This is a genomic window from Gemmatimonadaceae bacterium (assembly GCA_035606695.1).
Lineage (GTDB): Bacteria > Gemmatimonadota > Gemmatimonadetes > Gemmatimonadales > Gemmatimonadaceae > JAQBQB01.
Genome location: DATNEW010000043.1, coordinates 173,015 through 217,620, shown reverse-complemented (window position 1 = coordinate 217,620; position 44,606 = coordinate 173,015). Strand labels below are relative to the sequence as shown.

General features: G+C 65.3%; 36 protein-coding genes and 1 pseudogene (1 of these 37 cut by a window edge). 10 read left to right on the top strand and 27 right to left on the bottom strand.

The genetic code is table 11. The features are described 5' to 3' along the window. A partial coding sequence (locus tag VN706_23690) for a TonB-dependent receptor plug domain-containing protein (protein HXT18650.1) occupies positions 1–1,551 on the bottom strand: 1,551 nt, incomplete at its 3' end. 419 nt (positions 1,552–1,970) lie between these two features. Here VN706_23690 and VN706_23685 point away from each other — a divergent pair. Then, on the top strand, positions 1,971–4,199 hold the full coding sequence (locus tag VN706_23685; protein HXT18649.1) for a tetratricopeptide repeat protein: 2,229 nt from the start codon (positions 1,971–1,973) through the stop codon (positions 4,197–4,199). 75 nt (positions 4,200–4,274) lie between these two features. On the opposite strand, the gene VN706_23680 is transcribed toward VN706_23685, so the two are convergent. The 8 genes and pseudogenes from VN706_23680 to ffh form a co-directional block, all read right to left on the bottom strand. Continuing rightward, positions 4,275–5,648 (bottom strand): hypothetical protein, encoded by a 1,374-nt coding sequence (locus VN706_23680; GenBank protein ID HXT18648.1) that lies wholly within the window; start codon positions 5,646–5,648, stop codon positions 4,275–4,277. Between the two features lie 50 nt (positions 5,649–5,698). Continuing rightward, positions 5,699–8,899 carry a SusC/RagA family TonB-linked outer membrane protein gene (locus VN706_23675; protein HXT18647.1) on the bottom strand — a complete coding sequence of 1,067 codons (3,201 nt, stop codon included), beginning with the start codon at positions 8,897–8,899 and terminating at the stop codon, positions 5,699–5,701. Between the two features lie 435 nt (positions 8,900–9,334). Then, complete coding sequence (locus VN706_23670) at positions 9,335–10,093, bottom strand: ribonuclease HII (protein HXT18646.1); 759 nt, start codon at positions 10,091–10,093, stop codon at positions 9,335–9,337. Positions 10,094–10,137: 44 nt separating this feature from the next. Beyond that, positions 10,138–10,518 (bottom strand): 50S ribosomal protein L19, encoded by a 381-nt coding sequence (gene rplS / locus VN706_23665; protein HXT18645.1) that lies wholly within the window; start codon positions 10,516–10,518, stop codon positions 10,138–10,140. 131 nt (positions 10,519–10,649) lie between these two features. Then, positions 10,650–11,333, bottom strand: a complete 684-nt coding sequence (gene trmD, locus VN706_23660; GenBank protein HXT18644.1) for a tRNA (guanosine(37)-N1)-methyltransferase TrmD — start codon at positions 11,331–11,333, stop codon at positions 10,650–10,652. A 62-nt stretch (positions 11,334–11,395) separates the two neighbouring features. Next, positions 11,396–11,917, bottom strand: a complete 522-nt coding sequence (rimM, locus tag VN706_23655; GenBank protein HXT18643.1) for a ribosome maturation factor RimM — start codon at positions 11,915–11,917, stop codon at positions 11,396–11,398. A gap of 163 nt (positions 11,918–12,080) precedes the next feature. Next, a pseudogene (gene rpsP / locus VN706_23650) lies at positions 12,081–12,311 on the bottom strand (30S ribosomal protein S16). A 153-nt stretch (positions 12,312–12,464) separates the two neighbouring features. Next, a complete protein-coding gene (gene ffh, locus VN706_23645; GenBank protein HXT18642.1) occupies positions 12,465–13,805 on the bottom strand; it encodes a signal recognition particle protein in 1,341 nt (446 codons plus the stop codon). 136 nt (positions 13,806–13,941) lie between these two features. Between ffh and lon the strand changes: the two genes are divergently transcribed. Continuing rightward, on the top strand, positions 13,942–16,404 hold the full coding sequence (gene lon, locus VN706_23640) for an endopeptidase La (protein HXT18641.1): 2,463 nt from the start codon (positions 13,942–13,944) through the stop codon (positions 16,402–16,404). A gap of 115 nt (positions 16,405–16,519) precedes the next feature. On the opposite strand, the gene VN706_23635 is transcribed toward lon, so the two are convergent. The 5 genes from VN706_23635 to VN706_23615 form a co-directional block, all read right to left on the bottom strand. Further along, positions 16,520–17,824, bottom strand: a complete 1,305-nt coding sequence (locus tag VN706_23635) for a DUF445 family protein (protein HXT18640.1) — start codon at positions 17,822–17,824, stop codon at positions 16,520–16,522. Then, complete coding sequence (locus VN706_23630; GenBank protein HXT18639.1) at positions 17,821–19,074, bottom strand: hypothetical protein; 1,254 nt, start codon at positions 19,072–19,074, stop codon at positions 17,821–17,823. Before VN706_23630 ends, VN706_23635 begins: the two co-directional genes overlap by 4 nt. 7 nt (positions 19,075–19,081) lie before the next feature. Further along, positions 19,082–20,266 carry an AAA family ATPase gene (locus VN706_23625; GenBank protein ID HXT18638.1) on the bottom strand — a complete coding sequence of 395 codons (1,185 nt, stop codon included), beginning with the start codon at positions 20,264–20,266 and terminating at the stop codon, positions 19,082–19,084. A 114-nt stretch (positions 20,267–20,380) separates the two neighbouring features. Continuing rightward, positions 20,381–21,262: a prepilin peptidase gene (locus tag VN706_23620; protein HXT18637.1), complete on the bottom strand. Its 882-nt coding sequence runs from the start codon at positions 21,260–21,262 to the stop codon at positions 20,381–20,383. Continuing rightward, a complete protein-coding gene (locus VN706_23615; GenBank protein ID HXT18636.1) occupies positions 21,259–22,017 on the bottom strand; it encodes an RNA methyltransferase in 759 nt (252 codons plus the stop codon). Before VN706_23615 ends, VN706_23620 begins: the two co-directional genes overlap by 4 nt. A gap of 120 nt (positions 22,018–22,137) precedes the next feature. On the opposite strand from VN706_23615, the gene VN706_23610 reads away from it, so the two are divergent. Beyond that, the gene (locus VN706_23610; protein ID HXT18635.1) at positions 22,138–22,920 is read left to right on the top strand and encodes a M48 family metallopeptidase; all 783 of its coding nucleotides are present in this window, start codon (positions 22,138–22,140) and stop codon (positions 22,918–22,920) included. 66 nt (positions 22,921–22,986) lie between these two features. Here VN706_23610 and VN706_23605 read toward each other — a convergent pair whose 3' ends face one another. Genes VN706_23605 through VN706_23590 form a run of 4 tightly spaced genes read right to left on the bottom strand, consistent with a single transcriptional unit; the run spans position 22,987 to position 26,741 of the window. Continuing rightward, positions 22,987–23,811, bottom strand: a complete 825-nt coding sequence (locus tag VN706_23605; GenBank protein HXT18634.1) for a purine-nucleoside phosphorylase — start codon at positions 23,809–23,811, stop codon at positions 22,987–22,989. After that, entirely contained in the window at positions 23,808–24,848 is a 1,041-nt protein-coding gene (add, locus tag VN706_23600; GenBank protein ID HXT18633.1) for an adenosine deaminase, read from the bottom strand. The genes VN706_23605 and add overlap by 4 nt, the downstream gene beginning before the upstream one ends. A gap of 5 nt (positions 24,849–24,853) precedes the next feature. Continuing rightward, positions 24,854–25,096 (bottom strand): hypothetical protein, encoded by a 243-nt coding sequence (locus tag VN706_23595; protein ID HXT18632.1) that lies wholly within the window; start codon positions 25,094–25,096, stop codon positions 24,854–24,856. A gap of 43 nt (positions 25,097–25,139) precedes the next feature. Further along, positions 25,140–26,741 carry a 5'-nucleotidase C-terminal domain-containing protein gene (locus VN706_23590; protein ID HXT18631.1) on the bottom strand — a complete coding sequence of 534 codons (1,602 nt, stop codon included), beginning with the start codon at positions 26,739–26,741 and terminating at the stop codon, positions 25,140–25,142. Between the two features lie 176 nt (positions 26,742–26,917). On the opposite strand from VN706_23590, the gene udk reads away from it, so the two are divergent. From udk to VN706_23575, 3 genes are read left to right on the top strand one after another with little or no spacing between them, the layout of a single operon-like run. Then, on the top strand, positions 26,918–27,595 hold the full coding sequence (gene udk / locus VN706_23585; GenBank protein HXT18630.1) for a uridine kinase: 678 nt from the start codon (positions 26,918–26,920) through the stop codon (positions 27,593–27,595). Continuing rightward, positions 27,592–28,305: a response regulator transcription factor gene (locus VN706_23580; protein ID HXT18629.1), complete on the top strand. Its 714-nt coding sequence runs from the start codon at positions 27,592–27,594 to the stop codon at positions 28,303–28,305. Before udk ends, VN706_23580 begins: the two co-directional genes overlap by 4 nt. Continuing rightward, the gene (locus VN706_23575) at positions 28,302–30,020 is read left to right on the top strand and encodes an ATP-binding protein (protein HXT18628.1); all 1,719 of its coding nucleotides are present in this window, start codon (positions 28,302–28,304) and stop codon (positions 30,018–30,020) included. Before VN706_23580 ends, VN706_23575 begins: the two co-directional genes overlap by 4 nt. On the opposite strand, the gene VN706_23570 is transcribed toward VN706_23575, so the two are convergent. Further along, on the bottom strand, positions 29,980–31,284 hold the full coding sequence (locus tag VN706_23570) for an ATP-grasp domain-containing protein (protein HXT18627.1): 1,305 nt from the start codon (positions 31,282–31,284) through the stop codon (positions 29,980–29,982). The two genes, VN706_23575 and VN706_23570, sit on opposite strands and share 41 nt — an antisense overlap. A gap of 136 nt (positions 31,285–31,420) precedes the next feature. Between VN706_23570 and VN706_23565 the strand changes: the two genes are divergently transcribed. Next, positions 31,421–33,052: a Ppx/GppA phosphatase family protein gene (locus VN706_23565; GenBank protein ID HXT18626.1), complete on the top strand. Its 1,632-nt coding sequence runs from the start codon at positions 31,421–31,423 to the stop codon at positions 33,050–33,052. A 34-nt stretch (positions 33,053–33,086) separates the two neighbouring features. Here VN706_23565 and ppk1 read toward each other — a convergent pair whose 3' ends face one another. From ppk1 to pstS (VN706_23530), 7 genes are all read right to left on the bottom strand, one after another. Further along, positions 33,087–35,213, bottom strand: a complete 2,127-nt coding sequence (gene ppk1, locus VN706_23560; protein HXT18625.1) for a polyphosphate kinase 1 — start codon at positions 35,211–35,213, stop codon at positions 33,087–33,089. Between the two features lie 156 nt (positions 35,214–35,369). Then, on the bottom strand, positions 35,370–36,089 hold the full coding sequence (gene phoU, locus VN706_23555) for a phosphate signaling complex protein PhoU (protein HXT18624.1): 720 nt from the start codon (positions 36,087–36,089) through the stop codon (positions 35,370–35,372). Next, positions 36,086–36,904 (bottom strand): phosphate ABC transporter ATP-binding protein PstB, encoded by an 819-nt coding sequence (gene pstB, locus VN706_23550; protein HXT18623.1) that lies wholly within the window; start codon positions 36,902–36,904, stop codon positions 36,086–36,088. Before pstB (VN706_23550) ends, phoU begins: the two co-directional genes overlap by 4 nt. Next, entirely contained in the window at positions 36,901–37,665 is a 765-nt protein-coding gene (gene pstB / locus VN706_23545; GenBank protein HXT18622.1) for a phosphate ABC transporter ATP-binding protein PstB, read from the bottom strand. Before pstB (VN706_23545) ends, pstB (VN706_23550) begins: the two co-directional genes overlap by 4 nt. Before the next feature lie 10 nt (positions 37,666–37,675). Beyond that, on the bottom strand, positions 37,676–38,596 hold the full coding sequence (pstA, locus tag VN706_23540; protein ID HXT18621.1) for a phosphate ABC transporter permease PstA: 921 nt from the start codon (positions 38,594–38,596) through the stop codon (positions 37,676–37,678). Then, a complete protein-coding gene (gene pstC, locus VN706_23535; GenBank protein ID HXT18620.1) occupies positions 38,593–39,579 on the bottom strand; it encodes a phosphate ABC transporter permease subunit PstC in 987 nt (328 codons plus the stop codon). The genes pstA and pstC overlap by 4 nt, the downstream gene beginning before the upstream one ends. Continuing rightward, on the bottom strand, positions 39,576–40,670 hold the full coding sequence (gene pstS, locus VN706_23530; protein HXT18619.1) for a phosphate ABC transporter substrate-binding protein PstS: 1,095 nt from the start codon (positions 40,668–40,670) through the stop codon (positions 39,576–39,578). The genes pstC and pstS (VN706_23530) overlap by 4 nt, the downstream gene beginning before the upstream one ends. Before the next feature lie 263 nt (positions 40,671–40,933). On the opposite strand from pstS (VN706_23530), the gene pstS (VN706_23525) reads away from it, so the two are divergent. The 3 genes from pstS (VN706_23525) to VN706_23515 all read left to right on the top strand — a co-directional run bounded on the left by pstS (VN706_23525) (position 40,934) and on the right by VN706_23515 (position 44,277). Further along, entirely contained in the window at positions 40,934–41,983 is a 1,050-nt protein-coding gene (gene pstS / locus VN706_23525) for a phosphate ABC transporter substrate-binding protein PstS (protein HXT18618.1), read from the top strand. 53 nt (positions 41,984–42,036) lie between these two features. Continuing rightward, on the top strand, positions 42,037–43,281 hold the full coding sequence (locus VN706_23520) for a hypothetical protein (GenBank protein ID HXT18617.1): 1,245 nt from the start codon (positions 42,037–42,039) through the stop codon (positions 43,279–43,281). A gap of 63 nt (positions 43,282–43,344) precedes the next feature. Beyond that, the gene (locus VN706_23515) at positions 43,345–44,277 is read left to right on the top strand and encodes a CHAD domain-containing protein (GenBank protein ID HXT18616.1); all 933 of its coding nucleotides are present in this window, start codon (positions 43,345–43,347) and stop codon (positions 44,275–44,277) included. 68 nt (positions 44,278–44,345) lie between these two features. Here VN706_23515 and VN706_23510 read toward each other — a convergent pair whose 3' ends face one another. Continuing rightward, positions 44,346–44,606, bottom strand: partial view of a GNAT family N-acetyltransferase gene (locus VN706_23510; protein ID HXT18615.1) — the 3' portion only. 126 nt of this gene lie beyond the right edge of the window; only the last 261 of its 387 coding nucleotides appear in the window; the start codon falls outside the window, past its right edge — the gene reads right to left on this strand; the stop codon is at positions 44,346–44,348.

The window sequence follows — 44,606 nt, the reverse complement described above, 5'->3', positions numbered from 1 at the left end:
ATGGCGATCGGCCACCTGTCCGAGGCGCCAGGACGAGAAGTCGGGGCACTCACCGAACCGGCACAGGCCGTAGCTGTAGCGGCTCGCGAGATCGAGACCGACGGTTCCGTCATTCTGCAGCCACGCGAATGGACGCCAGCTCGCCTGCGTCGTCCCGACGAGGCGTTGCACGTCTTCTCGCGCCAGACGCTGGAAGACGTCGCCGTAGGTGAACGAGTTGTTGCCGTAGAGGTTCTGGCCGCGTGAGTCCTTACCGGTGTTGCCGAGCCCCGCGCCGACGAATCCCGGGCTCATCATCGCCTGGTAGAAGACGCTGTTGAAGTTGTTGTCGGTCTCGGCGAAGCGCTGGTTCAACTTGGTGAAGCCGGTGTTGACGCTGATATCGAATTTGGAACTCGGCGACACGTTGATGTTGGCGCGCGCCGATTGCCCCTGGAGGAACTCCGGGTACTTCCACTCGTCGCGCATTGGCGTCTTGAGCGAGTCGAAGCGCGGGAACTCGATGTTGGGCATCTGGATCGGTCCCGTCTCGTTCTGGAGATCGCCGCTGACGAAGTACCGAATGGTCTCCGAGCCGCCGCTGATCTGTCCACCGTACTGATTCCTGTTGCCGGTGTGCACCGGCGTCAGGTCGGAGCGATTGATGATGTTCAGCTCCGTGACGCTGTCCTTGATGCAGCCGCCCGACGGCAGCTCACGCGTCAAGCAGCGGACGGTGGCCGTCGCGTTGGGGCGGTGACCCCAGATGGCCCAGGTGTCCGGATAGTGCGCCTTGTCCTGGATCGTCCCGCCTTCGCCGAACCAGGTCCAGCGCGCATTGCCGACCCGACCCTTCTTGGTCGTGACGACGATGACGCCGTTGGTCGCGTCGGTTCCGTACAGCGTCGCCGCCGACGGACCCTTCACGATCTCGATGTCTTCGATCTCTTCCGGCGAGAGCGTGTTGAGGAAGCTCCAGTTCGTGCCGCCGAGGTTCGCGCCGATCGTGCTGGAGTTGATGCGAATGCCGTCGACGATGTAGATCGGATCGTTGTTGAGCGACAGCGAGTTCGCGCCGCGAATGCGTACCACCGGCGCCGCGCCCGTCATGTTGGGCGGCTGCACGATGACGCCCGGCGCTTTCGCCGTCAGCAGATCGGCAAGGCCGTTGATCGGCTTCGTCTCGACCTGCTGCGCGGCGTTGATCGTCGAGAGCGAGTTGCCCAGCTCGACCTTGCGCTGATCGCCCGTGGCCGTGGTCACGATTTCCTGCAACTGGACGATCGCCTGCGCCATCGAGAAGTCGAGCGTCGCCGCCACGCCGGCGGTCACCTGCACCGGCTTTTTCTGCTCGGTGTAACCGACGCGCAGCACGCGCACGTCGAGATTGCCCGTCGGTACGCCGCGGAGCGTGTACCGGCCGTCCGAGCCTGTCTGTGTCGCGAGACTGGAGTTGACCACCATCACGCGAGCATCGGCGAGCGGTTCGCCTGTTCCGACCGCGGTCACGCGACCGGTGATGGTGCCTTGAGCATGCGCCGCGAGCGGCACCGCCACTGCGGTGACGGCCACGCCTAGCGCGCGCCGTACACCGGAAATACTCCAAGACCCTAGCAATCTCATGTGCTGTTCCTCAATGAGTGAACCGGGTGTCCGCGCGTGCCTTGGGGGGTGGGGGACGCGCGCACAGAAATGAACCCGACTACGGGCCAGCCTGAACCAGTAAAGACCGCCGCCGGACATTTCGTTCAGCGACGAGCGGGCAGGTAACCGGGATGACCACGCATCGTTAGATGGTCGCCCGAACGAAAAAACTCGCCGATCGCGCGCATGGTCACAAGGACTTCTTGCGGACTTCGTAAGGCCAATTCTGGGGGCTCGCCGGGTTTTTGGACAGCCGCAAATCGCCTCTTGTACGTTCTCTGCACAGAGTTTACAGAGTACTTACCGCTTTGCGCCGGACGGACGGCCGCGCGAAGTTCCGATCCGCCATGGCTCACCGACCCGCCGTCCTCGGCCCTGCCGTCCTTGGCGTCATCCTCGCGATCGTCGCCGTCCTGGCCTTCGCCCCCGCGGTCGCCGCCCCCTTCGACTTCGACGACTTCCCGGCGATCGTGAACAACCCGACCATCCGGTCGGCCTGGCCTCCGTCGGCGCTCATTCACACCCCGCCGCTCGGTACGCCCGCATCCGGCCGGCCCGTCGCCAACTACTCGTTCGCGCTCAACTACGCCGCGAACCGCGCGCTCGGCATTTCACAAACGCTCATCGCCCCGTCGCCACGCGCGCCCGTCGGCTACCACGTCGTCAATGTCGCGCTCCACCTGGGCACCGCTCTGCTGCTCTATCTCTTTTTGAGCGCCGCCCTGCGCCTGGACGGCGTGACGCCGCTGATCCGCCAGCGCGCGACACTCGTGGCGATGGCGACGACGGCGATCTGGCTCGTTCATCCGCTGCAAACGGAAGCGGTCGATTACATCAGCCAGCGCACGGAGCTTCTGGTCTCCGCGTGCTATCTGACGACGCTCTGGGCGGCGCTCCGGTCGCGGCTGGCTGAACACGACTCGCGCGGCCGAGCGGGTCGCTGGGCGGTTCTCGCGGTCGCATCGAGCGCGATCGGCATGGCGTCGAAGGAAGTCATGATCACGGCGCCCGTCGCGGTGTTGTTGTTCGACGTCGCATTCTTCAAGCTTTGGTGGCGATCCTTTGGCGAACAGACGAGCTCGCTACGTCGCGCGCTTTATGCTGGGTTGTTCGTGTCAGCAGGCATCTGCATCGCGCTCGTCGTCACCGGAGGGCGATCGACGTCTGCCGGATTCGGCGGGCCGATTCCGTGGTACCGCTATCTGTACTCGCAGGCATGGGCGGTGGCGCACTATCTCCGGCTCGCCATCTGGCCTACTGGACTTACACTTGACTATGGGACGACGCCGGTCGCCGGAACCGCGGGCATTCCCGGCCCCGTGCTTCTCGTCGCGTTCGCGGCAGGCGTCATCGTCGCGTGGATCAAATCCACGACGCGCTGGCTCGCATTCTTCGGCACGTGGTTCTTTCTCGTGCTCGCGCCGTCGTCGAGCATCGTTCCGATCTACACGGAGATCGCCGCGGAACGTCGCATCTATCTGGCCCTCGCGCCGGTGATTCTCGTGATCGTCGTGGCGGTCGTCGCGCTCGCGCGGCGAATGCAGCGACTGCCGTGGATGAATCGCCTTCCGCGCGCGGCGCCGGCCGCTCTTCTCGCGCTGCTCGTCGCGGCCTTCGCGACGATCACCTTCCAGCGAAGCGCGCTCTACGCCGAACCGGTCGCGCTCTGGCGCGACACCATCCACAAGCGGCCGCGGAACGTACGCGCATACGACAATCTCGCCGCCGCGTACATGCGCACCGATCCGCCGGACCTGCGTGCCGCGGACAGTGTGCTCCGAATCGCGCTTGCGGTCGATTCGGCGTACACGCCGTCGCTGGTGCGCGCCGCGTCGATCGCGATCGAGCACAACGATCTCGCCGCGGCACGAGGGCTCCTCGAGCGCGCGCTGCGCACGTCGCCCGACGACGAAGCGGCGACTGCCCGCTATTCAAAAGTTCTCATCGCGCAGGGCGACCCGGAGAAGGCCATTCCGTTGCTCCAGCGAGTCGTGCGCGCCGACCCCGGCGCGGACGCGTACGTCGACCTCGGCTCGGCGTATCTCACGTCGGGGCGAGTCGACTCCGCGGTCGCGCCGCTCGTTCGCGCGATCGCGCTCGATTCGTCGCGCGTCGACGCCATGCGCTACCTCGGCGGCGCGCTCGTGGAGCAGAACCGCGGCGCCGAGGCGCTTCCCTACCTCGAGCGCGTCGCGGCCGACTCCAGTGCGGCGGCGTTCGACGTCGCGGTCGAGAGCCTGGCGCTCGCGCAGGCGGGACGGTTCGCCGATGCCTCGCAGCTGGCGGCGCGCGCCGTGTCGATGCGCGGCGCGGACGTCGGTACCGCGGTCTTCGCCGGGCGGGCGATGCTCGTGTCGCGCCATCTGCCGGAAGCTGACATGTATCTCACCGCCGCGCTCCGGGCCGCGCCGAACGATCCACGACCGATGACGTGGCTTGGCATCACCAAAGCGCAGCGCGGCGATCGCGAGGAGGCGCTGCGCCTGTTGCGGCGCGTCGTCAGCGTGGCTCCGAATGATGAAGCTGCGCGCAGCGCGCTGGCGCAGCTCGAAGGGGCGCCGAAGCCGGCGCGCTAGAGTGTTCATTAGAGTGTGCAAAAGAAAAGGGCCGCGCGAATGCGCGGCCCTTTTCGTCACTGCCCTTCGACGTGCTTACGCCTTCGTGTCCAGGCAACCGTGGAAGTTCGGGTTGCTGATTTCGCTGCCCAGACCTGCGTCCGGAATCGGGAACGCGACTTCGGTTCCGTAATTGCCCGACGGCGAGGTGTTCCGAGCAAACTGACCGGTCGGATACACCTGATCCTGCGTGAAGCCGTACTGGCGGACCAAGCGGCGAAGATCGCCCATGCGCCAGCCGCGCTCGAACTGCCACAGCGCTTTTTCACGGAAGAACAGCTTCGTCGCGCTGGCCTGGTCGGGCGGCGTCGGCAACGCGGCCATCGCCGCAACCTTGAACGTCCCGAGCGTCTGGGCCGAGGTGCGCAGTGCATTCACGATCGTCATCATTCCCGCGATGTCCTTCGCCTGCAGCTTGGCTTCGGCTTCGATCAAGCGCGCGTCGATGCCGCTGAGCGCCGGAACGGGATCATCGCGGCCATAGTTCTGAATGTCCAGATAGGGCGAGATGACGTCTTCCGCCTTGGTCTTCAGATCAACGACGACGACCCGCGGATCGTTCAAACGCGCGAACGGAATGGCGTTGTTGATCGGCGTGTTGGCGAACGAGATGCTGTCGCCGGGATCGTAGCGCTTCACGCTGAAGCCCATGATCCACCACTCGTTGTCCGACGTCGTCTGCGAGTAGTCGAAATTGTAATTGAAGCCTGTCGGGACTGACGCGACCGTGGCGGCGGCACCAGCGAAGTCGCCGGCGTTCACCTGGGCACGGCCCTTGGCGATCAACACCGCATTCTTCACGGCGATCGTCGCGGCATCCGTGCCGGTGAGGAACGTGAGCGCCGAATCGAAGCGGGTGATCGCCGTCTTCGACACGTCCACTCCGGAGAGCTGCGCCGTGTACTGCGGCACGCCGCCCACCGTTTCACCGAGCGAAATGCCGTTGCAGAAGGCTTCGGCGAGCTGCTCTTCCTCGTAGCCCATCGCCATGTACATCTCGCCGACGTGGGTCTTGCCCGCCGCGGTGTTATTGAACGCGAGCTCCGCGTTGATGGCATCGCGCGCACGGCCGCGAGCCTGCTGGACCGCGTTGTAGATCGGCAGCAGCACCGTGTCGTTCGACTGCGTGTTGCGCTGATCGGCGTCGTTCCGCTGGGAGAAGGTGTCCGAGGACCGCAGCTCGTCGGTGAACAGGGCCTCCCAGTTCCACAATGCCTCGGTGTTGTTGCCACCGCCGTTCATCGACTGCTTGAGGCGGTTGAGCGCGCCCACGTACACCGCGTCCGCGGCGGTGGGACTATTCACCGCCGTCGGGCTGACGACGCCCGGCTGCTGCGGCGACAGCAGCTCCTGCTTGGGGTTGCACGCGCCGAGGACAAGTCCTCCGACGATGGCCGCTGTCGCGGCCATCGTCCCTCGAGCACGATGAGAATGCTTGATCATCTTGGAATCGGCCTCGATTAGTAGTGGAGGTTGGCGCGCACGATGAAGTACGTCCGCGGCGCCGTGGTCGAGAAGTCGGTCTGCACGTCACCCGTGGAGTAATTCGCCTCGGGATCCTGACCGGTGTACTTGGTCCACGTGTGAAGATTGCGCGCCGAGAACACGAGCTGGGCATCGCGAGCGCGAAGGCGATTCGCGAGCGACTGCGGCATCGTGAGCGCGGCCGACACTTCGCGCAGCTTCCAGAACTGGCCGTTCTCGACGTAGCCGGCCGACGTGTTCGGGTTCTTGGCGCTCGACGCGGCGACGTTGCGCGCCTGATCCCACAGCGGCGTGTTCGCCAGGTTTTCTGAAGACCACGTCGTGAAGTTCGTCGCGTAGAACTGCGCCGTCGAGTTGAAGATGCCGAAGCCGCCCTTGTAGTCCGTGAGGACCTGAATGCGGAGCTTGCGGTTCAACAGGTCGAAACCGTTCGTGATCGAGACGATGTCGCGCGGCTGCGAATAGCCGAAGTACGAGAAGCCCGATCCGACCGTGACTTCGTTCGGCGTGATGATGCCGTCTGCCTTGCCGCCCGCCGTGTCGGCGAACGTGTACGGATGGAGGAACCACGCGTTGATCGGCATGCCCACGGTGTCGCGCGTCGAACCGCTGACGATGGCCGCCACCGGCTTGCCGGCGAGGTCGGTGCCCAACGAGAGCAGCTTGTTGCTGTTGTGCGAGCCGGCGACCGTCACGTCCCATCCGAGATACCGGCGATCGAGCAGCGTCGTGTTGATCGTGAGCTCCCAGCCCGTGTTCTGCGTCGAGGCGAGGTTCGCCAGCACCGACGTGTTCGACGCGCCCGACGACGTGGCGATCGGAAGGCTGATCAGCGCGTCATTCGTGTGCTTGCGATAGTACGTCGCGTCGATGTGCATGCGGTTGTTCCACACGTTCGACTCGAACCCGCCCTCGAACTCCGTCGACCGCTCGGGCTTGAGCTTCGGGTTGCCCAACGCGTTGGCGACGAGGCCCGGCGTGTCCGTGCCGCCGGTGGCACCCGGCGTGGTCGTCACGACGTTCGAGGTCTGCGCGTTGAACGTCTGCAGCGCCACCGTGCCGCCCGGCTGCACACCGGAGGCGCCGTACGCCGTACGGAGACGGAACTGATTCAGCCACTCGTACTTGGGGAAGAACGGCTCGTCGGACAGAATCCACGAGAGACTCGCCTTCGGATAGAACACCCGCTGGAACTGCGTACCGAACGAGCTGTTCTGGTCCGTGCGCACCGCGCCGGTGACGAACATGCGATCGCGGAACGACGCCTGCTCCTGCGCGTACAGGCCCAGCGTCTTGTTCACGGTCTGCAGCGTCTGACCGGCCGTCTGCACCGCGGCCGCGTTGATGGTCTGCGCACCCGGCGGAAGCTGCGTGCCGCGCGCGTTGATGCCATCGTTTTCCTGATTGGTGTAGTCGCTTCCGACCGTCGTCTTCAGGTTCAGGTTCTGGCGCGCCTGCCAGGTCATGTTGCTGACGATCTTCGCCGAGAAGTTGCGGAAGTTGTTGTTCGTCTCACTGACGACGCCTTGGCGCTGCGTACCCGAGTTCGGACACTCGCCGAAGCGGCAGATGCTCGTGAAGACGTTGTTCGCCAGGTCGACACCGGCCGTTCCCTGGTTCTGCATCCACGAGAAAGGACGCCAGTTGGCGTCGGCCGAGCCGATGAAGCGCTGCGTGCCGTTCTCGTTGTTCACCTGCATGATCTGCGCGGGGCTGAAGCCGCCGTACCCGTTCTTGAACTCACCGAGGTTGCCGATTTCGTTGAAGCCAAGACCCGAGCACGGCGCCACGCACGTGTTGCTGTGGTTGAAGCCCGGGTTGTTCAGCGCGCTGAAGATGTAGCTGAACGTGTTGTTGTCGACCTGCGGCAGCCGCTGGTTCGTGTTCGAGAAACCCGCATTGCCGTTGAAGTCGAACTTCGGCGAGAAGGCCGCGCTGAGGTTGGTGCGGAAGCCGTAGGACTGGAACGCTTCCGGGTGAATCCACTCGTCGCGAGCCGGCGTGCCCATCGTATCGAGCGTCGCCTGCGCGAATTTCGGCATCTGCACTGGGCCGATCTCGTTCTGGATGTCGCCGCTGACGAAGAAGCGCACCGCATCCGAGCCGCCGGCGGCGTTCATGCCGTACTGATCGCGGTGACCGAGATGGTTCGGCGTCGTCGCGGGATTCATCAGCACGTTGAACGACGTGAGGCTGTCCTGCGCGCACAAGCCCTGGCCGATCGTCACGAGCGTGCAGCGGGAGGGGCTGCCGGCCGGACGCGTAGCCGTTGCCGCCGCCGGGGTGACGTGTCCCCAAATCGCGTAGTCCGTCGGATACGTGTTCCGATCGTCCACCGCGCCCTCTTCACCGTACCAGGTCCAGCGGGTGGAGCCCGCGTGGCCCTTTCTCGTGGTGATGACGACCACGCCGTTCGCCGCGTCGGTGCCGTACAGCGTCGCGGCCGACGGGCCTTTCACGATCTCGACGTCCTCGATCTCGTTCGGATCGATGTCGTTGATCAGGCTCACGTTCGTGCCGGTGAATCCGAAGCCCAGGTTGTTCGTGTTCATACGCACGCCGTCCACGACGTAGATCGGGTTGTTCGAGATACCCGATCCCGGCGTGGCGAGCGAGCTGATGCCACGAATGCGAATCGTCGGGGCGGCGCCGGTCATGGCGCCCGGAAGCACGGTGACGCCGGCGGACTTCGCGACCATGAGCTGCGCGAGGTCGGCAACCGGCGTCGTCTCGACGCGCTTGCTGACGTCGCCGAGCGTGGTCACGGCATTGCCGATTTCGACGCGCCGCTGTTCGCCCGTCGCGGTCGTGACGATTTCCTGCAGCTGCACGATCGCCTGCGTCAGCGAAAAATCGAGCGTGACGCTGGCGCCGCCGCTCACCGCGACCGGCTTTTTCTGCTCCTGATACCCCACACGCAGCACGCGCACTTCCACCGTTCCGGTGGGGACGCCGCGCAACGTGTAACGCCCGTCGCTGTTCGTGGGCGCCGCAATACTCGTATTCACCACCATCACGCGCGCATCCGCCAGCGGCTCGTTCGTTCCAACCGCGGTGACGCGTCCCGTGATAGTCGCCTGTTGCGCGTGCGCAGCCAGCGGCAGCGCCGACAGAGCGACCGTGGCCAGCGCGGAACGCAGGAAACTGCCGGCGTTCCTTGACCCGATCAATCGCATGTGGTTCTCCCCCTAAAGGTGGGCAAAACGTTCACGACGTCACGCAGCGTCCGGGTGGGCGCCGCGTTTCGAGCACCAGCTTGTTCTGCATTCGGGTAGGTCCCGACGCTTGAACTCCAGCATGCGGCCGCCTCGTCACACGATGGTGCGACGCGGAACAGTAGACCGCTGAATGGCTAAGTCGCTGGGAATTCGGAAGGTGGGACCGATTGTATCCGGGGCGGGACGGACGCGCAAGTCACCGTGGTGGGCCGCTTCATCTGTTCCCGGATTAAGCTTTCTCAACCCCGCCGCGAGCCGCCTTAAACCGCCGCCCGACGAAGCAAACCCGTTTGCTCCCAATCGGTTCGTTGGTGCTCGCGGGTTCTCGTTGGTTCCGGTTGTTCTGGTTGGGTCTCGTTGGTGCCCGTTGGCTCGGACGATGAGCGTCGGTCCTTACGCCCGCAGGTCGCCCTGGACCGATTCGTCCGAGATCGCCTCGGGGCTCCCATGTGCATCGATCAATGCCGCCAGGGACGCCAACGCGGCGGCATCGAGCGGCGCGCCGCCGGCGCGCGCACCGCCGGACAAATCGAGCGACAGCTGCGACACCGGAATGAACGAGCGCCGATGATGCGCCGTGACGCCGTGCGCGGCCAGGCCCTGCAAATGCGCCGCGGTCGAATAGCCCACGTTCCGATCCCACAGATAGTTCGGATATCGGCCGGCCAACGCGTGCATCAGGCGGTCGCGCGTCACCTTCGCCAGAATCGACGCGCACGCGATCGTATAGCAGCAATCGTCGCCATCCACGATCGCGCTATGAGGAATCTCTAACGTCCGGAACGGCCGGCCGTCGACCAGCACGTGATGCGGCGCCACGCCGGAGCGGGTCATGCGCACGAGCGCGCGCCGCATGGCGATGACCGTCGCCTGATAGATGTTGTGACGGTCGATCTCGCGCACCGACGCGGCGCCAATGCCGTACGCCACCGCGCGCTCCCGGATCTTCTCAGCGAGCCGCATTCGCGCGTTGGCGGTCAACCGCTTGGAGTCGTCCACGCCCGCAATGGCGCGCTGCTCGGGCGGCATGATCACGGCGCATGCGACAACGGGGCCCGCCAGGGGGCCCCGTCCTACCTCGTCAACTCCGGCGATCAACGGGCCCGCGGTTTTCCGAAGCTCGCGCTCGATGGGCTTCCACCGAACCGTCACGGAACCCGTGCCCGGCGACTAAACCGTTGCTCTCGCTACGCTCGCTACTCGGCCGCCGCTCCGCCGGTCTCCGGCACCGCCACGCGCGTCTTCTTCTCGCGGATGCGCGTCGCCTTGCCGGTGAGGTTGCGAAGGTAGTAGAGCTTCGCGCGGCGAACGCGGCCGCGGCGAACCACCGCCACTTCGGCCAGCATGGGGCTGTGCACCGGGAAGATGCGCTCCACCCCAACGCCGTTCGAGATCTTCCGCACCGTGAACGTCTCGCTCACGCCGGAGCCGCGACGCGAGATGCACACGCCCTCGAACGCCTGAATGCGCTCCTTTTCGCCTTCCTTCACGCGCACGTTCACGCGAAGGGTGTCACCCGGACGGAACGGGGGAACATTGCGGAGCCACTCTTTCTGGGTTTCGATGAATGCATGCATATGACGCTCTCGAGCGACGGCTCAGGGGTAGTTCAAGTTGTCGGATAGAGACCTAGGATATTAGGCGCCGGAGTGGCCGAAGTCTAGTGGGGGCTTGGCGTTGGGCGATGGGCGTTGGGCGATGGGCGGCGTTACTCCTCGGCCGGCTTACGTGCGCCCCGCTTGCTGCGTTCGCGCGTCAGGCGGTCGCCCTCGGCCCGGCGCCACTCGTCGATCTTCTTGTGGTCGCCTGACAAGAGCACGCCGGGCACCGTCAGGCCCCGATACTCGGGCGGCCTCGTATAGCTCGGCGCGCTCAGCTCGCGTTCGAAGAACGAGTCCGTGCGCGCGCTGTCGTGGTCGGACATCGCGCCCGGCAGCAGGCGCACCGCCGCGTCGATGATGGCGAGCGCGGCTGGTTCGCCGCCGCTCAGCACGAAGTCGCCGAGTGAGATCTCTTCGGTGGCGAGGTGGTCGGCAACGCGCTGGTCGACATCCTTGTAATGGCCACACAACAGGGTCAGCTCGCTGCCCGCCGCGAACCGCACCGCATCGGCATGCGTGAACGTTCTGCCCCGCGCCGACATCAGCACGATCGGCGACGTGGCGCCGAGTGCCTCGACGGCCTCGAAGAACGGGCCGGGCTTCATGACCATGCCGGCCCCGCCGCCGTACGGGTAATCGTCGACGGTGCGATGCCGGTCGTGCGTGTAGTCGCGCAGATCGACCACGTTGTATTCGACGCTGCCCGCTTCCTTCGCCTTCGACGGAATGCTCAAGCCGAGCGGTGTCGTGAAGAACTCGGGGAAGATCGTGACGACGTTGATTCGGAGCACAGAAAGAGATCCTTCGCTTCGCTCAGGATGACAGTGCGTAAATCGCTCAGGATGACAGCGCGTTAATCGAGCAGGCCGACCGGTGGGTCGATCACGATGCGCCGCGCCTCGCGATCGAGGCTCGTCACGATGCGGTCGTACGGAATGAGCACGGTGCGGCCGGGCTCGCGCTCGACGTCGAGCGTGAGTCCCTGCGGCAGCTCGTACGTCGCGACGACGGTGCCGATGACATCGCCGTTTTCCATCTCCACGCGCATGCCGGGCAGTTCGTGGACGTACACTTCGTCGTCGCCGAGCGGTTGAAGCTCGTCAGCGGGCAGGAGGAGGAATCGTTCGCGCCAGGTGTCGGCGACCGAGCGATCGTCGATCTCCTCGAAGTGCACGATGTAACCACCCTTGAACGGCGTGGCGCTGGCGACGTGCAATTCCTTGCCGTCCTTGGCACGATCGCCGCTTGGGGTACCCGCAAAAACGCGACGGCCGGGCGCGAAGACCGCGTCCGGCTCGTCGGTGATTGCCTCGACGACGAGATCGCCGCGAATGCCGTGGGCTTTGCGAACGCGTCCAACGATGACGAGATCCATGTCGCGATGGGCGGTGGGCGATGGGCGATGGGCGTGCGATCGTGTCGCCCACGCCCAACGCCTATCGCCCATCACGTTACTCCGCGGGCGTCTCTCCGACCGGCACGGCGGCCGCGGTGAGCTTGCGGCCGAGGCGCGCTTCGTGACGCGACTTGAGAATGCCGGCTTTGCGGAGCAGCGAGCGGACGGTGTCCGTGGGCTGCGCGCCGTTGTCGAGCCAGTAATTGACGCGGTCGCTCTTGAGATTGAGCGCCTGCTCGCCCGAACGAGGAGCGTACTGGCCGACGATCTCGATGAACTTGCCGTCGCGCGGGCTCCTCGAGTCGGCGACGACGATGCGGTAGCTCGGCTGCTTCTTGCGGCCGGTCCGACGGAGGCGAAGCTTGACTGCCATTAGTAAATCCTCATTCAGGTTTCGTGGTGCTTCCGGGCTCCTCGCGCGTCGACCAACCGATCGACCGCACCCGGGTCTGCGCTGGGCGGTGGACGATGGGCGTTGGGCGTGAAACGGCGCAGTTTGCACTGCCCATCGCCCAGCGCCCAGCGCTCATCGCATCCCAAACATATTCGGCCGGAACTTCCCGCCGCTCTGGGCGGCGCCCGACGCCTTCTTCATCATCTTCTGCATCTCGCGGAACTGCTCGAGCAAACGATTCACCTCGCTGATCGGCCGCCCCGCGCCCTTCGCGACCCGCGCCCGGCGCGAGCCGTTCATCATTTCCGGACGCTTCCGCTCCTCGAGCGTCATCGACAGCACGATCGCTTCCACGTGCTTCATGCGCTTGGGATCGGCCGCCTTGACCTGCTTGAGCATTTTCGCATTGACGCCCGGGAGCATCTTGAGCAAGCCCTCGAGCGGTCCGAGGCGCTCGATCTGCTTCATCGCCGCCAGGAAGTCGGTCAAGTCCATGCCTTCCTTGCGGACCTTCTTTTCCAGGCGCTTCGCTTCGTCGGCATCGAATGCCGTCTGTGCTTTCTCGACGAGCGTGACGATGTCGCCCTGCTGGAGAATGCGCCCCGCCATGCGCTCCGGATAAAACTCCTCGAGCGCATCGGGCTTTTCACCGACGCCGATGTATTTGATCGGCTTCTTCGTGACACCGTAAATCGACAGCGCCGCGCCGCCGCGGGCATCGCCGTCCATCTTCGTCAGGATGACACCGGTGACGTGCAGGCGCTGATCGAAGCCTTGCGCGATCTTCACCGCGTCCTGGCCGGTCATGCCGTCGGCGACGAGCAGGATCTCATCCGGATGGATGGCGGCCTTGAGCCGCTCCAGCTCCTGCATCATGTCGTCGTCGATCTGCAGGCGGCCCGCGGTGTCGACGATCACGACACGGTCGCGCGCACGCTTGGCGTCTTCGATGCCGGCCTTCGCGATCTTCACGACGTCCTGCGTTCCGCGATCGGCATACACGGGTACGTCGAGCTGCTGCCCCAGCGTCTCGAGCTGATCGATAGCCGCCGGCCTATAGACGTCGGCCGCCACCAACCGCGTCGGACGATTCTCGAGCTTGAGCTTGCGCGCGAGCTTGGCGGCCGTCGTCGTCTTTCCAGAACCTTGAAGTCCGACCATCATCACGACGGTTGGCGGCACCGAGCTGAGCTTGAGCGCCTCGCGCTGCTCGCCGAGCATGGTGGTGAGCTCGTCGTAGACGATCTTGACGAGCTGCTGGCCGGGCGAAACCGTGCGCAGCTGCGCGACGCCGACGGCCTTCTTCTCCACGCGCTCGAGGAACTCGCGCGTCAACTGGAAGTTGACGTCCGCCTCGAGCAACACGCGGCGGACTTCGCGAAGGCCTTCCTTGATGTCGGCTTCGTTGAGGACGCCGCGGCCGCGAAGGCGCGCGAAGGTGGCTTCGAGTTTCTCTGACAGCTCGTCGAACATAGACCAGGAAAGGTAGCGGATGCGCCGAGGCAATTCAAGACGGCGCTACTAGCTAAAGGCTAATCGGTGTTATACTTACGTGATTGAGGCCGGGGACCGTGCCCCCCGGAACGACTGTTGCGCGACCTCGAGGTCTATGGCGAAAGCTCAACGCAAGGACGACATCCTCAAGTCGGAGCTTCCTCCGACCCTGCCGCTCATGGCGCTGCGCTCCACGATCGTCTACCCCTTGGGGACGATCGCGGTGCAGATGGGCGCTCCGGAAAACCTCTCGCTGCTGCGCGCGCACGAAGAGCCTGGGCTCATCGTCGCGCTGGTCGTGGCGAGCGGCGATCACGACGAACCGATCGACTCGTCGCGGTTTCACGGACGCGTCGGCGTCGCGGCGCGCGTCCACGAGCGCATCAATCTGCCGGGCGATACCGTGCAGATCACGCTACAGGGACTCAGGCGCATCGTCATCGACGAGATGGTGCAGACCGAGCCCTATCCGATCGCGAACGTGCGCGCCGCGCGCGAGACGCCGCCGGCGCCCGACGAGCTCGACGACCTCATAAGCCGCGTCGTCTCGTCCGCCGAGACGCTGGCCGAGCTCGTGGATCGCATTCCGGATGAAGTGCCGGCGATTCTCAAGATGAACGTCAGCGATCCGGGCCGCTTCGCCGATCTCGCCGCGACGAATATGAATTTCCGCATCGCCGACAAGGACGAGGTGCTGCAGCGCCTCGACGTCGGGCAGCGGCTGCGCTTCATCCTCACGCGGCTCGAGCGCGAAGTCGCCCGCGCGCGCGTGATGGAAGACGTGAAGCGTCAGACCGAGATCAAGATCGAGCAGCACCAGCGCGAGTTCTATCTGCGCCAGCAGCTGCGCGCGATCCAGGCCGAGCTGGGCGAAGCCGATCCGGGCGAGAAGGAAGCGATCGACATCCTGCGCAAGATCGACGACGCGAAACTGCCGGAGAAAGTCGGCCAGGAAGCGCGGCGCGAGACGGAGCGCATGCGGATGCTCTCGCCGGCGTCGAGCGAGTATCAGGTCGTGCGCACGTATCTCGATTGGGTGCTGTCGCTGCCGTGGAACAAGAAATCGGGGCAGGAAGAAATCGACCTGAAGAGCGTCGAAGCGGCGCTCGACGAGCGGCACTACGGGCTCGATGAAGCGAAGGAGCGCATCATCGAGTACCTCGCGGTGAGAAAACTGCGAGGCGGCGATCCGCACGGGCCCATCCTCTGCTTCGTCGGGCCGCCGGGCACCGGCAAGACGTCGCTCGGCGAAGCGATCGGCAAATCCATTGGACGAGAGTTCTACCGAATTTCCGTGGGCGGCGTGCGCGACGAGGCCGAGATTCGCGGCCACCGGCGGACGTACGTGGGCGCGATGCCGGGGCTCATCATCCAGGCGCTGCGGCGCGTGGCTGTTAAAGATCCGGTATTAATGATCGATGAAATCGACAAGATGTCGGGAGGCGGCCCGTCGGGGGATCCCACCGCGGCGATGCTCGAAGTGCTCGATCCCAGCCAGAACAACTCGTTCGTCGATCACTACCTGAACCTGCCGTTCGATCTGTCGCAGTGCCTGTTCATCTGCACGGCGAACAACATCTTCGACGTCCCCGCTCCGCTCCGCGACCGCATGGAGATCATCAAGATCGCCGGCTACACGGTCGAGGAGAAAGTCGAGATCGCCTGGCGGTACCTGCTGCCGCGGCTGCTCGAGGAGCACGGCATCGGCGACAAGGACCTCCAGTTCACCGACGAGTCGCTGTCGTTCATCTCGAACCGCTATTCGCGCGAGGCGGGATTACGAAACTTTGAACGCAACCTCGCGGCGATCATGCGCAAGCGCGCGCGCAAGAAGGCCGAAGGCGAAGAGGGCGCGTGGATCGTCGACGTCGACAAGGTCGAGGAAGTGCTCGGCATTCCGCGCTACGCGGTCGAAGAAGCCGAGAAGGTGCCGGAGGTCGGCGTGGTGACCGGTCTCGCGTGGACGTCGACGGGCGGCGACATCATGCTGATCGAAGCGCTCAAGATGCCGGGTCAGGGTCGCATGACGGTCACGGGGCAGCTCGGCGACGTGATGCGCGAGTCGGTCGACGCGGCATACTCGTACGTGCGCTCGCGCGCGACGCAGCTCGGCATCGACGAGTCGACGTTCCGCGAGGCGGATCTGCACATTCACTTGCCGGCCGGCGCCATTCCGAAAGACGGGCCGAGCGCGGGCATCACGCTCACGCTTGCCATCGCGAGCGCGCTCAGCGGACGGCCCGTGCGGCGCGACGTGGCGATGACCGGCGAAGTCACGCTGCGCGGCAAGGTGCTCGAAATCGGCGGCGTGAAGGAGAAGGTGCTCGCGGCATATCGTTCGGGGCTGCGTGAAGTGATCATGCCCAAGTCGAACGAGAAGGATTTGCGCGACGTGCCCGAAGAGGTGCGCAAGAACATGGCGTTCACGTTCGTCGACAAGATGGACGAGGTGCTCCATCTCGCGCTCTTGCCGCCGGTGCCCGAGGAGTTGGCGGATGCGGTGCAGCCGGAGCCGTCGCCGGGCCTCGCGGGCGCGACGACGCCGGCGGATCGCGCGGAGGCGGAGGCGGCGCTTTAACGTCATCCTCGCGAACGAGCGAAGCGAGGAAGACGAGGACCTGCTCTTGGGAACGCCGTTCGCAGGAGCAGATCCTCGACTCGCCTTCGGCTCGCGAGGATGACAGCGTTGTGTGTTACGCCCGCGAAATCAGATAGAGGAGCAGCCCCACCAACCCGCCAACGATCGTCCCGTTGATGCGGATGAATTGCAAGTCACGCCCGATCGCCAGCTCCACGCGACGCGACGTCAGATCCGGATCCCACGCCGCCACGGTCGACGCGATCAGGTCCGCCACTTCATCCTGATACCGCGACACCAGGAACGCCGCGATGTCGACCGCGAAGTCGTCCATCTTCGCGAGCAGCTCGGGATCCTGCAGCGCCTTCTGCCCGAACGTGGTCAGCGCATGCTCGATCACGTTCGGCGCCGACCCCTCGGGCTTCTCGGCATGGCGCGCGAGCGCTTCCTTCGCCTCGTCCCACAGCGTCGCCGAGAATCGGCGCGCCGCATCGTTGTCGAGGAAGTCTTCCTTCCACGCGTCGACGCGCGCCGCGAACTCCGGCGACGTATTCAGCCGCTCGACGAAGTTGTCCAGCGCCACGTCGAAGCGCTGCCGCAGCGCATGATTGCGATCGGCGGCCAGCTCGGCGAGCAATCGTTGAATCGCCCCGAGCACGCGCTTGAAGATCTTGTTGTCGACGGACGACGGCACCCACCACGGCGTCTCGCGCTCGATCCGCTCGCGAATGACGTCGGCATTCTCATTCACCGTGACCGACGCAAGCTGAATCACTTCGTCCAGCACTTCCTGATGGCGGTCGTCCTCGGTCATCACCGTCAGCACTTTCCCGAGCAGCGGCGCCAGGTGCATCGTGCGCATGCGTTGAGCGAGCGTCCGGTCGAGCACGTCCTGCACGTCCTCGTCGCGCAGCATTTGCGCCGCGGAGCTCAACGCGCTCGCCGCACTGCGCGAGATCGTGCGCGCGTTCTGTGAATCGGCCAGCCATTCGGCCAGGCGCTCGCCGACGCGCAGCGAACGAAAGCGATGCTCGATGACGTCGCGCGTGAGAAAATTGCGCTGCACGAAGGCGCCGAGTGTGCGGCCCACGCGATCTTTCTTCGCCGGCACGATGGCCGTGTGCGGGATCGGAATGCCGAGTGGGTGACGGAACAGCGCGGTGACCGCGAACCAGTCCGCTATGCCGCCGACCATCGCCGCCTCGGCCGTCGCGCGCACGATGCCAAGCCACGGATACCGCGATTCGAGGAGCCGCGCGACGACGAACAGCGCCGTCGCCGCGACGAGCAGCAGCGTCGCGAAGCGCTTCATTCGATCGAGGCGCGCCTGGCGATCAGCCTCGTCGTGCATCGCGACCGGCTCGAGCCGCGTCACCGCGGCAGACGGCGAGCCGCCGGCCAAGCGAAGCGGCTCGCTCACCGCGGTGTCACGTGCACTTTCGCGAAGTCGACGAGGTTCGTGCTCTCGCCCGCCGGCACGTCGACGTACAGGACGACGGGCCGCCCGTTGATCTCACGCACGTCGACGTCGATGGTGCGCGTCGGCGACTCGAAGTGGCGCAGCTCGGCGGTGATGCGCGGCAGGCGATTGAATCGCTCGCGCATGACCTGATCGACGGCGTCGATGAACTCGACGCCGTCCTGGCGCGTATCCCACACCGTGGCCCAGACGAGCGCGTCGCCTTTGGGCGTTTTCACGAGCGCATATCGATCGCCGTCCCAGCCGTTCGATGCGCGAATCGACATGTCCTGGTTGCGCGTGTGCGCATACAGATAAATGCGCGTGCCGAATTCGCCGAAATCATTCTGATCGACGGTGCCCGGAATGGGCGGCAGCACGATCGTGCTCGGCACGTCGCGCGTCTTGGCGAAGTAGGCCGAATCGTGCATCAGCTGCTTGGTCGAGATCGGCAGGCTGTCGAAGGGCATCTTTTTGCCTTCGTGCGCCTTGAAGCGGCGCACGAAGTCGGCGCCGTTGATGTACGGAAAGAGCATCGACTCCTGAATCGCCAGCGGTGCCGACGAGAAGACCGGCTGCGTCTTCATGTTCTCGCGAATCGTCTGGCGAATGGCGTCCCAGCCGCCGGGGAACTGCGCGGCGATGTTGCCGCTGCCACCCGAGAGCAAATACAAGGACTCGTACGTCGCCTGTCCCTCGACGACCGCCGATGCCGCCGCGGCGCGATCGTCGTCGCCGGTAATGTGTTCGAGCGAATCGAGATTCGTGTACTGATCCTGCAGCGCGTGAATCAGCTCGTGCATGATCGTGATGCCGGTGTACTCGTCCGGCGCGTTGTTCACGACGTACAAGACCTTCGTCTTCGGATCGTAGTATCCGATGATCTGCTCGGTGAGGAGCTTCACGTACAGGTTGGTCAGATTCATGGTGTCGGGAATCAGGCCGAGCACCCTGAAGACCGCTTCCTGGTTGGCGAGGTCTTTCTTCACCGCCGTATCCTGCATGCGCTGCAGGAGGAATTCGCGGACCTGGTCACGCGTGCGCAGCTCGAGCTTGGGCGGCGCCTTGAACTTCACGCCGAGCGCGTTCTCGATCTGCGGAATGTCGTCGGCGACTTTGTCGGCGAAGGGACCGTTTCCGACGTTCGCGCGCTCGCGGCATGCGGTGGCGGCGAGCGCGATGACCGCGAACAGTACGTGCCGGCGCATCATGCGGTCCTCATGCGGCGGGACTTTCCTCCCACGCCACCTCGACGCCGGCCATGAGCCCGACGACGCGCGCGATGTCATGCCCGCGAATCACGATGCCTTCCTCCATCAGGCGATGGGCGAGATCCGACTCGAGCGGCGCCAACGCACCCGGTCGCGACGCGCGTGTCGTGGCCTCGGCCGGCACGCCCTCGGCGGGACCGCCGACCGGCGCGGGCGCGCCGACGAACAACGCCTCGAGCTCGGCGCCGAAGCGCTCGAACGCGCTCGGAGACTCGCGCGATTCGCGTGACTCGCGCTCGCGCCGTTCGCTCGCCTGTTTCTTCTCTTCCGCTTCGCGGACACGCTCGTCGCGAGCGAGCTGTTTGAGGAGCTCCACGCGCTGGCGAATCAGCTCTCCGGTGGCCGGCGAATACTCGGTGACGGCCTGCAGGTGCGCGCACGCTTCGTCGATCGCGTCGATCGCCTTGTCGGGGCGCATGCGGTCTTTGACGTGGCGGTCGGTGAGCTTGACCGCGGCGCGCAGCGCTTCGTCGGAAATGAGCACATTGTGATGCCGCTCCAACCGCTCCTTCCGCGCCTCGAGAATTTCCATCGTCTCGAGCTCGCCGAGCTCGCGGACGACCACCTTCTGGAAGCGGCGCTCCAGGGCCGGATCGCCCTCGACCCATTTCTCGTATTCGCCGCTGGTCGTCGCGCCGATGACGCGGAAATCGCCGCGCACGAGCGCGGGCTTGAGCATGTTGGCGGCATCCATCGCGGTGCCGATCGCCGTTCCCTGCCCGATGAGATTGTGCAGCTCGTCGATGAACAGGATCACGTCGGCCGCCGACGTCGCCTCGGCCACGATCGCGCGAACGCGCTCCTCGTACTGGCCGCGATACGTCGTACCGGCGAGCAAGGCCATGTGGTCCAGCGAAAGCAGCCGCGCCTGGCGCAATACGAGCGGAACGCTCTCGGCCGCGATGCGCTGCGCCAGGCCTTCGGCGATGGCTGTCTTGCCGACGCCCGCCGGCCCGACGAGCGTCGGGTTGTTCTTGCCGTGGCGCAGCAGAATGTCGATGACGCGCGCGACTTCGTTGTCGCGGCAGCGGACCGGCTCGAGCCGTCCGGCACGCGCGTCGGCGGTCAGGTCGCGGGTGAATCGCGCGAGTGAGCCACCGGCGGACTCGTTGCGGAGATATTCACCGATCATTGGTCAACGCGAGCATAGGGTCATCCCGAGCGTAGCGAGAGATCTGGCATCACGATAGAGGGACTGGCCACTCGGACCTGTACAGCAGATCCCTCGCTTCGCTCGGGATGACAGTCAGGCTCGGGTCAACCACGCCAACAGGGCGTCTCCCCAAAACAACGTCAATAAAGCCGCCGGTGCTAAAAATACCCCGAACGGCACCAACGGCGTCTCGAACGGCGGCGAGCCGAGCGCGAGCTCCGTCTGCTCGCGCGCGTGCCCACGGCGCAGCAACGCCACCGGAATCACGACGCCGGCGAACGCCACCGCACCAAGCGTGGCGCCCAGGAACACGGTGATCAACGCGCGCGTCGGTCCGAGTGCCGCACCGACGAACGCCATGAGCGTCACATCGCCCAAGCCCATTGCTTCGCGCTTCGTCATCACCTCGCCAAGCCAGCCGACGATGGCGATCATTCCCGCGCCGGCGCATGCACCGACCAGTGCATCGTACGGCGTGGCAAACACCTGGGTTTCGCCAAGGAAGAACGCGAGCACGGACGTCACGAGGGCGAACATTAAACCGAACAGCGTAAAGCCGTCGGGGATGAGATAGTGCTGCGCATCCGTCATCGCGACGCCCAGCAGCACGGTGGAGAACACGCCGACGCGCAGCGCGGTGAACGTGAAGCCGTAGTAGCGGGCGATGAGCAACCAGCCGATCGCGACGATGAGCTCGATCGCCGGGTACATCACCGAAATTGGCTCGTCGCAGCAGCGGCAGCGGCCGCGCAACGCGACCCAGCTCAGGATGGGGACGTTCTCGAACCAGGCGAGCTGATTGCCGCATCGCGGACAGCGCGATCGTGGCTTGATGATCGACTTCTCGCGCGGCCAGCGCACGATGCAGACGTTCAGGAACGAACCGGCGCACGCCCCGAGGAGGAACGCGTACATCTGCGCGAGGACTGGGGGAACCAGTGGGACGAGTGGAACGAGAGAAACGGCGTTGGTCACCGACGGAGCTCGTAGAGAAGGATGCCCGCCGCGACGGCCACGTTGAGTGATTCGACCGTCGAAGCGATGGGAAGCGCGACCAGCTTGTCCGCGCGATCCCGTGTTTGGGTGGAAAGCCCGCCGCCCTCGTTCCCCACGACGAGTCCGAGCCGCAGTGGTGCGGCTTGGGCCTCGATCGATTCGCCGGAGGCGTCAGCGGCCCAGATCGCCAGGCCGTGCGCCCGGCGGAACGTATCGAGATCGTCCCAGGTGCCGGAGAAACAGGGATGGTGGAAGTGCGCCCCCATCGCGCTACGGACGACTTTGGAGTTCCAGAGGTCAACCGTTCCCGGCAGGGAAAAAGTTGCCGAGGCTCCCAGGGCCGCCGCCGTACGAAGTATCGTCCCGACGTTGCCGGGATCCTGCACGGCGTCCAGAACGAGGAGCCTCATCGACTCAGCCGGCGTCAGCTCGGCCAGGGTGCCGCCGGGAATGACCGCGACCGCCAGGATCCCCTGCGGCGACTCGGTCTCAGCCGCACTTTCGAACTCGCGGTGGTCGACCTCGTCGACTGGAATGCCTTTGGCTTTGAGGTCTTCAACGAGGGCAGTACCGCGCGAGTTGTCGGCCAGCCCCGGACCGGTGAGGAGTCCCCGGATCTCGAGCGACGAGCGCGACAATTCCTCGACGGTTCGGATACCTTCCGCGATGAACAGCCCTTGGCGTTCCCTCGCTTTTCGGCGGCGGAGATCGCGGGCGAGGGTGAGCAGTTTCATGAGGAACGGGGTACGAAGAATCAGGCAAGCCAGGCAGAGCGCGAAACATGCATTGCCGGCGGTAGAAGCCACTCGGTGACGGGGCACCAACCTATGAGACGATTGTTGGCTGGCGCGGCAATGACCGCCGCCATGGGACTGGCGGGATGCGCAATCTCGCAGCAACAGGAAGTGCAGATCGGCGCGGAGCAGGCGCAGCAGGTCAACTCGCAGCTGCCTATCGTGCAGGATCCGGCGGTCAACCGGTATCTGAACACGCTGGGCGACTCGATTGCGCACGTCACGTCGCGCGCGGATCTCGACTGGCACTTCTACATGGTGAACACGAACGATTTCAACGCGTTCGCGCTGCCGGGCGGCTACATCTACGTGAATCGTGGCGTGGCCGAGCGGTCGGACACCATGGACCAGTTCGCGTCGGTGATCGCGCACGAGATCGGCCACGTCGTGCTGCGCCATTCCGTCAAGCAGATGGAGCAGATGCAGGGCGCCAACCTGGGCGCAACGGCGCTCTGTGTGCTCACGAGCATTTGCAACTCGGGCATCGCGCAGGCGGGTATTCAAGTGGGCGGCGCGGCGGTATTCGCGAAGTTCAGCCGAACGGACGAAGCGCAGGCTGATGCGGCGGGCGTGGATGAGCTGGTACGGGCGGGCATCAACCCGAACGGCATGCCGCAGATGTTCGAGAAGCTGTTGGCTGAGCGGCAGTCGCAACCCGGGGCGCTGGACGCGTTCTTCGCGGATCACCCGCTGGAGGAGGATCGCATCACGGCGTCGCGCGACCAGGTGGCGAAGGTGAACCCGGCGATCATCCGGACGCTGACGACGGACTCGCCGGCGTTCCAGCAGTTCAAGCAGCGCGTAAGAACGTTGCCGGCGCCGCCGCAGACGCGGGCGAGGTAGAGATACGCTCGTCATCCCGAGCGAGCGAAGCGAGTCGCTGCGCGCCTCCGCTCGGGATGACGAGTGCTAGAGCCGCCCCACCACCCCCCGCACCAGCGCCTTGAACTTCCCCGCCACCCGCTCGGTGGTCTCCAGCACCTCGGCATGCGTAATAGGATTATTAGATAATCCACATGCCAGATTTGTAATACAGCTGAATCCGAGCACCCGCATGCCCCGCGCGCGGGCCACGAGCACTTCGGGGACCGTGGACATGCCCGTGGCATCCGCGCCGAGCAGCGCCAGCATCCGCACCTCGGCCTGCGTCTCGTACGCAGGACCGGTCAGCGCGGCGTAGACGCCCTCGCGCAAGTTGATCCCCTGCTCCGCCGCGACCGCGCGCGCGATGTCCGAGAGACCGCGGTCGTACGGCTCGGACATGTCGGGAAAGCGGATGTCGCCCTCCTCCACCGCGCCGATCAGCGGATTCTGGAACATCAGATTGATGTGATCGCGAATCAGCATCAGATCGCCCGGCTGCCACAGGCGATTCACCCCACCGGCCGCATTCGACACGATCAGCGTCCGCACGCCAAGCGCGTCGAGCACGCGCGCGGGAAACGCGGCGAGGCGAACGTCGTGCCCCTCGTATAAATGGAAGCGTCCCGCGAGCGCGACGACGAACTTCCCGGCGAGGGTGCCGGCGATCATTGCACCCGCATGCCCCGCAACGGTGGCGTTCGGAAAGCCTGGAATCTCGGCGTACGGTACGCGTGCGACTGCGTCGATCTCGTTCGCGAGTCCGCCAAGCCCGGAGCCGAGCACGATGGCGGCGGCGGGTGTCCTGGCCCCGACTTTCGCGTGCAGCATCTCCGCCGCGGTGCGCGCCGCACTCGTACCAAACTCACTCATACCGCGCCCCGCAGTCCGTCGATTTCCTGCTGCGCGGCGGTGAGCAGCGTCTCGCGTTCCGCCCAGGGCAGAAACGCACTCTCGAACGAGTTGAGCGCGATCGCGCACAATTCATCGAAGTCAAACCCCATCTTCGTGGCGGCGAGCACGTACTCGTCGGTGAGCGTCGTACCGCTCATCAAGCGATTGTCGGTGTTGAGCACGACGTTCATGCCGGCGTCGAAGTAGCGGCGCAGCGGGTGCTTCTCGTACGACTCCACGGCGTGCGTCTGTACGTTGCTGGTGAGACAGATCTCGAGCGCGATGCGCCGGTCGTTCACATACTGCGTGAGCGATTCGTCTTCGTACAGCCGAGTCGCGTGACCGATGCGATGCGCGCCGCAAACGTGCACTGCGTCGCGGACGTACGACGCGTCCGCGCCTTCGCCGGCGTGACAGGTGCACGCGAGATCGTTCTCGCGCGCGTAGGCGAACGCCGCCGCATGTGCCGAGGCTGGATTGCCCAGCTCTCCGCCCGCGAGGTCGAACGCGACGACGCCGCGCCGCTTGTACGCCACGGCCAACCGCGACAGTTCCATCGACACGTCGGGCGACAGATGACGCAACCCGCAGACGATCACGCGCGCCATCGCCCCGCCCTCACGCTCGGCGCGCTCCAATCCGCGCAGCGGCGCCTCGACCGCTTCACCGAGCGACAATCCCTTACGCACGTTGAGCACCGGTGCGTACCGCACCTCGATGTACCGCACGCCATCCTTCGCCGCGTCGATCGACAGCTCGTATGCGATCCGCTCGAGCGCGTCGGCGGTTTGCATCACCGACAACGTCACGTCGAAGCGCGCGAGATAATCTTCCAGGCTCCGCGCGTCATCGACGCGCATGTACTCGCGCAGCGAGTCCACGTCGTCCCGCGGCATGGCGACCTTGTATTCCGTGCCGAGGTCGAGCAACGTCGCCGGACGTACGGATCCGTCGAGGTGACAGTGCAACTCCGCCTTCGGCAAGCGCCGAAGGAGCTCCGAGTGGATGAGCGTCACGAGGGTCAGCTCTCCACGTCAGACGACGCGGCGCGGTCGCGGTTGGCGATGAGGCGAAGAATCGAGCCGGCGCTCATGGGCGTCGACGTGTCGATCGGCAGTCCGCGACTATCGGTAATGAGGCGGCGTCCGTCCACGACCTCGTCGGCCGCGGCGCCGTCGAACGCGCGCACTGCGTCCAAGGCGCTCGCGTCGCGCGGGACGTCGACTCCAGAGGCATTTACGAATACTCGAATGGTATCAGGCATGTGCGAGAATCATCATGGAATCCATGCACCCGCCGAAGGGACGCTACGGCGCGCGCAAGAGCCTGGGAATCGCCTCGGCCGGCACGATCTTCCAGTTCCGATGAAAATAATCACTCGGGTGAATGGTGCCGCGGTTGCGCACCTCGTCGATCAGCAACTGCCGGATCTCGAGCTGCCGGTCGTACACCACCGGCGCACCACGCAGCATCGAGAAGCCGCCGCCGCCCGTCTGCCGATAGTTGTTGAGCGCCATCGTGAAGCTGTCCGTCGCCGCGACGGGCCGGCCGTTGTACTCGAGCTGCGTCACGCGCTCGCCCACCGGTCGCGACACATCGAGCGTGTAATCCACGCCCGCGACAACATCGTAGTTGAAGCCGGGAATCTGCGGATCGACGTCCACCGTCCCGTCGTCGCGCCGGCGGAAATAGCGGGCGCTCTGCTCGAGGTACGCGCGCAGCTGCGCGCCGGAGATCTTCACGGCGCGCAGCGTGTTGTCGTAGGGATAGAGCGCCGCGAGCCGTGCGACCGTGATCGGGCCCGGTCCCATCGATGCGCTCGTCTCGAACACCGCCGTCGACGCGAGCTGCGCCCCGGAGATCTTGCGCTCCACCTCGAGCACGAAGTCGGTGATCGGCGAATCGATCACGCGCGCCGAATCGGCGCGCCAGGCCACCGGCGTGTTACCGATGGCGGCCGTCGCATAGCGGAGCGTCGCGCGATGCCCTTCCGCCGTCACCGCAAGCACCGCCGGACTCTCGCGATGATGCAGCATCTGCACGGTGGTGCTTCGGCGGGACACAACCTGATACCGTCCGTTGCGACGCTCGACGACGAGATGCGCGACGCCGACGCTCTGCGCCCAGTTCTTCGGTTGCATCAGGAGCGTGGTGCCGATGAGCGTGTCCCGCATTTCCTTATGAGAATGCCCGTACACGATGAGATCGATGCCGCGCACCTCGTGCGCGACGCGCGCCGCGACGTTCTCGCTCGGAACGCCAGTCGACACGGTGTCGTAGCTCGACGGCTCGTCGAGCCCCGAGTGCAACAACACGATGACCACGTCGGCGCCTGAGTTCCGCGCGTCGCGCACGGCATCGCGCACTTCGGGCACGATGTCGCGAATCACCACCCGCCCAGCGAGGTTGTCGCGATCCCAGACCATTGAACCGGGCGTCGTCGCGCCCACCAACGCGACGCGCACGCCGCGTCGCGTCGAGAGCGCCCAGCCGCGAAACCGCCGGCGGCCATCGGGCGAATACGCATTCGTCGCGAGCAGCGGGAAGCTCGCTTCGGCGATCGCGCGATCGAGATACGCCACGCCGTAGTTGAACTCGTGATTGCCGATCGCGGCCGCGTCGTACTGAATGGCGTTCATCGCGGCGATGACGGGATTCCGCATCGTGGTGTCGACTCGAGCCGCCACATACGCCAGTGGACTGCCCTGAATGATGTCGCCCGCGTCCACGACGATGGGGTACGTCACCGACACCCGGCGCAGCGAGTCGACGACGGTCGCGACGCGCGCCAGACCGCGCAGCGAATCGGGGGCATCGGCGTAATAGTCCCACCCGCGCACGCGCCCGTGCACATCGGTGGTCGCCGCAACGACCAGATCGACGGATCCGTTACCTTGCAACGGGCTCACGCCCGTGCACGCCGCGCACAAAAGGCAGGCGGCGACGCTCCAGAATCTTCGCATCTTCCAACCTAGTCGCCGCGCGCGGTCCGATACCAGATTGTGACACTCCCACGCCTTTTTTTCGCCCAGCGGGACCACGAGCTTTCTCCCTGCGTGACCAGTCCGCAAGCGGTGGTGGTGCGATGAAACCGTTCATCATCGGCATCGCGGGCGGATCGGGATCGGGCAAGTCCACGGTGGCCCGGAACGTCGCCCAGGCGCTGCACACGGAGACGGTCGCCTTCATCGACATGGACGCCTACTACCGGAACTACGCGACCCTGACGTTGGATGAGCGGCGCAAGATCAACTGGGACCACCCGGACGCGTTCGATTGGGAGCTATTGATCGACCAGCTGGGCCGACTCGCCTCGGGGGAGTCGATCGAGAAGCCGGTGTACGACTTCGTGACGCATACGCGCAGCGACAAAACGGTCGTCGTGCCGCCGGCGCAGGTCGTGGTGATCGACGGCATTCTGTTGTTCAGCGACGCACGCGTCCGTGATCTCTGCGACGTAAAAGTGTTTGTCGACGCCGACGCGGACATCCGGCTCATTCGGCGGATTCGCCGCGACATCAAGAAGCGGGGCCGTCCGCTCGATGAAGTGATCGAACAGTATCTCACCACCGTGCAACCGATGCATCTTCAATTCGTTGAACCCTCCAAACGCTACGCCGATCTGATCGTGCCTCGCGGCGGACACAACGCGGTGGCCATCGAGATGATCGTCGCGAAGATTCAGCGGCGCATCGCGCAAACGCGTTCGGCTCCAGGCGGACTTTCGAGCGAAGATGCGAAGCGCCCAGGTGAGCAATTATGACCACAACCGGCGAGCGCGTGCTCGTCGTCGACGACGAAGCGGACATCGTCGCGTTGGTGGCATTCCATCTCGTGAAGGCGGGCTATCGAGTCTCGACGGCGTCGACCGGTCCGGATGCCGTCGCCGCGGCGCGGCAGGAGCGGCCGGCGCTGATCGTACTCGACCTCATGCTTCCCGGCGCGTCCGGCTACGAAGTGCTCGAGCTGCTCCGCGCCAATCCCGCCACGCGCGACATTGCGGTGCTCATGCTCACCGCTCGCCGCGAAGAGCAAGATCGTATTAGAGGACTCTCACTCGGCGCAGATGACTATCTGACGAAGCCGTTCAGCCCGCAAGAGCTGGTGCTTCGCGTCGGCGCCATCCTGCGCCGCATGAGTGCCGGCGGCGTCGGGCCCGCCGACATCATCACGTTCGGCCCCGTCACCATCGACCGCGCGGAGCATCGCGTGACCGTCGAAGGACGATTGATCGACCTCACGCCGACGGAATACAAGCTCCTCCTCATTCTTGCCGAGCGGCGGGGCCGGGTGCAGAGCCGGGCGCATCTGCTCGAAACGGTGTGGGATGCCGCGCCCGACATTCAGACGCGCACCGTGGACATGCACGTGCAGCGCTTGCGCGCGAAGCTTGGGCCGGCGGGCGATGCGATCGAGACGGTGCGTGGGTTCGGCTACCGCATGAAGAGTCCCCCGCAGCGCACCTCCGTGTGACGCTCGCCAAACGGCTGCTCGTCGGGTCGCTCGTCATCGTCGTCGTCCTGATCGCGGGCATCGGTGCGATCGCCGGCAGCCGGTTGCGAACGCGCCTCGCGGAAGAAACGCAGCGCGAGCTCGAGCGCGAGGCGCGGCTCGTCGGCATCTCGTGGGTGCGCGGCATCGACGTCGACTCACTCGCCAATGCCGCGGGCGCGGCCCTCGGCCGGCGCGTGACGCTGATCGATTCGAGCGGCGTCGTCGAAGGCGACTCGGAGTTCGATGGCGAGGCGTTGCATCACCTGCAGAATCACTACAATCGAGTAGAGGTCGCCGCGGCGAGGCTGCATGGCGTCGGGCACTCGATGCGCATCAGTCCATCGGCCGGCGACGATGAAGTCTACGTCGCTGTGAAGCACCCGCTGGGCTACACCCGCGTGTCGGTGACCACGGCCAAGTTTCGCGAGATCGTCGCCGGCGCGCAGCGCGACGTCATCATCTCCGGCCTCATCGCGCTGCTGGGCGCGATCATTCTTGCGTATGCGTTCTCGCGCAGCGTCTCGCGGCCAATCATCGAGCTGCGCGACGTCGCGAAGGCCATCGCCGCCGGCGAGCTCGAACGCCGGCCCGCGCTGTCGGCGCCGGGCGAAATCGGCGATCTCGCGATGGCGCTGCATCGCATGACCGAGCAACTCGCCTCGCGATTGTCCGCGCTCGAGTCGGAGGATGCACTGCTCAACGCCGTGATCGAATCGCTCGACGAAGGCATTGTAGCGGTGAATGCGCGCGGCGACGTCGCGCGACTCAACTCGAGCGCGCGGCGCTTGCTCGCCTTGTCCGCGGCCGTGCCGTTCTCCACCGATCTCTTGCCGCCCGAACGTCTCATTCGCGAGGCGATTCGCGGCGCGACGTCCGGGGTCGCGACGGAGCCGACCGAGCTGGCGCTCGAGCATCGCAATTTACTCATCACGGCACGTCCGCTCGCCGACGGCGGTGCGGTGCTCGCGATTGCCGATCTCACGACGCAGCGCCGTCTCGAGACCATTCGCCGTGATTTCGTCGCGAACGTGTCGCACGAGCTCAAGACACCGCTCACCGTCATCGGTGGCTTCGCCGAGACGCTGCGCGATCGCGAGCTCGACGACGCAGACCGGCTTCGCTTCATCGATACCATCGAAGCGAACACGCGCCGCATGCAACGCATCGTCGATGATCTGCTCGATCTCTCGCGCTACGAGTCCGGCAACTGGGTGCCGAACATCGCGTCAAATGATCTGGCGGGCGTGGTACAGGACGTCTTCACGAGCGTGCATCGCGCCGCCGATTCAAAAGGACTCGCGCTCGCGTTCCAAGCGCCGGCCGAAGCGCGCCGGGTCGATGCGGATTCAACGGCGTTGCGGCAGGTGCTCACGAACCTCGTCGAGAACGCGGTGCGGCATACGAGTAGCGGCGGCATCACCGTTCGCGCCGAAGCCCCCGCGGCCGGCGGTACGACGATCAGCGTGCGCGATACGGGCAGCGGAATTCCGACGGAGCACATTGGCCGCATCTTCGAACGCTTCTATCGCGTCGATCCCGCGCGTTCGCGCGGTGAAGGCGGAACGGGACTCGGGCTCGCGATCGTTCGGCACCTCGTCGAAGCGCACGGCGGTGCGGTGCGCGCCGAGAGTGTCGTGGGTCAGGGCACGACCATCACCGTGCACTTTCCCGCGCGGCGCTCGCCGCCGGCCTGATTGCGAGGCGTTCTCGCAGCGCACGCTCGAACAGCGTGCGCCGCGACGACAGCCACTCCCGCGATTCACGCGCGAACGGCCGCGGATCGTCGAGACGAAACACAGCGTCGGTCTCCGCGCGCAGCGTGGTTGCGACGAAAGCCGCAACCGACCGCGCGCGGCTCATTCGACCGCCCTGAAGATTCAACCGCTCGGCTGAATGTCGCATGCGCACGGCGAGGTGATCGACGTCTCCCCAGAACCAGCGCATGCGTCTGCCAATAGCGTATTCAGGCTGATCGCGTCGCGCGTCCCCCAGTGCGGCGCGCACGAGCAAGCCGGGAAAGTCGACACCCGAATCGATCGCCAGCTGCAGCCCGCCCCAAAATCGCGCGTTCACTTCCATCAAATACGGAACGCCCGTGCGATTATCGATCTTGAATTCCACCATCGCCGGCCCGCGCCAATCCGCGGCGCGCAGCAACGCCTCGGATTGCTCGGCCAGTTGCGGATCGAGTGAAGCGCTCGTGCCGTAGGTCATCTCGCCGCCGGACGGCGGACGCTCGCGAATCCGTCGATGCGCGAATCGCGCGATCGCGCGGCCATCCCACATCAGGAACAGCGCAGCCAGACCGCTGCCGACAATCCGCTCCTGCGCGAGCAATGGAAACGCCGCGTCGTCGAGCGTCGCGGCGAGTCGCTCGAGCGACTTGCGGTCATTGGCGTACACGACGTCGAGCTTGCACAGGCGGCCGTTCTGCATGCGCACTGAGCACGATGGCTTGAGCACGACCGGAAAACGGAGCGCGCCGGTTACGGCACCGACGAGTTCTTCGCGGCGCGTGACGTAACGCTGTTCCGGCACCGTGATGCCGAACGACGCCGCGCATTCGATGACGCGCGACTTGTCGGAGAGTTGCGCGTGGCTTTCAGCTGATCCGAACGGAATCGTCGCCGGTAAGAATGCATCGCGCGCCGGCAAGAGCGTCTGGAGCGCGGCATCGGTGACCGGGATAATGACGTCGATCTGGTTTCGGCGCACTTCGTCGGCGACTCGGGTCGCGAACGCCGTCGGATCATCGCGCGCACCGGGCATCACGAGCTCGCGCGCGGTGAATCGCGAGACACCGGCCAACGATCGCGCATTCGACGACTGCACGAACACCCGATGGCCCGTGCGGCCGAGGGAGCGCACGATGGCGAGCGCGGCGCGTTGCTCGCCGTCGGTGACGAGGACACGCGCCTGTAGCGGCCGAGCTTGGTCGGCGCCGGAAATGAGTGGCACGATCCGATGTGTTTACAAATTCGACGCCAGCGAGGCGGCCGGCCGCGGGTCGTCCGTCTCGACATCCGCGCGGTCTGGGGCCGGGCGTTCTGACGCGTCTCATCATACTCTGACGAGCCTCACCATATATTGAAGCATGTCGTCGGCCATTTCCCTGGCGCGTGACGCGCCGCGCGGCGGTGTAGCACCGGGTCATCGGCGTGTCGCCGCGATCGACATCGGATCGAATTCGATTCGCCAGATCGTGGCCGACGTGTCGGCCGAAGGCGCCATTCAGGTCGTCGACGAAATGAAGGCGGCGCCGCGTCTCGCGTCCGGCCTCGCGGCAACCGGCGCCATCTCCGATACCTCGATGACCGCCGCGCTCGACGCCATCGAACGCATGGCGACGCTCGCGCGACAGCTCGGCGCCGAACGCATCGACGCCGTCGCGACGAGCGCGGTGCGCGAGGCGAGCAACGCCGCGGCGTTTCTCGCGCACATTCATCGCGTCACCGGACTCAAGGTGCGCGTCCTCTCCGGCGACGAGGAAGCGCGGCTCAGCTTTCGCAGCGCCGTCGCGCATTTCGACATGGGCGTCGGTCGCACGGTCGTGATGGACATTGGCGGCGGCTCGCTCGAGTTGGCGCTGACAGCCGAAGGTGTGATCGAACGGCTCACGTCCCTGCCCTTCGGCGCAATTCGCCTCACCGAAGAGTTCTTCAGCGACGGTGTGACGCCGAAGGCAGTTCGCAAGCTGCGGCGCGCCGTCGCCGACGGCATCAAGGACGAGTTGCCGCGGCGCGACTGGCGCGGCGCGCAGATCATTGGATCCGGCGGCACGTTCACGAACCTCGCCGGCATCTATCTCTCGCGACAAGGCATTCTCACCGCGCGATCGGTGCACGCGGCACACATCCCGCGGGCGGATCTCGAGCACATTCTCGACACGCTCGCGGATTTGCCGCCCGAGGAACGGCGCGAATTGCCCGGGCTCAATCCCGAGCGCGCCGACATCATCGTTGCCGGCGTCGCCACGGCCGCCGAAGTGCTGCGGCGTGTCGAGGGACGCGAGATCGTGGTGTCGCGCTACGGAATTCGTGAAGGGATTTTGCTCGAGGCCGCGCGCGTGGTGCCGACCATCGCCGATCCCGGCGAAGCGCGCGCCCGATCCGTCACCGAGTTCGCGCAGCGCTGTCACGTCGAGCAGCCGCACTCGTCACACGTGCAGGAGCTGGCGCTGATGTTGTTCGACGCGATCGGTCCGCGCATCGGCTGCACGCCCGACGATCGCGATGCGCTCTCCGACGCGGCGCTGCTCCACGACTCGGGATATCACATCAGCTACGAGCGGCATCACAAGCATTCGTACCATCTGGTGCTGCACGCCGACCTGCTTGGCATGCCACCATCAGAGCAGGTGGTGATCGCCAATGTCGCACGCTACCACCGGGGCGCACCGCCGAAGAAAAAGCATCGCAATTACGGCATGCTCGACAAGGCGCTGCGCCGGCGCATCAAGCTGCTCTCGGCCATGTTGCGTGTGGCCGACGGGTTCGACCGCGGGCACGTGAGCGCGGTGAAGGGACTCAAGGTCCGGTGGATGCAGCGCGCGCTGCGCGTCACGCCGATGCCGGCGCATGCCCGCGCATCGATGCGCCTCGAGATGTGGGGGGCGAATCGCAAGTCGGCGCTGCTCGCGGACGTGATCGGCGCGCCGGTCGAGATTGTCGCGCCCGACGGCGCCGTGCTGTCGTCGGAGACCATCGAGTCCGGCGAGCTGGAGTAGCACCGATCGCGTCGACACCGCGATCAGCAATCTCTCAATCGCCCGCGGACGGCGCGCTCTCGACTTCGTCACGCGCTGGGAACGACTCCCGCAGGCCGCCCCACGAATTGCGCAGGAGCCGCTCGTGCGACGCGCGCACTTGGCCGTTCGGCTGACGCTGTGTCCACTCGCCGTCGCAATTCAGTTCCCACGCCTGGCGATTGTCCTGCAGATACGTGGTCAGCAGTGCACGCAACCGTTCGTGCGATGCGCGACTCTCGACCGGCGCAACGGCTTCCACGCGCCGATCGAAGTTGCGCGGCATCCAATCCGAAGACCCGACATAGAACTCTTCGGCGCCCGCATTCTGGAAGTACCAGAGCCGGGAATGTTCAAGGAAACGGCCGATGATGCTCGTCACGCGAATGCGGTCGCTCACGCCATCGAGCCCCGGCCGCAGACAGCAGATGCCGCGCACGATGAGATCGATGTCGACTCCCGCCTGCGACGCGCGATACAACTCGTCGATGATTTCCGCGTCGACCAGCGCGTTCATCTTTCCGATGATGCGAGCCGGCCGCCCCGCGAGCGCGTGATCGGTCTCACGCCGGATCAGCTCGATGAACCGGTCACGCAAGTTGAGCGGCGCCACGAACAGCTTGCGATACAAGCGCTGGCGCGAGTAGCCGGTGAGCGAGTTGAACAAGTCGCTCACGTCCGCACCGATCGATGGACTGCACGTAATCAATCCGACGTCGGTGTAGAGACGGGCCGTCTTCGAATTGTAGTTGCCGCTGCCCAGGTGGATGTAGCGGCGCATACCGTCCGCCTCGCGTCGAACCACGAGAGCGGTTTTGACGTGGGTCTTGAGCGTCGCTGACCCGAACGCCACGTGCACGCCGGCATCTTCGAGCTGCCGCGCCCACGTGATGTTGTTGGCTTCATCGAACCGCGCCTTGAGCTCGACGATGACGGCGACCTGCTTGCCGCGCTGCGCCGCTTCGACGAGCGCATCGACCAGCGCCGTGTCGCCGGAGGTTCGATACAGGGTGAGCTTGATCGCCAGCACCTGTGGATCTTCGGCGGCTTCCTGCAGGAATCGCTCGACGGACGCGGTGAAGGAATCGAACGGATGATGCAGCAACACGTCGCTCTCACGAACGATGTCGAAGATGCTCTGTCCGTCGCGCAGCTCGGCGGGGATGATCGGCGAGAACGGCGGGTCGTGCAGCGCGGGAATGTCGAGCGCGGCCAGCGTCATCAACTCGCTCAGATCGAGCAACGTGCCAACCTCGTGGACGTCGCGGTCGGTGAGTCGCGCCGCCTCGGGCACGTTCTCTTCGCGCAATTCGTCCAGCAGCAGCGTGCGCAGATGCGAGGGCATGTCCTCCTGCACCTCGAGCCGCACGACTTCGCCGAATCGGCGATTGTAGACCTGCTCCTCGATCGTCGCCAGCAGATCTTCCGGCTCTTCGACCGGAATCTCGAGATCGGAGTAGCGCGTGAGGCGGAAGGCGTACCACGCGACGATGTCCATCCCCGAGAACAGCGAACTGAGGTTGGCGCCAATCACCTGCTCGAGCGGAACGAAGTGCGACGGGCGACCGCCGACGGGAATCCAACGCGGCAAGCTGCGCGGCACCTTCACGCGCGCGAAGCGCACCGCGCCGCTTTCCGGATCTCTAATCTCGACCGCCAGCGACAGCGAGAGATTCGAGATGTACGGAAATGGATGCCCGGGATCGACCGCGAGCGGCGTCAACACGGGAAAGATCTGCGACTCGAAGTACTCGTCGATCTCTCCCCATTCGCTCGGCGTGAGATCCTTGACCGCAAGCAACTTTACGCCGGCGGGTGCCAGCTCATCGAGCAGGTCAACGAGACAGCGCCGTTGCAGCGAGGTGAGTCGCGCGATTTCGGCCGCGATCGCGTCGAGTTGTTCCTGGGGTGTGAGACCGTCGGGCGGCGTCTTGGCGACTCCGGCCGCGACCTGCCGCCGCAGGCCCGCGACGCGAACCATGTAGAACTCGTCGAGGTTCGCGCTGAAGATCCCGAGGAACTTGACGCGCTCGAGCAGCGGCACGCGCGAATCGAGCGCCTGGTGCAGCACGCGAGCATTGAACGCAAGCCAGCTGAGCTCGCGATTCAAATACAGCGAGGCGCCGGTGATTTTCTCGGTCATGAAGGGGCCAGTCGGGCAGAGAACGTCTCTTTTACTAATAGCGCGTTTGCGCGGTCGCTCACCAGCCCCTTCGTGATGATTCACGTCACGAGCACGTCACAACGGTACTTGACAAACGGTGCGTCGCGCGGCGAGGGCCTCCAGGCGCTTCAGTGCTCACCTCCCGGCACCACTGACCGGCACGCTCTCCTCGGCGTGATGCTTGATCTGCTTGCCCTCGGCAAGAAATACCGCGTCTTCGCCGATGTTCGTCGCGAGGTCGGCCACGCGCTCGAGGTTGCGGCTGACGAGAAACAACTCCAGCGACGGCGTGATCGTCCGCGCGTCTTCCATCATGTGGGTTACCAGAATGCGAAAGACGGAGTTGTGCATCGCATCCACTTCGTCGTCGGCGCGGCAGACCTGACGTCCGAGTGTGCCGTCGGCTCTCACGAACGCGGTGAGCGCGTCGCGTAACATCTGCCGCGCGCGCCGTGCCATCTCGGCGATCTCGGGATCTGGCGTGATCACCGTCGTCGTCGCGGCCAGGCGCATGGCGCTTTGCGCGATGTTGACCGCGTGGTCGCCGACGCGCTCAAGATCGTTCGTGACCTTGATCGAGGAAATGATGAAGCGGAGGTCGCGCGCCATGGGCTGCTGCAGCGCGAGCAATCCAATTGCCTGATCCTCGACTTCCACCTCGAGCATGTCGAGCTCCTTGTCGCCGGCGAGCACGGCTTCCGCCATGTTCGCGTCGCGACTGAGCAACGCGTCGACCGACAGATCGAGCAATGACGTTGCGAGGTCCGACATGTCGAGGAGGCGCTGCTTGAGATGCGCCAGTTGATCGTGAAAATGCCGGAAGCCAACGGCCGCGGTACTTTCGGCGGGTGTCATCCGAACCTCCCGGTGATGTATGCCTCGGTCCGTTCGTTGACCGGGCTCGTGAACATGCGATCGGTCGGCCCGACTTCGATGAGCTGACCCAGATAGAAGAACGCGGTCGAATCCGATACGCGCGCCGCCTGCTGCAGATTGTGCGTGACGATGATGATCGTGAGGTCGCGTTTCAGCTCGTAGACCAGCTCTTCGATCTTTTGCGTCGCGATCGGGTCGAGCGCGCTCGCCGGTTCGTCGAGGAGCAACACCTCGGGCTCGTTCGCCAGCGTCCGCGCGATGCACATGCGTTGCTGTTGCCCACCCGAAAGTCCGAGCGCGCTCTGGCGCAGACGATCCTTCACCTCGTCCCACAGCGCCGCGCGCTGCAACGCCGATTCGACGATCGCGTCGAGATCGGCTCGATTGCGAATTCCGTTGATCTTCGGCCCGTACGCAACGTTGTCGTAAATCGATTTCGGAAACGGATTCCAGCGCTGAAACACCATGCCCACGCGGCGGCGCAGTGTCACCGGGTCGATATCGCCCGTGTACACGTCGGTCTCGTCGAGACAGATCGTGCCTTCGTGCCGAACGCCGGGCAACAGCGCGTTCATGCGATTAATCGATCGCAGAAACGTCGACTTGCCGCAGCCCGACGGTCCGATCAGCGCCGTGACGCTCCGCGGTTCCATCGACAGGGTGATACCGTGCAGCGCCTGCTTGGGCCCGTACCAGAACGAGAAGTTGTCAGCCGACACGGCTCCGCGCTCAGTGGCTCCGTCGTTCGCGCCGTTTTCGCCCGGCGCCGATCGCCCAACGCCCACCGCGGTCATCCGAACCTCCCCGTCACGTACGCTTCCGTGCGCGAATCTTTTGGCGTCGTGAACATCGAGTTCGTCGGGGCGTACTCGATCAATTCTCCGGCGAGCATGAACGCCGTGCGATCGGACATGCGCGCCGCCTGTTGCATGTTGTGCGTCACGATGATGATCGTCACCTGCGAGCGCAGCTCGTAGACGAGCTCTTCGACGCGCTGTGTGCTGATCGGATCGAGCGACGCGGTCGGCTCATCGAGCAGCAGCACGCGCGGCGACGTCGCAAGCGCACGCGCGATGCACAGTCGCTGCTGCTGTCCGCCCGACAGCGCAACCGCGCTCGTGTGCAAACGATCTTTCACTTCGTCCCACAGGGCCGCGCGGCGCAGCGCCTGCTCGACGACGCCGTCGGTGTCGCGCCGCGATGGCCGCTCACCGCGCGGCAACACCTTGAGCCCTGCCGCGACATTGCCGCGAATCGACATCGTGGGAAACGGCGTCGGCCGTTGAAACACCATGCCGATGTGCCGGCGCACGCTGATCGCGCTCACGCCGTGCTCATAGATGTCGCGCCCGTCGAAGCGCACTTCGCCTTCGACACGCGCGCCGGCGACTGTCTCGTGCATGCGATTCAAGCACCGCAACAACGTCGACTTTCCACAGCCCGACGGTCCGATGATCGCGGTGACCTCTCCCGTCGGCACGGCGAACCTCACATCGCGCACGACGCGCGACGCACCGAAGTACGCATCGAGCGCGTCGACACCGATCGCCGGCACCTGCGCCGGCTCAGTCGCCGCCGGGTCCAAAGCGGGAACGGGTAGCGAAGCGGGCCGCGAGGCTGATGACGAGGACGAGACCGAGGAGGACGAGCGCCCCCGCCCAGGCTTGCGCGTGCCAGTCGTCGTAGGGAGAAATTGCATAGTTGTAGATCTGCATGGGTAACGCAGCGATCGGCTGCGTCGGCGACAGCGACCAGAATTGATTGCCGAACGCCGTGAAAATCAGTGGTGCGGTCTCGCCCGCGATGCGCGCCACCGCCACGAGCGCGCCGGTGACGATCCCCGGCAGCGCGGTACGCAACACCACCGCGAGCGACGTACGCCAGCGCGTGTACCCCAACGCCAGCGCCGCCTCGCGCATCGACACTGGCACGAGCCGAATCATCTCTTCCGTCGTGCGCGTCACGAGCGGAATCATCATTCCCGCGAGGGCGATACCACCCGCTAACGCGGAGAAATGCTTGAACGGTTTGACGAGCAGGCCCCAGGCGAAGATGCCAAGCACGATCGACGGCAATCCGTTCAACACGTCGGAGAGAAAGCGAACGACCGTCGCCAACTTTCCATTCCGCTGCTCCGCGAGATACAACCCGGCGCCAATCCCCACCGGCAATCCAATCGCCGATGCGAGCAGCACGATGATCCCGGTGCCGACGATCGCGTTCGCCATTCCGCCGTGTGCGTCGCCCGGTGCAGCCGGAATCCTCGTGAAGAAATCCCAGTTCACCGACGACGCACCTTCCCGCATCAAATGCCACACGATCAGAATGAGCGGAAGAATCGCCACAGCCGCCGCAGCATACGTCAGCGCGATCATGACACGGCTCGTGAAGTGCCGGCGCCGCAGCGTACGCGCCGTGCCCGCCGCGAGCATGTCGCGGTACGAGCGCGCAGGGCGTCGCCCCGTCGGCAGGGCAGCCGCGGTCATGCGCCGGCTCGCGCGGTACGCCACACGAGCCAGCGCGCGATCGCGTTCACGATCACCGTGATCACGAACAGCCCCGCACCGACCGCCATCAACGACGCCATGTGCAAATCACTCGTCGCCTCGCTGAACTCGTTCGCGATGAGCGAGGCCATCGTATAGCCCGGCTGAAACAGGGATGCGCTGATCTCATGGCGATTGCCGATCACCATCGTCACCGCCATCGTCTCACCCAGCGCTCGCCCCAGCCCGAGAATGATCCCGCCGATGATGCCGGAGCGCGCATACGGCAGCACGGCATCCCAGATCATCTCCCATCGCGTCGCACCGAGTGCGAGCGCGGCTTCGCGCTGCGAGCGCGGCACCGCCATCAATACCTCGCGCGTCACCGCGGAGATGTATGGCAAAATCATGATGGCGAGGATCACGCCGGCGGCGAACATGCTCGGACCGTACGCGGGACCGGAGAACAGCGGAAAGTCGCCGAGATGCAGCGTGTCTTTCACGAAGGGCATGAAGTGCGCGCGAATCGCCGGCACGAGCACCAGAATGCCCCACAGCCCGTAGACGACGCTGGGAATCGCCGCGAGAAGATCCACGAAGAACGCGATCGGTTGGCGAATCCACCGCGGCGCAAACTCGGACAGAAAGATTGCCACTCCGACCGCAAGCGGCGTCGCGATGATCAGCGCGACAAGCGAGGAAACGATCGTTCCGAAGACGGCAGGCGCCGCGCCGAAATGGCCATTGACCGCGTCCCATCCACTGTCGGTGAAGAAGCCGAGACCGAACGCGCGAAGCGCGGGCCAACCCGCCTTGAACACCACCCATGCGATGAGCACGAGCAGCACCGGTACAACGAGCGCCATTCCGGTCGTCACGGCGCGATAGACGCGATCGCCCGTCGACGAACCCTCGATTCGTACCCTGGGCTGCACCGCCGCGCTGGGCGGCGGCGTGATCGGCGAGACGGAGCCGTAGGTCACTTCGGGCTTCCGGCGGCGAGCGAGTCCACGCGCGCCGTCAACCGCGATACGAGCGACGGCGGCAGCGGCGCGTAGAAGAGCGTCGACACCTCCTGCTCGCCCGTCAAATACATCCACTTCATGAAATCGGTGAGCTTCTTCGCCTTGGCCGCGTTCGGCATGGTCTTGTACACGAGGAGCCACGTCATCGATGCGATCGGATACGCCTGGGCGCCGGGCGCATTCACGATCGAGATGCGATAGTCCGTATTCGCGCCGAGTTTCTCCGCGGCGCCCGCCGCCGCTGCTGTCGCACCTTCGACTGACGGTGCCACGAATTGGCCGGCCGCATTCTGCAGCAGTGCAGTCGGAAGATTGTTTTGCTTGGCGTACGCGAGCTCGACGTATCCCACGCCGCCCGCGGTCTGCTTGATGACACCCGCCACTCCATCGTTGCCTTTGCCGCCGAGACCAACGGGCCATTGCAGGTCTTTGCCCTTTCCCGGACCCGTCTTCCACGCCGGACTCACCGTGCTCAGATAATCAGAGAACATGAATGTCGTGCCGCTGCCATCCGAGCGATGCGCGACGAGTACGTCAGTGGCAGGCAGCCTCACACCGGCGTTGAGCGCGGCGATGCGCGTGTCGTTCCACTTGTTGATCGTGCCGAGAAAAATGTCGGCGAGCACCGGACCGGTGAGCCTGATCGGCTGCGTCACACCCGGAAGATTGTACGCGATCGCGACGGCGCCGATCACCGTCGGAAAATGAACTACCGGTCCGCCTTTCGCCGCTTGCAGCTCGGCGTCGGACATCGGCGCGTCGGACGCGCCGAAATCAACCGTTTGCTCTTGCAGCTGCTTGACACCGCCACCCGAGCCGATCGGCTGATAGTTGATGTTCACGTTCGCTTTCGATGAGTATTCCTTGAACCACTTGTCATAGATCGGGTACGGGAAGGTCGCACCCGCACCGTTCAGGTCCGCACCCGACGCGCCGCCCGTGGTCGACGCCGCGACCTTCGAGCTATCGCCCGTTGTCTTTGTGTTGTCGGCGTTCGAGCCACAGGCCCAGGCAACGCAAACAAGCGCGACGATCGGCCAACGTCTCACGAATCACTCCGGCAGCGGATGGTTTTCTTTGCTCGGCACAGGCGCGGAATGCGCCGTCAAAGCCTTGCCGAACGCTCGCCGCATCGTGCAACCGTCCAGGTAACGTCATGTAACGGCCATGTAACGGAGCTCGGCTCGAGGCCGGCCGTTCTCATTCGGCACAGCCAGTGACGCAAGCGTTACACACGATCCATGGCTCCTTTACGAGTCGCATGGAGGTTGAGGCGCACTACCAACCCCCACAACGACAACAGGAGCACCTCGTGATCGCACGCGTTTCGAGTTACGCGAGATACGTCGGACTGGCTGCGCTCACCGCGCTGGCGTTTGTCCCGCGGCTCTCCGCGCAGGATTTGAACGGCGCCGGCGCCACGTTCCCGGCACCGCTTTACGCGAAGTGGTTCAAGGACTACGCGGCGAAGACTGGCGTACAGATCAACTATCAGCCGATCGGCTCGGGCGGCGGCGTCAAACAGTTCACCGAAGGCACAGTCGATTTCGGCGCCTCCGACGCGCCGATGACCGACGAAGAGATCTCGAAGCTCAAGACGCCGGCCTATCACATCCCGACCGTGCTCGGCGCGGTCGTCATCACGTACAATCTGCCGAATCTCGGCAAGCCGCTGAACTTCACCGGCGATCTCATCGCCAACATCTTCCTCGGCAAGATCACCAAGTGGAACGACTCGCAGATCGCCGCGCTCAACAAAGGCGTCACGCTGCCGAATAAGGATATTCTCGTCGTGCATCGCTCGGACGGCAGCGGCACGACGTACATCTTCTCTGATTATCTGACCGACGTGAGCACGGCGTGGAAGTCCGGCCCGGGCAGGGGCAAGGATCTCCAGTGGCCCGTCGGTTTGGGCGGCAAGGGCAATGACGGCGTCGCGGGTCAGGTCGCGCAGGTGCCGGGAGCGATCGGCTATATCGAGCTCGCGTACGCGCGTCAGAAGAAACTGCCCTACGGCGCGATCAGGAACTCCGCGGGCACGTTCGTGCTGCCCTCGATCGAATCGGTCACCGAAGCGGCGGCGGGCATCGCCACGAGGCTTCCGGCGAACACGGATTTCCGCGTCTCGATCGTCAATGCGCCGGGCAAGACCGCGTATCCGATCTCGTCGTTCACCTACCTGCTCGTGAGCCAGACGCAGGCCGATCCCGCCAAGGGCAAGAAGCTCATCGACTTCATCAAGTGGGCAATCCACGACGGCGAGAATGACGCGCCGGGACTCGATTATTCGCCGCTGCCGAAATCGATCGTCGCGATGCTCGACAAGCGCCTCGGCATGGTGAAGAACGTCGCATCGAAGTAGAGCAGTTCAGAGTAGTGCGAATCCCCCACTCCCTTCCCTCACGCCAGACACTCATGACCTATCGCTCCTTGCGACTCCTTGCGACGGCCATCGTCGTCGCGCTCGCGCCAACAACGGGGTTTGCGCAGCAACCAGCCGCACCGACCGTGGTCACCCCGGCCTTTGATTTTTCAGGCGTCATCTTCGGCAGCTACAACTACCGACTCGACTCGCTCGGCCAGGCGCAGAATGGCGGCCAACATGTGAATCAGTTCAGTCTCGACCGCGCGTACTTGACGTTTCGCATGCCCGCGGGCGACAACGGCGCGATTCGCGTCACCACGGACGTATTTCAAAACACGAATGCCGCACAGAACGCCTATTACCAGGGCTGGGCAGTGCGCATCAAATACGCGTACCTCCAGTACACGGGCCTGCGCAACGAGTTCGGGACGGGCTCGAGTCTCCTCGGACGCATCGGTATCCTGCACACTGTCGTGATCGATCATGAGGAAGGCTCCTGGCCGCGGTACTTGCAGCAGACGGCCATCGAGCGTTCAGGCTTCTTCTCGTCGGCCGACGGCGGCGTCGCGGGTCTCGCGACGCTCGGCAACCACATGGGCGAGATCTACGGCACGATCACGAACGGCCCAGGATACACGTCGTTCGAGAAGGACCGGTTCAAAGATTTCGCCCTGCGCCTCTCGCTGACGCCGCTCGGGAACGAGAAGGACATGAACGCCATCGTCAAGTCGTTCACGATCTCGCCCTGGTTCTACAAAGGTTGGGTCGGGAGCAACTTTGCGACTGGCGGCGCGGGTCAGGTCGGACCGGGCACAAACGGCGCGATCACGGGCGGTCTGCAGCGCGACCGCTACGGCATCTTCGTCGGCGTGAAGGAACGTCGCGTGAATGCCGGCGCCGAATGGGCCGTCCGTAAGGACGCGAGCGAGACGGACGCCAATACGATCGCTGCGCCCCGCGTCGAACACGATTCCACCGGCCGCCTGCTCGACGGGTTCGTCGTCTTCCGCCCCATCGAATTGTTCGACGCGTCGCAGAAGTCGGGTCTGCAGCTGATCGCCCGCTTCGACCACTTCACGCCGAACACGAGTCCGACCGCCGCGAATTACGCCGGCACCACACCCTCGCTCAACTTCTGGATTCTCGGCGCATCGTATGATCTCAATCAGAAGCTGACGTTCGCACTCGATTGGCAGAAGCAACACGGAGTCAGCTTCCCCACATCGACCGCCACGAACCTGCGCGCGCCGGCGGATGCATCGAGTCTCTTCCTGCACTTCCAGGCGAACTTCTAATCAGATCAAAGTTCACTATCGTGGCGGGGACCGTCGCATGAGGTCGCGATAGATTCTCATTGCATGCGCGTCGACCTCGCTACGCTCTCGTCACCAGTCGCCCAGGGCATTCGCCTCGTGGCCCTCGGCCTGCTCGAGGACGCGCACGGGGCTGCCGTGCGAATCGCCACGGCGACCGATCCGGACGCGCTGCATGACTTTCGCGTCGCGGTTCGGCGGCTCCGCAGCTGGTTGCGCGCGTTCGACGACGAGCTTGGAGATGCCGTTCGAGGCAAGGATCGCCGCCGGCTGCGCGACCTGGCGCACGCGACCAACGCCGCGCGTGACATCGAGGTGCAGCTCGCCTGGCTCGGCGGTGCCGCGAAGGGATTTCGCGTCAAGCGCCGGCGCGGCGCCGATTGGCTCGCGCAATATCTCATCGCGCGGCATCCCCTCGCTGATGGACAGGGGAACACCGCGCTGCTCGCGTCTGTCGACAAGGTCGGCCATTCGCTCGTCGAACGCCTCGCCGTGTTCGAGCAGCCGCTCGAAGCGCCGCATGGGGGCGTGACGCTGGCCCGCGCGATCGCGCTTCGTATCGCGCCGCACGTCGATGCCCTCGGCGACGAGCTGTCGAACGTTCACAATGTCCACGACGAATCTGAAGTGCACGAGGCGCGGATCGACGCGAAGCGGCTGCGCTATCTCACCGAACCTGCCGTCGACTCAGTCGCCGCCGGCGCCGAACTGCTCGCGAGGCTCAAATCACTGCAAGACGAATTGGGCGCGTTGCACGACGCGCACGTCATGATTCACGAACTGCGCCGCGCACTCGAACTCGCCTCGACGGACGCTCCCGACGCGCGCGACGGGCTCCTCGCCCTGGCCGAGCGTGCGAGGGCAGATGCCCGCGGCGCATTCGCTCGCGCACGTGCGGATTGGCTGAACGGACAGTTCGCGACGTTCGCGACCGCCGCCACGGACTTCGCCGAGCGCCTCGCCGGCGTGCACGAGTAGTGGATGCCTTGCTCTCCGCTTTCGAAGCTGGGCCAACGATTGACCGACGCCATGCGTCGCGGTCGCCGTTACGGCATCCACGCCGGCGGATCGCTGGCCGGGAACGTTTCGTCCACCGCCTCATCGATAGCCGCGTCGTCGCCGCGCTCCAAACTGGGCTCCGACGACATCAACCCGCGATACTCCGGATGCCGCCCGATATACGCGGTGATGAACGGACACTTCACCGCGACGCGCAACCCCTGCCGCTTCGCGTCCTCCAACACGTAATGCGCGAGCGCGCTGCCCACGCCTTTCCCCTCTAACGTTGATGGGACAGCGGTGTGCGT

Bases quoted from the DNA above. Each gene is read 5' to 3' on its own strand.
- phoU (HXT18624.1), bottom strand. From the start codon at position 36,089: ATGACACCCGCCGAAAGTACCGCGGCCGTTGGCTTCCGGCATTTTCAC.
- rimM (HXT18643.1), bottom strand. From the start codon at position 11,917: ATGGATCTCGTCATCGTTGGACGCGTTCGCAAAGCCCACGGCATTCGC.
- VN706_23675 (HXT18647.1), bottom strand. From the start codon at position 8,899: ATGCGATTGATCGGGTCAAGGAACGCCGGCAGTTTCCTGCGTTCCGCG.
- rplS (HXT18645.1), bottom strand. From the start codon at position 10,518: ATGCATGCATTCATCGAAACCCAGAAAGAGTGGCTCCGCAATGTTCCC.
- VN706_23625 (HXT18638.1), bottom strand. From the start codon at position 20,266: ATGATCGGTGAATATCTCCGCAACGAGTCCGCCGGTGGCTCACTCGCG.
- VN706_23685 (HXT18649.1), top strand. From the start codon at position 1,971: ATGGCTCACCGACCCGCCGTCCTCGGCCCTGCCGTCCTTGGCGTCATC.
- VN706_23630 (HXT18639.1), bottom strand. From the start codon at position 19,074: ATGATGCGCCGGCACGTACTGTTCGCGGTCATCGCGCTCGCCGCCACC.
- pstB (HXT18623.1), bottom strand. From the start codon at position 36,904: ATGACCGCGGTGGGCGTTGGGCGATCGGCGCCGGGCGAAAACGGCGCG.
- lon (HXT18641.1), top strand. From the start codon at position 13,942: ATGGCGAAAGCTCAACGCAAGGACGACATCCTCAAGTCGGAGCTTCCT.
- VN706_23605 (HXT18634.1), bottom strand. From the start codon at position 23,811: ATGAGTGAGTTTGGTACGAGTGCGGCGCGCACCGCGGCGGAGATGCTG.
- pstA (HXT18621.1), bottom strand. From the start codon at position 38,596: ATGACCGCGGCTGCCCTGCCGACGGGGCGACGCCCTGCGCGCTCGTAC.
- VN706_23580 (HXT18629.1), top strand. From the start codon at position 27,592: ATGACCACAACCGGCGAGCGCGTGCTCGTCGTCGACGACGAAGCGGAC.
- udk (HXT18630.1), top strand. From the start codon at position 26,918: ATGAAACCGTTCATCATCGGCATCGCGGGCGGATCGGGATCGGGCAAG.
- ppk1 (HXT18625.1), bottom strand. From the start codon at position 35,213: ATGACCGAGAAAATCACCGGCGCCTCGCTGTATTTGAATCGCGAGCTC.
- VN706_23615 (HXT18636.1), bottom strand. From the start codon at position 22,017: ATGAAACTGCTCACCCTCGCCCGCGATCTCCGCCGCCGAAAAGCGAGG.
- VN706_23520 (HXT18617.1), top strand. From the start codon at position 42,037: ATGACCTATCGCTCCTTGCGACTCCTTGCGACGGCCATCGTCGTCGCG.
- VN706_23680 (HXT18648.1), bottom strand. From the start codon at position 5,648: ATGGCCGCGACAGCGGCCATCGTCGGAGGACTTGTCCTCGGCGCGTGC.
- VN706_23565 (HXT18626.1), top strand. From the start codon at position 31,421: ATGTCGTCGGCCATTTCCCTGGCGCGTGACGCGCCGCGCGGCGGTGTA.
- VN706_23595 (HXT18632.1), bottom strand. From the start codon at position 25,096: ATGCCTGATACCATTCGAGTATTCGTAAATGCCTCTGGAGTCGACGTC.
- ffh (HXT18642.1), bottom strand. From the start codon at position 13,805: ATGTTCGACGAGCTGTCAGAGAAACTCGAAGCCACCTTCGCGCGCCTT.
- VN706_23515 (HXT18616.1), top strand. From the start codon at position 43,345: ATGCGCGTCGACCTCGCTACGCTCTCGTCACCAGTCGCCCAGGGCATT.
- VN706_23610 (HXT18635.1), top strand. From the start codon at position 22,138: ATGACCGCCGCCATGGGACTGGCGGGATGCGCAATCTCGCAGCAACAG.